At 28.1% G+C, this 57,671-nt stretch carries 60 protein-coding genes, 1 riboswitch and 1 other annotated feature (2 of these 62 cut by a window edge); of the genes, 15 read left to right on the top strand and 45 right to left on the bottom strand.

Annotated features, from left to right (window positions below; all coding sequences use genetic code 11):
* From BEN51_RS08870 to BEN51_RS08885, 4 genes are all read right to left on the bottom strand, one after another.
* Positions 1 to 858: the 5' portion of an alpha-amylase family glycosyl hydrolase gene (locus BEN51_RS08870; RefSeq protein ID WP_119865711.1), read on the bottom strand. It extends 435 nt beyond the left edge of the window; only the first 858 of its 1,293 coding nucleotides appear in the window; the start codon lies at positions 856 to 858; the stop codon falls past the left edge of the window.
* Positions 859 to 972: 114 nt separating this feature from the next.
* Positions 973 to 1,689 (bottom strand): YoaK family protein, encoded by a 717-nt coding sequence (locus BEN51_RS08875; RefSeq protein WP_119865712.1) that lies wholly within the window; start codon positions 1,687 to 1,689, stop codon positions 973 to 975.
* 36 nt (positions 1,690 to 1,725) lie between these two features.
* Positions 1,726 to 3,096 (bottom strand): MATE family efflux transporter, encoded by a 1,371-nt coding sequence (locus tag BEN51_RS08880; RefSeq protein ID WP_119865713.1) that lies wholly within the window; start codon positions 3,094 to 3,096, stop codon positions 1,726 to 1,728.
* A 119-nt stretch (positions 3,097 to 3,215) separates the two neighbouring features.
* Entirely contained in the window at positions 3,216 to 5,225 is a 2,010-nt protein-coding gene (locus BEN51_RS08885) for a molybdopterin-dependent oxidoreductase (RefSeq protein ID WP_119865714.1), read from the bottom strand.
* Positions 5,226 to 5,373: 148 nt separating this feature from the next.
* Here BEN51_RS08885 and dusA point away from each other — a divergent pair, with 148 nt between their 5' ends.
* A complete protein-coding gene (gene dusA, locus BEN51_RS08890; protein WP_119865715.1) occupies positions 5,374 to 6,414 on the top strand; it encodes a tRNA dihydrouridine(20/20a) synthase DusA in 1,041 nt (346 codons plus the stop codon).
* A gap of 185 nt (positions 6,415 to 6,599) precedes the next feature.
* On the opposite strand, the gene BEN51_RS08895 is transcribed toward dusA, so the two are convergent.
* From BEN51_RS08895 to BEN51_RS08940, 10 genes are all read right to left on the bottom strand, one after another.
* Positions 6,600 to 7,292, bottom strand: coding sequence for a radical SAM protein (locus tag BEN51_RS08895; RefSeq protein ID WP_119865716.1), 693 nt, complete (start codon positions 7,290 to 7,292; stop codon positions 6,600 to 6,602).
* On the bottom strand, positions 7,289 to 7,840 hold the full coding sequence (locus tag BEN51_RS08900) for an ECF transporter S component (protein WP_119865717.1): 552 nt from the start codon (positions 7,838 to 7,840) through the stop codon (positions 7,289 to 7,291). The genes BEN51_RS08895 and BEN51_RS08900 overlap by 4 nt, the downstream gene beginning before the upstream one ends.
* Positions 7,841 to 7,935: 95 nt before the next feature.
* A riboswitch (PreQ1 riboswitch) is annotated at positions 7,936 to 7,980 on the bottom strand.
* A gap of 91 nt (positions 7,981 to 8,071) precedes the next feature.
* The gene (uxuA, locus tag BEN51_RS08905; protein ID WP_119865718.1) at positions 8,072 to 9,118 is read right to left on the bottom strand and encodes a mannonate dehydratase; all 1,047 of its coding nucleotides are present in this window, start codon (positions 9,116 to 9,118) and stop codon (positions 8,072 to 8,074) included.
* Positions 9,119 to 9,130: 12 nt separating this feature from the next.
* Complete coding sequence (locus BEN51_RS08910) at positions 9,131 to 10,159, bottom strand: sugar kinase (protein WP_119865719.1); 1,029 nt, start codon at positions 10,157 to 10,159, stop codon at positions 9,131 to 9,133.
* Positions 10,140 to 10,748 carry a bifunctional 4-hydroxy-2-oxoglutarate aldolase/2-dehydro-3-deoxy-phosphogluconate aldolase gene (locus BEN51_RS08915; RefSeq protein WP_119865720.1) on the bottom strand — a complete coding sequence of 203 codons (609 nt, stop codon included), beginning with the start codon at positions 10,746 to 10,748 and terminating at the stop codon, positions 10,140 to 10,142. Before BEN51_RS08915 ends, BEN51_RS08910 begins: the two co-directional genes overlap by 20 nt.
* Positions 10,749 to 10,973: 225 nt before the next feature.
* On the bottom strand, positions 10,974 to 11,681 hold the full coding sequence (locus tag BEN51_RS08920; RefSeq protein WP_119865721.1) for a GntR family transcriptional regulator: 708 nt from the start codon (positions 11,679 to 11,681) through the stop codon (positions 10,974 to 10,976).
* A 113-nt stretch (positions 11,682 to 11,794) separates the two neighbouring features.
* Positions 11,795 to 11,950, bottom strand: a complete 156-nt coding sequence (locus BEN51_RS08925) for a zinc-ribbon domain-containing protein (RefSeq protein ID WP_119865722.1) — start codon at positions 11,948 to 11,950, stop codon at positions 11,795 to 11,797.
* 208 nt (positions 11,951 to 12,158) lie between these two features.
* Positions 12,159 to 12,314, bottom strand: coding sequence for a zinc-ribbon domain-containing protein (locus BEN51_RS08930; RefSeq protein ID WP_119865723.1), 156 nt, complete (start codon positions 12,312 to 12,314; stop codon positions 12,159 to 12,161).
* 166 nt (positions 12,315 to 12,480) lie between these two features.
* A complete protein-coding gene (locus BEN51_RS08935) occupies positions 12,481 to 13,428 on the bottom strand; it encodes an SPFH domain-containing protein (RefSeq protein WP_119865724.1) in 948 nt (315 codons plus the stop codon).
* Positions 13,429 to 13,860: an NfeD family protein gene (locus tag BEN51_RS08940; protein ID WP_119865725.1), complete on the bottom strand. Its 432-nt coding sequence runs from the start codon at positions 13,858 to 13,860 to the stop codon at positions 13,429 to 13,431.
* A 288-nt stretch (positions 13,861 to 14,148) separates the two neighbouring features.
* Here BEN51_RS08940 and BEN51_RS08945 point away from each other — a divergent pair, with 288 nt between their 5' ends.
* Positions 14,149 to 16,053, top strand: coding sequence for an NAD(+) synthase (locus BEN51_RS08945; RefSeq protein WP_119865726.1), 1,905 nt, complete (start codon positions 14,149 to 14,151; stop codon positions 16,051 to 16,053).
* Between the two features lie 169 nt (positions 16,054 to 16,222).
* Here the strand turns inward: BEN51_RS08945 and BEN51_RS08950 are convergent, their stop codons facing one another.
* The 3 genes from BEN51_RS08950 to BEN51_RS08960 all read right to left on the bottom strand — a co-directional run bounded on the left by BEN51_RS08950 (position 16,223) and on the right by BEN51_RS08960 (position 18,492).
* Positions 16,223 to 16,903: an HD domain-containing protein gene (locus BEN51_RS08950; RefSeq protein WP_119865727.1), complete on the bottom strand. Its 681-nt coding sequence runs from the start codon at positions 16,901 to 16,903 to the stop codon at positions 16,223 to 16,225.
* Positions 16,904 to 17,027: 124 nt separating this feature from the next.
* Entirely contained in the window at positions 17,028 to 17,684 is a 657-nt protein-coding gene (locus tag BEN51_RS08955) for a deoxynucleoside kinase (protein ID WP_119865728.1), read from the bottom strand.
* Positions 17,685 to 17,997: 313 nt separating this feature from the next.
* On the bottom strand, positions 17,998 to 18,492 hold the full coding sequence (locus BEN51_RS08960; protein ID WP_119865729.1) for a deoxycytidylate deaminase: 495 nt from the start codon (positions 18,490 to 18,492) through the stop codon (positions 17,998 to 18,000).
* A gap of 200 nt (positions 18,493 to 18,692) precedes the next feature.
* Between BEN51_RS08960 and BEN51_RS08965 the strand changes: the two genes are divergently transcribed.
* Entirely contained in the window at positions 18,693 to 19,466 is a 774-nt protein-coding gene (locus BEN51_RS08965) for a biotin--[acetyl-CoA-carboxylase] ligase (protein WP_119865730.1), read from the top strand.
* On the opposite strand, the gene BEN51_RS08970 is transcribed toward BEN51_RS08965, so the two are convergent.
* From BEN51_RS08970 to BEN51_RS09025, 12 genes are all read right to left on the bottom strand, one after another.
* A complete protein-coding gene (locus BEN51_RS08970; RefSeq protein ID WP_119865731.1) occupies positions 19,463 to 20,257 on the bottom strand; it encodes an acetyl-CoA carboxylase carboxyltransferase subunit alpha in 795 nt (264 codons plus the stop codon). The genes BEN51_RS08965 and BEN51_RS08970 overlap by 4 nt on opposite strands.
* A 2-nt stretch (positions 20,258 to 20,259) precedes the next feature.
* Positions 20,260 to 21,117 (bottom strand): acetyl-CoA carboxylase, carboxyltransferase subunit beta, encoded by an 858-nt coding sequence (gene accD, locus BEN51_RS08975; RefSeq protein ID WP_119865732.1) that lies wholly within the window; start codon positions 21,115 to 21,117, stop codon positions 20,260 to 20,262.
* A gap of 12 nt (positions 21,118 to 21,129) precedes the next feature.
* Positions 21,130 to 22,473, bottom strand: coding sequence for an acetyl-CoA carboxylase biotin carboxylase subunit (locus BEN51_RS08980; protein WP_119865733.1), 1,344 nt, complete (start codon positions 22,471 to 22,473; stop codon positions 21,130 to 21,132).
* 16 nt (positions 22,474 to 22,489) lie between these two features.
* Entirely contained in the window at positions 22,490 to 22,906 is a 417-nt protein-coding gene (gene fabZ, locus BEN51_RS08985; protein WP_119865734.1) for a 3-hydroxyacyl-ACP dehydratase FabZ, read from the bottom strand.
* An 8-nt stretch (positions 22,907 to 22,914) separates the two neighbouring features.
* A complete protein-coding gene (gene accB, locus BEN51_RS08990) occupies positions 22,915 to 23,388 on the bottom strand; it encodes an acetyl-CoA carboxylase biotin carboxyl carrier protein (RefSeq protein ID WP_119865735.1) in 474 nt (157 codons plus the stop codon).
* A 1-nt stretch (position 23,389) separates the two neighbouring features.
* Complete coding sequence (gene fabF / locus BEN51_RS08995) at positions 23,390 to 24,631, bottom strand: beta-ketoacyl-ACP synthase II (protein WP_119865736.1); 1,242 nt, start codon at positions 24,629 to 24,631, stop codon at positions 23,390 to 23,392.
* A 15-nt stretch (positions 24,632 to 24,646) separates the two neighbouring features.
* The gene (gene fabG, locus BEN51_RS09000; RefSeq protein WP_119865737.1) at positions 24,647 to 25,390 is read right to left on the bottom strand and encodes a 3-oxoacyl-[acyl-carrier-protein] reductase; all 744 of its coding nucleotides are present in this window, start codon (positions 25,388 to 25,390) and stop codon (positions 24,647 to 24,649) included.
* A complete protein-coding gene (gene fabD / locus BEN51_RS09005; RefSeq protein WP_119865738.1) occupies positions 25,390 to 26,334 on the bottom strand; it encodes an ACP S-malonyltransferase in 945 nt (314 codons plus the stop codon). The genes fabG and fabD overlap by 1 nt, the downstream gene beginning before the upstream one ends.
* A gap of 12 nt (positions 26,335 to 26,346) precedes the next feature.
* Entirely contained in the window at positions 26,347 to 27,273 is a 927-nt protein-coding gene (gene fabK / locus BEN51_RS09010; protein WP_119865739.1) for an enoyl-[acyl-carrier-protein] reductase FabK, read from the bottom strand.
* A gap of 15 nt (positions 27,274 to 27,288) precedes the next feature.
* Complete coding sequence (acpP, locus tag BEN51_RS09015) at positions 27,289 to 27,516, bottom strand: acyl carrier protein (protein WP_119865740.1); 228 nt, start codon at positions 27,514 to 27,516, stop codon at positions 27,289 to 27,291.
* A 12-nt stretch (positions 27,517 to 27,528) separates the two neighbouring features.
* Positions 27,529 to 28,506 carry a beta-ketoacyl-ACP synthase III gene (locus BEN51_RS09020; protein ID WP_119865741.1) on the bottom strand — a complete coding sequence of 326 codons (978 nt, stop codon included), beginning with the start codon at positions 28,504 to 28,506 and terminating at the stop codon, positions 27,529 to 27,531.
* Between the two features lie 116 nt (positions 28,507 to 28,622).
* The gene (locus tag BEN51_RS09025; protein ID WP_119865742.1) at positions 28,623 to 29,171 is read right to left on the bottom strand and encodes a biotin transporter BioY; all 549 of its coding nucleotides are present in this window, start codon (positions 29,169 to 29,171) and stop codon (positions 28,623 to 28,625) included.
* A gap of 226 nt (positions 29,172 to 29,397) precedes the next feature.
* On the opposite strand from BEN51_RS09025, the gene BEN51_RS09030 reads away from it, so the two are divergent.
* Positions 29,398 to 30,453 carry an NAD(P)H-dependent flavin oxidoreductase gene (locus BEN51_RS09030; RefSeq protein ID WP_119865743.1) on the top strand — a complete coding sequence of 352 codons (1,056 nt, stop codon included), beginning with the start codon at positions 29,398 to 29,400 and terminating at the stop codon, positions 30,451 to 30,453.
* A gap of 556 nt (positions 30,454 to 31,009) precedes the next feature.
* On the opposite strand, the gene BEN51_RS09035 is transcribed toward BEN51_RS09030, so the two are convergent.
* The 4 genes from BEN51_RS09035 to BEN51_RS09050 all read right to left on the bottom strand — a co-directional run bounded on the left by BEN51_RS09035 (position 31,010) and on the right by BEN51_RS09050 (position 34,530).
* The gene (locus tag BEN51_RS09035; RefSeq protein ID WP_119865744.1) at positions 31,010 to 31,861 is read right to left on the bottom strand and encodes an NAD(P)/FAD-dependent oxidoreductase; all 852 of its coding nucleotides are present in this window, start codon (positions 31,859 to 31,861) and stop codon (positions 31,010 to 31,012) included.
* Positions 31,862 to 31,872: 11 nt separating this feature from the next.
* Positions 31,873 to 32,187 carry a thioredoxin gene (gene trxA / locus BEN51_RS09040; RefSeq protein ID WP_119865745.1) on the bottom strand — a complete coding sequence of 105 codons (315 nt, stop codon included), beginning with the start codon at positions 32,185 to 32,187 and terminating at the stop codon, positions 31,873 to 31,875.
* 61 nt (positions 32,188 to 32,248) lie between these two features.
* Positions 32,249 to 33,994 (bottom strand): ABC transporter ATP-binding protein, encoded by a 1,746-nt coding sequence (locus tag BEN51_RS09045; RefSeq protein ID WP_119865746.1) that lies wholly within the window; start codon positions 33,992 to 33,994, stop codon positions 32,249 to 32,251.
* Positions 33,995 to 34,107: 113 nt separating this feature from the next.
* A complete protein-coding gene (locus BEN51_RS09050; protein WP_119865747.1) occupies positions 34,108 to 34,530 on the bottom strand; it encodes a YaaR family protein in 423 nt (140 codons plus the stop codon).
* A gap of 163 nt (positions 34,531 to 34,693) precedes the next feature.
* Between BEN51_RS09050 and BEN51_RS09055 the strand changes: the two genes are divergently transcribed.
* Positions 34,694 to 37,327, top strand: a complete 2,634-nt coding sequence (locus BEN51_RS09055) for a calcium-translocating P-type ATPase, PMCA-type (RefSeq protein WP_119865748.1) — start codon at positions 34,694 to 34,696, stop codon at positions 37,325 to 37,327.
* Between the two features lie 140 nt (positions 37,328 to 37,467).
* On the opposite strand, the gene BEN51_RS09060 is transcribed toward BEN51_RS09055, so the two are convergent.
* The 4 genes from BEN51_RS09060 to BEN51_RS09075 form a co-directional block, all read right to left on the bottom strand.
* The gene (locus tag BEN51_RS09060; RefSeq protein ID WP_119865749.1) at positions 37,468 to 38,157 is read right to left on the bottom strand and encodes an amino acid ABC transporter ATP-binding protein; all 690 of its coding nucleotides are present in this window, start codon (positions 38,155 to 38,157) and stop codon (positions 37,468 to 37,470) included.
* Positions 38,158 to 38,170: 13 nt separating this feature from the next.
* Entirely contained in the window at positions 38,171 to 38,815 is a 645-nt protein-coding gene (locus BEN51_RS09065; RefSeq protein ID WP_119866605.1) for an amino acid ABC transporter permease, read from the bottom strand.
* A gap of 34 nt (positions 38,816 to 38,849) precedes the next feature.
* On the bottom strand, positions 38,850 to 39,656 hold the full coding sequence (locus BEN51_RS09070; protein WP_119865750.1) for an amino acid ABC transporter substrate-binding protein: 807 nt from the start codon (positions 39,654 to 39,656) through the stop codon (positions 38,850 to 38,852).
* Positions 39,657 to 39,868: 212 nt separating this feature from the next.
* Complete coding sequence (locus BEN51_RS09075; RefSeq protein WP_119865751.1) at positions 39,869 to 40,723, bottom strand: CvfB family protein; 855 nt, start codon at positions 40,721 to 40,723, stop codon at positions 39,869 to 39,871.
* Between the two features lie 144 nt (positions 40,724 to 40,867).
* On the opposite strand from BEN51_RS09075, the gene BEN51_RS09080 reads away from it, so the two are divergent.
* The gene (locus tag BEN51_RS09080; RefSeq protein ID WP_119865752.1) at positions 40,868 to 41,896 is read left to right on the top strand and encodes a CehA/McbA family metallohydrolase; all 1,029 of its coding nucleotides are present in this window, start codon (positions 40,868 to 40,870) and stop codon (positions 41,894 to 41,896) included.
* A 46-nt stretch (positions 41,897 to 41,942) separates the two neighbouring features.
* On the opposite strand, the gene BEN51_RS09085 is transcribed toward BEN51_RS09080, so the two are convergent.
* On the bottom strand, positions 41,943 to 42,275 hold the full coding sequence (locus tag BEN51_RS09085) for a hypothetical protein (protein ID WP_119865753.1): 333 nt from the start codon (positions 42,273 to 42,275) through the stop codon (positions 41,943 to 41,945).
* Between the two features lie 221 nt (positions 42,276 to 42,496).
* On the opposite strand from BEN51_RS09085, the gene BEN51_RS09090 reads away from it, so the two are divergent.
* The gene (locus BEN51_RS09090; protein ID WP_119865754.1) at positions 42,497 to 42,964 is read left to right on the top strand and encodes an Lrp/AsnC ligand binding domain-containing protein; all 468 of its coding nucleotides are present in this window, start codon (positions 42,497 to 42,499) and stop codon (positions 42,962 to 42,964) included.
* Positions 42,965 to 43,025: 61 nt separating this feature from the next.
* On the top strand, positions 43,026 to 43,229 hold the full coding sequence (locus BEN51_RS09095; protein WP_119865755.1) for a DUF378 domain-containing protein: 204 nt from the start codon (positions 43,026 to 43,028) through the stop codon (positions 43,227 to 43,229).
* Between the two features lie 25 nt (positions 43,230 to 43,254).
* On the opposite strand, the gene BEN51_RS09100 is transcribed toward BEN51_RS09095, so the two are convergent.
* Complete coding sequence (locus BEN51_RS09100; RefSeq protein WP_119865756.1) at positions 43,255 to 45,003, bottom strand: phosphoenolpyruvate carboxykinase (ATP); 1,749 nt, start codon at positions 45,001 to 45,003, stop codon at positions 43,255 to 43,257.
* Positions 45,004 to 45,217: 214 nt separating this feature from the next.
* Complete coding sequence (locus tag BEN51_RS09105; protein ID WP_119865757.1) at positions 45,218 to 45,931, bottom strand: lysophospholipid acyltransferase family protein; 714 nt, start codon at positions 45,929 to 45,931, stop codon at positions 45,218 to 45,220.
* A gap of 119 nt (positions 45,932 to 46,050) precedes the next feature.
* Between BEN51_RS09105 and BEN51_RS09110 the strand changes: the two genes are divergently transcribed.
* Complete coding sequence (locus tag BEN51_RS09110) at positions 46,051 to 46,920, top strand: ComEC/Rec2 family competence protein (RefSeq protein WP_207652762.1); 870 nt, start codon at positions 46,051 to 46,053, stop codon at positions 46,918 to 46,920.
* A 60-nt stretch (positions 46,921 to 46,980) separates the two neighbouring features.
* On the opposite strand, the gene BEN51_RS09115 is transcribed toward BEN51_RS09110, so the two are convergent.
* Positions 46,981 to 47,679 carry a ribonuclease H-like domain-containing protein gene (locus tag BEN51_RS09115; RefSeq protein WP_119865758.1) on the bottom strand — a complete coding sequence of 233 codons (699 nt, stop codon included), beginning with the start codon at positions 47,677 to 47,679 and terminating at the stop codon, positions 46,981 to 46,983.
* Positions 47,680 to 48,010: 331 nt separating this feature from the next.
* Between BEN51_RS09115 and BEN51_RS09120 the strand changes: the two genes are divergently transcribed.
* Positions 48,011 to 48,166: a FeoB-associated Cys-rich membrane protein gene (locus BEN51_RS09120; protein ID WP_119865759.1), complete on the top strand. Its 156-nt coding sequence runs from the start codon at positions 48,011 to 48,013 to the stop codon at positions 48,164 to 48,166.
* Positions 48,167 to 48,206: 40 nt separating this feature from the next.
* Here the strand turns inward: BEN51_RS09120 and argS are convergent, their stop codons facing one another.
* From argS to BEN51_RS09135, 3 genes are all read right to left on the bottom strand, one after another.
* Positions 48,207 to 49,898 carry an arginine--tRNA ligase gene (gene argS / locus BEN51_RS09125; RefSeq protein ID WP_119865760.1) on the bottom strand — a complete coding sequence of 564 codons (1,692 nt, stop codon included), beginning with the start codon at positions 49,896 to 49,898 and terminating at the stop codon, positions 48,207 to 48,209.
* Between the two features lie 52 nt (positions 49,899 to 49,950).
* Positions 49,951 to 50,141, bottom strand: a binding site (T-box leader).
* 74 nt (positions 50,142 to 50,215) lie between these two features.
* Positions 50,216 to 50,854 carry a site-2 protease family protein gene (locus BEN51_RS09130; RefSeq protein ID WP_119865761.1) on the bottom strand — a complete coding sequence of 213 codons (639 nt, stop codon included), beginning with the start codon at positions 50,852 to 50,854 and terminating at the stop codon, positions 50,216 to 50,218.
* 172 nt (positions 50,855 to 51,026) lie between these two features.
* Positions 51,027 to 52,448 (bottom strand): LCP family protein, encoded by a 1,422-nt coding sequence (locus tag BEN51_RS09135; protein ID WP_119865762.1) that lies wholly within the window; start codon positions 52,446 to 52,448, stop codon positions 51,027 to 51,029.
* A gap of 208 nt (positions 52,449 to 52,656) precedes the next feature.
* Here BEN51_RS09135 and BEN51_RS09140 point away from each other — a divergent pair, with 208 nt between their 5' ends.
* The 3 genes from BEN51_RS09140 (at position 52,657) to BEN51_RS09150 (ending at position 55,196) form a co-directional block, all read left to right on the top strand.
* A complete protein-coding gene (locus BEN51_RS09140) occupies positions 52,657 to 53,280 on the top strand; it encodes a hypothetical protein (protein WP_119865763.1) in 624 nt (207 codons plus the stop codon).
* A 216-nt stretch (positions 53,281 to 53,496) separates the two neighbouring features.
* A complete protein-coding gene (gene rocF, locus BEN51_RS09145; protein WP_119865764.1) occupies positions 53,497 to 54,438 on the top strand; it encodes an arginase in 942 nt (313 codons plus the stop codon).
* Between the two features lie 128 nt (positions 54,439 to 54,566).
* On the top strand, positions 54,567 to 55,196 hold the full coding sequence (locus BEN51_RS09150) for a 3'-5' exonuclease (RefSeq protein WP_119865765.1): 630 nt from the start codon (positions 54,567 to 54,569) through the stop codon (positions 55,194 to 55,196).
* Positions 55,197 to 55,351: 155 nt separating this feature from the next.
* On the opposite strand, the gene BEN51_RS09155 is transcribed toward BEN51_RS09150, so the two are convergent.
* Positions 55,352 to 56,386 carry a GNAT family N-acetyltransferase gene (locus tag BEN51_RS09155; protein WP_119865766.1) on the bottom strand — a complete coding sequence of 345 codons (1,035 nt, stop codon included), beginning with the start codon at positions 56,384 to 56,386 and terminating at the stop codon, positions 55,352 to 55,354.
* Between the two features lie 459 nt (positions 56,387 to 56,845).
* On the opposite strand from BEN51_RS09155, the gene BEN51_RS09160 reads away from it, so the two are divergent.
* Together BEN51_RS09160 and potA are read left to right on the top strand one after the other, a co-directional pair.
* Positions 56,846 to 57,385 carry a helix-turn-helix domain-containing protein gene (locus BEN51_RS09160; protein WP_119865767.1) on the top strand — a complete coding sequence of 180 codons (540 nt, stop codon included), beginning with the start codon at positions 56,846 to 56,848 and terminating at the stop codon, positions 57,383 to 57,385.
* Positions 57,386 to 57,408: 23 nt separating this feature from the next.
* A protein-coding gene (gene potA / locus BEN51_RS09165) for a spermidine/putrescine ABC transporter ATP-binding protein (protein ID WP_119865768.1) crosses the window boundary here: on the top strand, positions 57,409 to 57,671 show its start. The gene runs 787 nt beyond the window's last position; the window shows 263 of its 1,050 coding nt (coding positions 1-263); it begins with the start codon at positions 57,409 to 57,411; its stop codon lies off the right edge, out of view.

A 57,671-nucleotide genomic window follows, 5' to 3' on the forward strand; every position in this document is an offset into this window, starting at 1 on the left:
TATCTTTTTTGCTGCTCTTTCTTGATCATGATTTTCTAAAAACCTTAATTTTATATAATTATTAGGATATATTCCTTCCTGTAAGCTTAACTTATCAATATAAGCCTTTAAAGTTCCTTTGCCGTTAAAATAATTATTAAATTCCTCATTTACATCATAATCATAAAGAATATCGAAGGCTTGATATAATTCACCATCACTATGCACTTCTATTCCTTCTTTCCTCAAAGCTTTAAGAAAGCTCAAATGAACAGATTCTGCAAGCCATATAGTATCTTTATTAATTTTTGCAACTTCTTCCCTTGCCCTTCCCCAAAAACTTACTGGCACCATTGAAGCAACATCACATCTAAAGCCGTCAACTCCAATTGAAGCCCAATACTTTAATGTTTCTATTTGGTAGTCCCATAAGTCCTTATTTTCATAATTTAAATCAATAACGTCAGACCAATCCCCAGCTCTATTTCCAAAAGAACCATCCTTCCTTCTATAAAAATATTCTGGATGATTTTCTACCAGCCAGGAATCGTGAGAAGTATGATTATAAACAACATCTATTATGCATTTCATTTCTTTTTCATGAATTGCATTTAATAAACTTTTAAAATCTTCTAAAGTACCATACTCTGGATTAACTTTTCTATAATCTTTTATTGAGTAAGGACAGCCAAGACTTCCCTTTTTATTTTTAACTCCTATTGGATGTATTGGCATTAGCCATATGATATCTACTCCCAATTTTTTAATTCTATCTAAGTCTTCTTCTACTTCTTTGAATGTTCCCATTTTACCATAATTTCTAACATAAACTGAATATATTACATTATGTTTTAATCTTTTATTAGTGTCTACTGCCATATAAACCCCTCCATATTTTAAGATTTACTACTACAGCTTAATTCTAACATTCTAAAAATTAATTTAAAATTATGTTTTCTTACAAAACTAAGGGCCATATTTTGGCTAATTTACTCAAATTTCATCTTTAGATTCCTTGTTATCAAGATAGAATATTACTAAAGCCGCTAAAAGTAGAAAACTTGCTGCAAATATTGATTTAACCCCAATTTCCTCTGTTAATATTCCGCCTAAAGCTGCTCCCAAAGCAAAAAATATAATAACAATAGAATATCTTATTCCTCTTGCCCTATTAAGCTTATCTTTATATTTAATTGCTTTAAGAAAAGCTTCTGAGGCAGACCTTAAATTTCCTGTACAAATAGTTGTACTATAAGGAGAATCTACAAGAGTTTTAAAAGCTGATATCTGCATACCTGAAATAAATGCAACAATTGATGTTACTGAGCTGTGTGGAACAGTTTCCGGTATTAATCCTACTATGAACAAAATAATAGCTTCAACTAATAATACTATTTTACTGTATCTATTAGGATGAATTCCCTTTTCCCTTTCTCTTTGTCTAATAGTTTCATTTGCTAATGCTCCTAATATAAAGGCTATAACCTGAATAAAAGCAAGAATACTCATTTTATAATTTTTTTGTGCCAGGCCTATAGCAATTAATACAATATTTCCACTTTCAGCATTAGCAAATACTCCTCCTCTACCAATGTAGGTATAAGCCTCTAAAAATCCCCCTACAGCTGCAAGAATTATTCCTAATCTTAATGACTCATGAGTATTATTATGACTTGGTACAATTTCTCTAAATTTCCTTTTTATCTTCATATCCTTAATCTTACCCCTTGTTTTATCTTTTATAAACTATGCACCAACAATATTTCTAACCCATAATTTCTTATTATATCTTCTACGGCCTAAAATAAATTTATAAAATTCCTCAAAGGTTATCATAGCATAAACATAGTAAATCGGAAGATTTAACAGTATTCCCCCCAAGAAAGCCATTGGAATACCAACAAGCCATACTCCACTTATATCTAGAAATAAGGCTGCCTTTGTATCTCCTCCACATCTTAAGACACCAACTATATTTACTAAATTAAAGGATCTAAATGGCAAATATATTACAAATACATTTAAACAATTTTTTATATTATAAGCTACCTGCTCACTTACTGTAAATAAATTAATAAGAGGTTTTCTAATTATTAAACAAAAAACAGCCAATATTCCTACTAATATGATTTGTATTGTGAAAATATATTCTGAATGTTTTTCTGCTTTTTTTAGCTTATTTGCTCCAAGTTCATTACCTAAAATTACTCCCGTAGCTGCACTTAAGCCCTGCAATAATACAAAACATATTTGTTCAACATTTTGGGTTATTGTTATAGAGGCAACTGCATCATCGCCCATTCTTCCATAAACTAGAGAATATATTGTAACACCTAATCCCCACATAAATTCATTTGCAATTACAGGTGATACTGTTATAAAGTATTTTTTTATAAACTCCTTGTTGACATCTACTAATTCATTAATTTTAGCTCTCGCTTCACATTCTTTTCTATATACAACATATAAGATTAAAGAAGCTTCAACTATTCTTGCAATTAATGTTGCTAAAGCAGCTCCTCTTACTCCCATAGCTGCTGCTCCAAACTTGCCATAAATAAAAGTATAATTAAAAATAATATTTACAAAAATAGATATTATAGTAATAAAAACTGGTGCCTTTACTTTATTTGTGGCCCTTAATACTGCAATATAAGAATTTGTAACTGCAGTAACTGGATAACTTAATGCTACTATTCTTAAATAAGAAGCACCGATTTCTATTGTTCCTTCATTAGGAGTAAAAATTCGCATTACTATTTTGGGAATAAATAATCCTCCTAGAAAAAAGATTAAAGACCCTAATAATCCAAGAAACAAAGAAACTCCTAAAACTCTTCTAATATTTTTAATATCTCTTTTTCCATAATACTGAGCAGTTAATATTGAAGATCCGCTCACTATACCAAATAATAATAAAGTAAGAACAAAGAAAACTCTATTGGCAAGTCCTACTCCTGCAATAGCACTTTCTCCTAAAGCTCCAATCATAATATTATCTACTAAATTCAAAATTGTATTTAAAAGATTTTGGAAGGCTATCGGTATTGCAATTGTTATTACCCTTTTAATAAATTTCTTATCTCTTGATAATTCTTTTATATTAATTAGCCCCATTAAAATCCCCTCCTTTATTATTAAATAAATATTAATATTAAAAGTCTGAACTAAAAAAGTGCTTAGCAGCTTTTGACTTATGCTAGAGCACTTTTCCATTATAAGATATATTTTTATTTTTAGATAGTTTTTATTTTTACCCTTGTTTCATTGTAAGTAACCTGTCCGCCTATATCTGATAATCCTGAATCGGTTAAATAATTAGGATTTCCATGTTTTTTCCACCATCCTGCATACATCATAACAATATTATCAGAAACGGCATTATCAACCTTTAATTTAACTTGTATTTTACCAATATTATTTTCTAAATATACAATAGCATCATTATTAACTTTAAATTTATTAGCCATATTTTCATTTATATAGGCTATAGCAATTCCTTCATAGTCCATAAAATGCTGGCTTGATAAGCTGTCTCTTCCATGAATAGTCAATAGCCTAAGTTCTTCATTATTACGATCTAAATCTTCTTGCGAATTTAAATATAAATTTTCATTAAAGAAGATTTCAAATTTTCCTGACTTAGTTTCAAACTTTTTATCTGCCCAGGGAACTGCTTTATGCAAGGTAAAATAGTTATTTTTTAAGTATTCTATACTCATATTTTCATTATATTTTTTAAAAGGTTCTATAACTTTTGCTAGATACTCTTTTTTACTTACCATGGGATATTCCTTTATTTCTAACTTCTTAGCAAGTTCCATGAAAAATTCATATTCATCCATCAATCTTTCCTTAGGCTCTACAGCTTTTTCATTATAAATTATATACGGATTCATCATAGAACTATATATTATATCTTCACTTTCTAAGGTACTTGTAGTTGGAATAAATAAATCACATTCCATTGCTGTATCAGTTAAGAACATATCAAAACAAACTTTAAATTCAACCTTTGATAAGGAAACTTTTAAATTATTTAAATCTGCTAATTGATTAAGCAAATTGCTTTTTGTAATTATAGCCATCTTTATAGGAATATTATATTTTTTATTTTTTGCATCTATAGAATATAATTTATTTTCATCATGATAATCCCTATTTTCTAAGGAAGCCTTAATAAAATCGGCTATTTGACTTACATAATAATATCTTTCTTCAGCATATTTTGAACTATTATATGGATCAGAATTTAAGACCTGAGGAAAAACTCTATTGGCATAATTTACTCCTCCACCGCTTTCACCTATTTGACCGGTAATTGCTCCTAAAATATTTACTAAACTAATTGTGTTTCCACCATTTTTATATTTCTGCATTCCATATCCTAATAAAATAGTAGAATATTTATTAGTATATAATTCTACTAATTCCTCTATATCATTTTTTTCTACACCACATATATTAATTAAATTTTCTAAACTCAAACTATCCACATATTTTTTATATTCCTCATAACCCTTTACATATTTATTAATATAATTTATATCAACTAAATTCTTTTCTATAATAATTTTTCCCATTGCCAAAGCAAGGGCTCCATCACCATTTGCTTTTACTCTTACATATTTATCTGCTAGTTCTGCAGTTTTTGTATATATAGGATCTATTACAACTATTTTACTTCCATTTAATTTAGCTTTCTTTATACTTTGCATTGTATGTATTGAAGTATTAGCAGGATTTTTTCCCCATACAATTATTGTTTTACTGTTAAGCATATCTTCTAAGGCATGACTTTTAACATCACCAAAATTTCTTTTTTGAGCTTCTATTCCAGCACTCCAACAAGGGCCTCCTTTAGAAAAACTTACTCCCCCCAAAAAATTACAAAAAACTTCACCTATACTTTTTAATATCGAACCATTACCATATTGTTCATAATAAAGTATAGATTTAGATGTGTATTTTTCTTTATATTCTTTGATTTTGCCTGCCATTACATTTATAGCCTCTTCAAAAGATATTTCTTTAAACTTTCCATCTAATTTTATAAGTGGACTATATTGCCTATCTTTATGATACAATCTATCTAAATGTGCTAAGCCCTTCTTGCAAACAAAACCTTTAGTAAAAGGATGATTTTTATCTCCTTGTATTTTTATTACTTTGTTATCTTCCACATATATATCAAATTTACAACAGTCAAAACAATCTAAAGTACATCCTTGACTTTTCTTTTCCATAACTTATAATGCACCCCCTTTTATTTATAAATTTATTATTATCTAATAAGCTTACAATCTTACTTATTGCTATAAAAAAATATGCTATAATATATTTTAAATATATATTATATATAATAACTCATAAATATTTGAAAGGAAACTAAGGATGGAAAAATATATTTCTAATATTGAAAATCCAAAAGTAAGTATAGCTCCAATGGTTGATAAAACCCATAGGCACTTCAGGTACTTTTCTAGAATTATGGATAAGGATATGCTTTTATATACGGAAATGATTACTGCCCAAGCTATTATCTATGGTGATTTAGAAAAGGTGTTATTTTTCAGAGAAGAAGAAGGTAAAGTAGCCCTTCAAATTGCAGCCTCTAATCCAGAGGATGCCTTCAAAGCAGTAAAACTAGCAGAAAATTTTAATTATAGTGAAATTAACTTGAATTGTGGCTGCCCATCTGATAGGGTTTCTGGAAACTTAATGGGAGCAGCTCTTATGTCCTCAAAAGAATTAGTTTACGAAATTTTATGTGCTATGAAGGAGGCTACAAATAAGCCAGTTACTATTAAACATAGAATAGGAATTGATGGCACAGGTATAATTACAGATAAAAAATCTAAGGTTATTATGGAAGGTTATGAGGATCTTCTAGACTTTTTAGGTACTATCTCTAAAGCAAAGCCTGATAGATACACTATTCATGCTCGTACTGCAATACTAAAAGGCTTAAGCCCAAAGGAAAATAGGGATATTCCTCCTCTTGACTATAATATGGTTTATAGATTAAAGAAAGAATTTGATTATTTAAATATCGAAATCAACGGTGGCTTTAAAACTTTAGAGCAAATTAAAGAGGGTTTAAAGCATGTAGATGCAGTAATGATTGGAAGAGCTGCCTATGAGGATGCCTACTTATTAGCAAATTTATATAAGTTAGATAGTAATTCAGAAAATATATCACCTTTATCTAGAGGTGAAATAATTAGAAAATATATTCCTTATGTTGAAGAAGAATTAGAAAATGGTTCAAATGTTCATTCCCTTGTTTTCCCTCTCCAAAGCTTATTCCATGGTCAAAGGGGAAATGGACAATATAAACAGCTTTTATCTTCTTCAGCAATAAAAAAAGAAACAGTTTTAGATACTTTAAATAAAATCTTTGAAATAATGCCAGAAGATGTACTATGGAAATAATATATCAAAATAAAGCCTCTCATTCTTTATATATTAATAAAGTTCAGAAAATACTAATAAAAGAATATCTTATAGTTAGTAGGGACAGTATTAGCTGTCCCTACTAACTATAAAATTAATACTAAATTTGCTTATAAAAATTCAATTTATCTTATTTTTGAAAAGCCTCCTTAAAAATTGAAAAATTAATCTCCTACCCCAAAATCGGTATTATTATATAACACATCAATTTTATCATTTTTATCTAAAAGTTCTTTATATTCCTCAATGAACCATTTAACTAATTCATCATCTCTTTTAACTTTTGTACTATTATTTACAAAAACATTTATTGTAGCATGTTCAAAATTATTTAGCAATATCTCAATATCCCTTGAAATCATTTGTTTTGTTTGACCTTCTATACCTACCATTATACAAGGTGAATCAAAATATTTTTTTAATTCATCTATACCAATAAACTTCGCATTTTTATTTAATACCTTATTTCTAAAGTCGTAATCAAAAGTTTCTACTCCAATTTTAAAAGTTATAGGAATTTCAAAAAACTCTCTCATGTCTTTTATTCTATTTTTATAACACCAATGACTTTCTAAAAATAATCTTTCAATCTTTTTTTCCTTTATTATTTCTTTAATTAATAATAAATTCTCCTTTGGAATTTCAAAACAGCTTCCTGAATTTATTACTTCAAGAACCTTATATTCTCCTGTTATATTTCTTAATATCTCTTCATTAGTTTTAATTATTTCCTCTTTATCAGAAGAATTATCTAAAATATAATCACAAAAGGAACATTTCCCCCAGATACAAGGATAAGCCTTTAACAAAACAATTTCCCTTTTTACTTTTTCTGTTATTTTGCTGTACCTATTCATGATACTTTCTCCTTAATATTACTCGGAAGTTTTTTAAGTACTAAAATTATTAGCTTAATTGCTAAAAACTTGTCCATATAATCAGTTATAAACTGAATGAGAAATATAATAAATTTTTTACTAAAACCTAGAAAAGTTAAAATTTGAACTAAATAACTTGATCCTGAAGATGTTACTCCATCAAAGAGATAATAAGCTATAATTGCTCCAACAATTCCTGTAGGTATTGTTAGTATGAGTAAATTACAAAACAACTTCTTTCCTTTAAATCCATCCTTTTTGGCTAAATACCCTACTATTCCACCTATAATTATTTGTACTGGTGAAAAATATATAGAATAAATATCATAAGTAAAACCACTTATTAAACTTCCTAAAACACCAGTTACAATTCCATATAATGGGCCATATAGGAAAGCTACTAAAATAGTTCCTATTGAATCAAGTAAAATAGGCAGCCTTAATATTAAAGCTATAAAAGCACCAATAATATTTAATGCAATACCTATTCCTATAAAAGTTAATCTTATGGTCGAATTTTTTTTCATTTTATCCCCTCCAAATCTTTTGATGTGGAGAACTTACAGCTTCAAATAAAAAAAGCTGTATCTAAGGATACAACTTAATATACTGCCACTATATTAATACCTTAGTTTTTTATACTTGGAAGTTCTCGAACAAGTCCCATATTTCTATGGAGTTTTATAAATATATTAAATTTTTACAATAATTATTATAATATATTTTTAAATAATGGCAACTAAATATTATTTATAATTTTATTTTTCTTTAGTTATTGCTTCTATTAATCCATGAATATAAACTGCCCCTAAAGCCCTGTCATAAAGACCATATCCTGCTTTTCCTTTTTCTCCCCAAATCATTCTGCCATGATCTGGTCTATATGGCCCATCAAAATCATAATCTAAATAAGCCTTTATTATTTGATACATATCCATTGAACCATATTCTGTTGGATGGGCTGTTTCTTTAAAACTTCCATCATTCTCTATTTTTACATTTCTTATATGGGCAAAATGTATTCTATTTCTTTCTTTACCAAAATACTTAATTAAGTTTACTATATCATTTTCTTTTGTACAACCTAAAGATCCCGTACATAAAGTTAAACCATTATAAGGACTATCATAAATATTTAAAAATCTTTCTAAATTCTCATAGCTGGTTATTATCCTTGGTAATCCAAAAATGCTCCAAGGCGGATCATCTGGATGTATTGCCATTTTAACTCTAACCTCTTCACAAACAGGCATTATCCTCTTTATAAAATATTCTAAGTTTCCCCATAATTTTTCTTCATCTATATCTTTATATTGGTCTAAAAGATAGCCAAGACCACCTTCAGCATAAGATACATCCCAACCAGGAAGTTCTAATTCACCAAGAGCTGGATCCATTTTCTTTATTTTATCTTGTTCAAATATTAAGCTAGTTGAACCATCTTCGTTCACATATTCAAGATTTGATCTTGTCCAATCAAACACAGGCATAAAATTATAGCATATTAAATTTATTCCTGCCTCTGCTATATTTCTTATAGTTTGAATATAATTATCAATATACTTATCTCTTGTTGGAAGACCTAATTTAATATCTTCATGAACTGGAACACTTTCAATGCCTGAAAGTTCTAAACCATGTTTCTCTACAGTCTCTTTTATAGCTATAATTTTATCTAAAGGCCAAACTTCCCCAACTGGAATATCATATATGGCAGTTATTATTCCCTTCATGCCAGGTATTTGCTTAATGTATTCCAGTTTAACAGGATCATCTTTTCCATACCATCTAAAGGTCATTTTCATATATTCCAGCTCCTATCTTTTTATATTTTCTAATCCCTCTTCTACTAACGATAGAACTTCCTTTTCTGTTACCTGATTCATATCGCCTATAATTGAGTGTTTTAACACACTTGCAACAGTTCCAAATTCAACAATTTTCTCAAAGTTATCATAACTTAACAGGCCATGTATAATTCCTGCGGTAAAGGAATCACCGGTACCTACTCTATCTAATATATCAAAAGTATATTCCTTTGAAGAATATAATTTTTCTCCATCAAATATATATCCTTTTAAGCTATTATTATTAATAGAATTTACATTTCTCCTTGTAGAAGACATATACTTAATATTAGGATAAATTTCTTTTAAAATTTTATAAGCTTCTAACAAGCTTTTATCAAAATCATTACTTTCATTTACCTTAATCTTTAAAATATTAGTTATATCTTTAATACCAAGGAATGCTACATCTACTAAAGGAAGAATCTCCTCCAAACATTCCTTGGCTTCCTCTAAAGACCACATTTTAGCCCTATAATTTGAATCAAAACATACTAATATATTATTTTCTTTACACTTCTTTATTAATTCTACTGTGAAACTGCGCATTTCTTTACTAATTGCAGGAGTAATACCTGATATTACAAGCATACCTACATCTTGTAAAATTTTCTCAAGCTCAAATTCCTTTCTATTAGCTAAAGATATTGCTGAATATTTTCTATCATAAGTAACCTCTGAAACTCTATATCCATGACCCATTTCAAAAAAATAAACACCTAATCTTCCCTCTCCAAATATTATTTCTTTTGTATCTACTCCATTAGATTTAAGGAGATTTTCCACAGTAAAACCTAAATTATTATTAGGCAATTTAGTCACAAATTTTGTGTCATGACCAAACATACTTAGACTTGAAATTACATTAGCCTCTCCACCTCCATAAGTTCCTCTATATTCTGAGGCTTGAGAAATCTTTTTGTAATTTGTTGGAGTAAGTCTTAACATTATTTCTCCAAATCCAAATATTTTACCTTTTTTAAGATCTAACTTTTTCAATTTTATTCACAAACTCCTTTGCTAGTTTTTCTGTATCCTCTATAGTACCTTTAAATAGGGCACTTCCTACTCCAACACAGGAAACACCATTAGCAAACCATTCTTCTACATTATCTATTGAAACTCCGCCAGTTGGCATAATCTTAACATGTGGAATTGGCGCCTTTATAGCTTTAACAAACTTAGGCCCGAATAATTCTCCTGGAAATAGTTTAATCATACTATTTCCTGCCTCCATTGCATGCATAATTTCTGTTACTGTCATGCAACCAGGTAAATAAAGAATTTCCTTTTCTTTGCAAACTTTATTTACTTCTTCATTATATCCAGGACTTACAACATATTTAGCACCTGCTTCTATAGCATCTAAAGCCATTTTTCCATTTAATACACTTCCTACACCAATTAATGCTTCTTCTCTATCTTTATACTCTTTAATAAGTTCTACTACATTAGGAATTGTGTATGTTAATTCTAAAGCTTTTAGCCCTCCCCTTAAGCAAGCTTCCATATAATCCTTTATTTCCTTGTGGTTTTTACCTCTTACTACTGCTACTACCCCTGCTGCTATTAATTTATCTAAAATCATTTTAATTCCTCCTATACTTAAGAATATGCTTAGGAAGCATTTACAAATTTAATATATTTCCTTCTTTTTATACTTGTATACTAGCATACATTGTTAACAATTACAATAGTTTTTTTGTTTATTAATTTATTAGGATATCATTATTTAATTCTTTTATAACTTAATATCAAAAATAAAATACAAAAGGAGCTGTCTTAGACAACCCCTTAGAGCAAAAGTAACATTTTATTCTTGAGAATTATAGTTAATCACATATTCTTGTATTTCAGAATTTTTCTCTATGATTTTATACCATTTACTTTCAGGAGATTTTAAATGTTTATGTATTAATTCTTCTATTTTATTACTTTCTTTATTTTTTATTATATCTATATAAGCTTCATGATGATCTACAACTGCATAATTATTGTTTTCTTTCTGTTCAATAATTCTTATTCTTTTATAATGAGTACTTATCGTACTTATTGCTTCCCACACATTTCCTTTATTGACACCTTGAAATAATAATTTGTGAAACTCATTATCTAATTCATGAAATTCCAATAATGCATCTTTTTTATTAAGTAACATTTTTTGCATATATAAGTTTTTTTCCATTTCCAATAGATTTTCTTCTTTAAAATTAATACAAGCCTCTTTTAATACTTCTTTCTCTAAAGTATATCTCATAAAAAGTGCCTCTTTTATTAAATTTAAATCAATAGGAGATACAAAGGTTCCTACTTGTGGCTTTACCTGTATAAGCTTCTCAGCCTTAAGCTTCATTATTATTTCTCTTATTGGAGTTCTAGATAAATTTAGACTATTAGCTAATTCTGTTTCATTTATTAAATCACCTGGTTTTAAATTTAAAATCAATATATTATTTTTTATAACTCTATATGCATATTCCTTTGCATTTTCTTTTTCATGCTTTCGAAATAATTCTAACATAATTCCTCCTTATCTTCCCTCTCCATAAATACTAGTATAATATTAACAATATTCTATAAATATTTCTATAGAATAAACAAAAAAGGCTGTAGTCCCCCACAGCCTTAATTTAACTATCTTCTGTTATTTTGAGCTTTTCTTGCTTTTCTACATTCAAAGCATCTTACAGGATCATTGTCAAATCCTTTTTCTTTGTAAAATTCTTGTTCTCCAACTGTGAATATAAATTCTTTTCCACAATCTTTACAAATTATTTTCTTATCTTCCATTTTAAATCCTCCATTCTAAAGATTAATAAATATCAACTAACCTCTATAATGGAGTAGCTAATTTCTATTAAATCTTTAAATAAATATTATCGGTAATAATACCGATATTTATTTTATCATATATAAGTTACTATTGCTAGTATTTTTTTACTTTTCTGGATAAATAAATAAAAAAGGTTGTAGTAATTATACTACAACCTAGTATTTACTATCTTCTATTATTTTGAGCTTTTCTTGCTCTTCTACAATCTAAGCATCTTACAGGATCATTATCAAATCCTTTTTCTTTATAAAATTCTTGTTCTCCAACTGTGAATATAAATTCCTTTCCACAATCTTTGCAAATTATTTTCTTATCTTCCATTTTAAATCCTCCATTCTAAAGACTAATAAAGTAACTAAAATCTCTACAACGGAGAATCTCATTATCTTTCTAGATCTTTAAATAAATTTTATAGTCTTTTAAACTACTTATATATAATATCACATATAAAAATAAATTGCTACTATTTTATTAATATTTTTTTCTTTTATTTTTTATCTTTTAACATATCCCCAATAGCAGCTATGCTTCCTAAAGAAGATAAAGTTTCATTTGGAAGTATAAGTTTGTTAGCAGGATTATTAGCCATTTCTTTTAATGCTTCAACCTGTTTTAAAGCAATAACAGTTTCATTTGTACCAGATTCTATGATTGCTTTATTTACTTTTCTAATGGCTTCTGCTTCTGCAATTGCTATTTGCTCTATAGCTTTTGCCTTACCTTCAGCTTCTAATAATTGAGATTCCTTTAAACCTTCTGCCCTTCTAATATTGGCTTCTTTTTCTGCTTCAGCTTCAAGAATTTTGGCTCTTTTTTCACCTTCAGCCTTTTCTATTTGTGACTGTCTTAACCCTTCTGCTTGAAGTATCATAGCTCTCTTATCTCTTTCAGCCTTCATTTGCTTTTCCATGGCATCTTGAATTTCCGCTGGAGGTATAATATTTTTTATTTCTACTGATAAGATTTTTATTCCATAAGCATCGGTTACTTCATCTATTATACTTAAAAGATCTTGGTTTATTCTATCTCTTCCAGATAAAACTTCATCTAATGTCATATTACCTATAATATTTCTCATATTAGTTGTTGCAGAATAAATAATACCAGATCTATAATCTTCTATATTATAAACTGCATCTTTTGCGTTAAGCAATTTATAGAAAATAACATTGTCAACTGAAATTCTAACATTATCCTTTGTAATAACAGTTTGAGGCTGTACATCTAAAATTTGTTGTTTTGTAGAAACTTTTTTTCTTACAAAGTCAACAAAAGGAATTAAGACGTGCCATCCTGGTTCTAAAGTTTTATAATATTGTCCGAATCTTTCCACTACATATAGGTATCCTGTATTAACAATTTTAATTGAAGATAATATTATTATTAATACTAATAATATTACAAATCCTAAAATAATAGTTTTAATTAAATCCATTTAATTTTCCCCCTCTTTTTTAACAATTAATTTTATTCCTTCTATAGATATTATTTTAAATTTTTCTCCAGCTTTAATTTCATCCCCAATGTTCTTTATTCCCCAATAAATACCTTCTAATTTTATTCTTCCTTCTTCCTTTATATCTTCTTCTGCTTCTTTAACTACTCCAATGTACTTTTCTTCCATTAATGGTAATCTTTCCACTTTCTTCTTTAGACTCTTTCGTGTTAAAGGATAGCCAATAGCTACTGTTATTAAATTTACTATCAGAAATATTATAATCTGCGTTCCTACTGTTGCATTAAAAATTTCTGATATCATAGCAGCAATGGCTCCTAGGGCAAAGAATGAAAATAAGAAATTACTTGTAGTAATATCTATTATTACTACTAGTGCTGCAATTATAATCCATATAATTATTGATGCCACACATTTACCTCCTTTTTGTTATTTTTATAGATATTTACTTTATAATATAGATTTATAATTTTCTATGCCTTTATTATATCAGGTTAATTACCTTTTTACAATATATTTTTTATCTTTTTAAGAGTTTTTTTATACCTTTTTTCATCAAGCTTTATTATCGTTGATTTTCTAACAAATTCCTTTTATCATTAAATTATATATTTCTTACTATTTTATAATGAATTATATTTATAATTATTGTTATAATAAATTTTATAAGAAAACTAATGAATGATTGGAGAGATTTTCATGGATTTTATAAAAGTTGCTGCTGCATGTCCAATTACGAAGGTAGCAGATGTAAATTATAATTTAAAAAATATCTTTATCTGCTTAGATAAAGCCAAAAAGGAAGATGCTAAACTAATAGTTTTTCCTGAATTAGCAATCACATCTTACACTTGCGGAGACCTATTTTTACAATCTTCCTTATTAGACAAGTCCCAAAAAGCAATAAAAGAACTTGTTATAAAAAGCTCAAAATATGATATGTTAATTGCTATAGGTGCTCCACTACTTTATAATAATTCCTTATATAATTGCGCTTATATAATATTTAACGGTAAAATACTTGGAATTGTCCCTAAATCCTTTATTCCAAATTATAGTGAATTTTATGAAAAGCGTTGGTTTACTGAAGGATTTGGATTAATTGATCAGACTGTTGATTTTGATTATCAAAAAGATATTCCTTTTGGAACTAATCTAATATTTACTTCTGAAGAGTGTAAATTCGCCTTTGAAGTTTGTGAGGATCTTTGGGTAACTGTACCTCCAAGCTCATATCTATCACTTTTAGGAGCAAATATTATAGGAAATCTTTCTGCTTCTAATGAATTAGTAAGTAAGAAGGATTACAGGAATTCTCTTATATCTAACCAAAGCGCAAGATGCATGTCTTCATATATATATGCTTCTGCTGGGGTACACGAATCAACAACTGATATGTTATTTAGCGGACATCTGCTTATTTCAGAAAATGGTGCTATTTTAAAAGAAAATGAAAGATTTCAAAGAGATAATGAGCTTATTTATTCTATTATAGATGTCTATAAATTAAATAGTGAAAGACTTAAAAATATTAGTTTTAGAGATTCTTCTAAGTTTGTTCCTTTTAAAGGTAAATATATAAAATTTACTTTTAATGATAAAACTATTAATAATTTTGATAGGTACATAGATAAATCTCCTTTTGTTCCTTCTAATAAAAAGTTAAGAGAAGAAAGATGTAAGGAAATATTTAATATACAAGCTTCAGCCCTTGCAAAACGAATGGAACACATTAGACTTAAAAAAGCAGTTATAGGTATTTCTGGCGGCCTAGATTCCACTCTGGCTTTACTAGTTATAGTAAAAGCTTTTAAACTACTTAATTTAGATAATAAAAATATTATAGCTATTACGATGCCAGGCTTTGGTACTACTGATAGAACTTATAATAACGCCTTAAATTTATGCACCGAACTTGGATGTGATTTAAGAGAAATCAATATTGTAGCAGCTTCACTGCAGCATTTTAAGGATATTGGTCATGATAAAGATATTCATGATGTTACATATGAAAATGTTCAGGCAAGGGAAAGAACACAAATTTTAATGGATATAGCAAATAAAGAAGGGGGACTTCTTGTTGGTACAGGAGATTTATCAGAATTAGCTTTAGGATGGTGTACTTATAACGGAGATCATATGAGCATGTATTCTGTTAATCCGTCTATTCCAAAAACCCTTGTAAGATATTTAGTTAGATATGTGGCAGAAAAGGAAGCAACTGCAACGGTTTCAGAAACTCTTTTAGATATATTAGATACTCCTGTAAGTCCAGAATTACTTCCAAAAAGTGATACTGGTGAAATAGTTCAAAAAACAGAGGATATAGTTGGACCTTATGAACTTCATGACTTCTTCTTATATCATTTTATAAAGAATGGTTCCTCAAAGGAAAGAATTAAATTTTTGGCAATCCATGCCTTTAAAAATGACTATAGTGAAGAAGAAATTGATAAATGGCTAGATAAATTCATTTATAGATTCTTTACCCAACAATTTAAGAGAAGTGCTATACCAGATGGACCAAAGGTGGGTTCAATCTCCTTAAGCCCTCGTGGTGATTGGAGAATGCCATCTGATGCTTCTTTTAATTCATTTAAGTAATAAAGCGCGAATATAAAGCCTAGTTAACAGGATAGCTCAATAAGCGAATAACTGTGGAAAGTATTACTAGGTTCAAAAAACAACTATGCCGAGAGTTTTGTTTAAACTAACTGTGTTCAAGCAAATAAACAACTCTAAGGCATAGTTGTTTTTTCTTCACCAAATACTTCTAAATGCTCACTATAATCTTATATATTTCTTTAAATTCTTTTTCATTTTTTAATATTTCTTGGGCCTTTAAATATGGCTTCATTATAGCTTCTCGACTTTCTTCCAAATAGAATTTTGCATAACCACCCTCTCCATACTTTCCTCTTAAGTGATTATACACTCTCTTATATATTTCTTCTTCATTATTATCATTAAAATTCTTTTTTGAAAAATTATAGCATCTCTCTATCATATCGTTAATATCTGTTGTCCTATCAGCGTCTGAAATTATATATCCATATATAGTTCTTGGCTCATTAACATTAGATGCCCTATGATCTTCACACGCTTCTCCCATAATGATAATTTCCTCTTCGTTGAACCATTTTCTAAGCTCTTTATCAGTTATCAAAATATTTTTTGAATGTTTTTCATGAGTTTTACGTTCTACAATCATACCAATATCATGGTAAACAGCTATAGTTAATATCATATTTTTATTTACATCAAAGTAATTTGATAATTTAATAGAGGAATCTATTACTTTCGCAATATGATTTATTCCATGTCCCTTATCTAAAGAATTATATTTTATCAATATATTTTCAAATAAATAATCCAATAATTCTTTATTTACCTCTTTTTCTATAATTATATAAACTTCATCACTTACTATTTTTCTTAAAATTTCTTTATACATAAAATTTACCCCACTTTAGCATTTTTTTATATAAATTATATCTAAAAATAACAGCTAAGCTAGATTTATTAGCTTAGCTAAAAATCTCTCTTAACTGTATTTTTTAAATTATGTATTAAATATATTATTCAGCTTGTCTTACTTCTTTTAATTTTGCTTCAACTAACTCTATAAGTCTTATTCTATCTTCTTCTCTATTTACAACATCCATCTTGTCCATATCTATAATAAGGACATCTGATGCCTTATAACAGTTATTAACCCAATCATCGTAATCCTTCCATAAGAAGTAATAATAATCTCTTAAACTATCATCAATTTCAAATTCTCTTCCTCTTAAAGCAATTCTTTTTAATACTGTTTCAAAAGATCCCTTTAAATATATCATTATATCAGGTGATTTTTTAGGCAATTCATCTAATTCTTCTAACATATTATCTAGTAAACCTTCGTATATACTCATTTCTAAATCACTTATTCTACCTAAGTCTTGATTCTTCTTTGCAAAATACCAATCTTCATAAATAGATCTATCTAATACATTATTATCATTTACTAATGCTTCTTTAATACTTTTAAATCTTGTATTTAAGAAATATAATTGTAATAAAAATGGATATCTATTTTTAAGAACTTCCTCTTCATCAGAACTATAAAACAATGGTAGAATTGGGTTCCCTTCTACACTCTCATAGAAAACATCTGAATTAAAGTGCTTACCTAATATTTCTGCAACAGAACTTTTTCCTAATCCAATCATGCCACCAACAACTATCAACATACTTCACCTATCCTTTATTATTTAAACAATATTGTACATAAAAAATATATCTTTTTTATATTACCTAATAATATATTTATTTTCAAGACTTGACATAAGAAATAACAACACAATATATTGTTTAAAAGTTCCGTCTCCCCCCTATCTTTAGTGTTTATCATCATATAAATATCTTTTATCTCTTTTTTGTCTTACAACTTTACCTATATTGACTTCTAAAAAATACTTATTTAAATACTTTAATAAAATAATATTAAAAATAAAAAGACTAAGATTTTAAATTCCTCTTAGTCCTTTAGCAATTTAATTATTATTAAATATCATTTATATCAAAAGATATATTTATATTTTTTAACTTAGGTTCTAATTTTGTCATTTTTACTCCAGCAGCCTTAAACATTCTTTTAGATGCTTTAACAGGAGCAGTATCTGCATATTTATCAGATAAATAAATTACTTCTTTAATGCCGGCTTGTATTATTGCTTTTGCACATTCATTGCATGGAAATAAAGCTACATAAATTTTTGCTCCATGTAAATAAGAACCTCTGCTATTTAAAATAGCATTAAGTTCAGCATGGACTACATAAGGATATTTTGTTTCCAAAGCGTCTCCTTCCCTATCCCATGGGAACTCATCATCAGAGCAGCCTATTGGCAATCCATTATAACCCTGACTCAATATTTTATTATCATTATCTACTATACAGGCACCAACTTGAGTACTAGGATCCTTACTTCTCTTACCTGCTAATATAGCAACCCCCATAAAGTATTCATCCCATGATATATAATCGGTTCTTTTCAAATATTATCCCCCCAATTTTATTACAACTTTAATATATATTTTAGAAAGCTTTGATAATATCAGTATCTTAATTGATATTATAACTAAAAACACTTCTTATTAAAATGAATTTTTATAATGTTTTATTATTTTCTAAAATATAGACAAAAAATTAATATATGCTTAAAATATTAGTAGTAATGTAAAGGCTTGGTGATAATATGAAATTAGAATTTAATAGATTATTTCCTAGTATTAATTTTATTTTTTTTGATGAAATAGACTCTACTAATAATTATTGCAAATATATAGCTGAACAAGGTTTTTCTAAAACAACTGTTATAGTAAGCGATGCTCAAACAGCTGGTAGGGGTACAAAAGGTAGAAACTTTTATTCTCCAAAAGGAACAGGCCTTTGGTTTTCAATCTTATTAAAACCTTCTATCCCCATAAATGAATTAAGTTTTTTAACCTTATTAACTTCTGTAGCTTTAAATGATACCTTAAAAGCCTTCTCTATAAATACAGCTATAAAATGGCCAAATGATATTATACTTAATGATAGAAAACTTTCTGGTATATTAATTGAATCTAAAATTAATAATAATAAATTATTAGAATATGTTATAATCGGAATTGGTATAAATGTAAATTTAAACAAAGAAGATTTTAGTGATGAATTAAAAGAAAAAGCCATTTCTCTTAAAATAGCAACTGGTAAAGAATATGATAGATATAAAATATTAAAATTATTTATTTTTAATTTTGAAAATTATTTTAATAAATTTATAGATGGAAATAAAAAGTTTATTTTAAATAAATATAAGGCTAACTCCTTTGTATTAAACAAAAAAGTTAACCTTAAATATAAGGATAAAACAAAGATTGTTATTCCTATCGATATTTTAGAAGATGGAGCTTTACTTGTAAAAGATCAAAATAGTAATATAGAAAAAATTGTATCTGGTGAAATTTCTCTTAGAGTTTTATTCTAAGAGAATTTCCTAAATCTTTTATATCTTTCTTCTAAAAGCTCCTCTTTTGTTTTACTTTCTAGTATTTTTAACTCCTTAATTAATTCTTCTTTTATAGATGCTGCAACTAAATTTATATTTTTATGAGCTCCACCCTTCGGTTCCTTTATTATTTTTTCTATTACACCTTTTTCTAAAAGCTCATAAGATGTAATTCCCATAATTTCTGCAACCTCTTGAGACTTTGAAGGATCTTTAAATAAAATGGATGCAAAACCTTCTGGAGAAAGAATGGAATAAACTGAATTTTCAAGCATCCAAACTCTATCACCACAAGCTAAAGCTAATGCACCACCACTTCCACCTTCTCCTATTATTATTGAAATTATAGGAACTTTTATTCTTGCCATTTCAATTAAATTTCTTGCAATAGCTTCTCCCTGTCCTCTTTCTTCTGCTTCAACGCCACAATAAGCTCCAGATGTATTAATAAAGCATATAATAGGCCTATTAAATTTTTCTGCCTGCTTCATTAATCGCAATGCTTTCCTATACCCATCAGGATTTGGACAGCCAAAGTTTCTTTCAATATTTTCTTTAAGATTTTTTCCTTTTTGTATTCCTATTACAGTTACCGGCTTAGTATTTAAGGTAGCTATACCCCCTACAATAGATTTATCGTCTCTAAAATACCTATCTCCATGTAACTCAAAGAAATTTGAAAATATTTTTCCTATATAATCAAGTGTAGTTGGTCTTTCTATCATTCTTGCTATTGTTAATCTATCCCAAGCTTTTACCTTTTTAACCACAACTACACCTCCTTACTTTTATGAAGTTTTAATAAAGTTGAAAGAACCGTTTTTAAATCTTTTCTTTCTATAATATTATCCACAAAGCCATGCTCAAGTAAAAACTCTGCACTTTGAAAATCTTCTGGAAGCTTTTCCTTTATAGTTCCCTCTATTACTCTTCTTCCTGCAAAACCTATTAAAGCCTTTGGCTCAGAAAGAATAATATCTCCAAGCATTGCAAAACTTGCTGTAACTCCACCAGTAGTTGGATCAGTTAAAACTGATATATATAATAATCCTTCTTCATTATGCTTAGCTAAAGCACTACTTATTTTAGCCATCTGCATTAAAGATAATATTCCTTCCTGCATTCTAGCCCCACCAGAAGCTGTAAAAATAATTATTGGCAGCTTTCTCCTTGTAGATTCTTCTACTGCTAAAGTAATTTTTTCTCCTACAACCGTACCCATACTTCCCATTAGAAAGTTTGAGTCCATAACTGCAATAATTGCTCTATTTCCTCCAATTTCACATTCACCAGTTACAACTGCTTCCATGTTTCCACTCTTTTCTTGATTAGCTTTAATTTTTTCTTCATAGTTTGGAAAATTCATTGGATTCTTTGTTGCCATATCTTTATTAAATTCTTTAAAGCTTCCCTTATCACAAATTAAAGCTAATCTTTCGTAACTTCCTAACCTAAAATAATGATTGCAATTAGTGCATACATTAAGGTTTTCTTCTAAAGACTTTTTATATAAAATTTTCCCGCACTTATTACATTTTACCCAAGAACCTTCTGGTACTACTGGTATATCTTTTTCTTCCTCTTTAGGTAAATTTATTACACCATATTGTTTTTTCTTGAAAATCTGCATAACTTTCACCAACTATAAATTATATTCTTTGCTTATAAAACTAGTATCATAGTTTCCTAAGCGAAATTTTTCATTATTTAATATTTCAATTTGAAACTCTATATTACTTTCAATTCCATCAACAACAAATTCCTCTAATGCTCTAAGCATTTTATTAACAGCCTCATTTCTAGTCTTACCATAGGTTATTAATTTGGCAATCATAGAATCATAAGTTGGAGGTATTACATACCCCTGATAAACAGCCGTATCTACCCTTATTCCATTACCTCCAGGTAAATTTAACAAATTAATTTTTCCCGGTGATGGAATAAATCCCTTATAAGGATTTTCAGCATTAATTCTACATTCAATGGCATGCCCCTTAATTTCAATATCCTCTTGTGCTACAGATAATCTTCCTCCATTTGCAATATTTATCTGTTCTTTTACAATATCAATAGAAGTAACCATTTCTGTTATAGGATGTTCAACTTGAATTCTTGTATTCATTTCCATGAAATAAAAATTATTATATTTGTCTACTAAAAATTCAATCGTTCCTGCATTTATATAGTTAACAGCTTTAGCTGCATTAATAGCTACTCTTCCCATTTCTCTTCTTAACTCTTCATTTAATATAGGTGAAGGAGCTTCTTCTAAAACCTTTTGATTTTTTCTTTGAATAGTACAATCTCTCTCTCCAAGATGAATAATATTTCCAAACTCATCACCTAAAATTTGAAACTCTATATGACGTGGATTTTCTATAAATTTTTCAATGTATATTGAATCATCCCCAAAGTTTGTTTTTGCTTCTGATTTTGCAGTAAAAAATGCTTTTTCTAATTCATCTTCATTATTGACTATTCTTATACCTTTACCGCCTCCGCCTAAAGCAGCTTTTATCATTACAGGATAACCAATTTTTTTAGCCTCCTTATATGCATCATCAATAGATTTAATAACACCATCACTTCCTGGAATTACAGGAACATCTGCATTCTTCATTATTTCTCTTGCTCTTGCTTTATCTCCCATGAGGCTTATTGTTTCGCTTTTAGGACCTATAAACTTAATATTACATTCCTCACAAATAGCTGCAAATTCATCATTTTCAGATAAAAAACCAAAACCGGGATGAATCGCATTACATTTTGTTATTACTGCTGCACTTATAATATTACTTATATTTAAGTATGAATCTTTTGATTTAGGCTTACCAACACAAATAGCTTCATCTGCAAGCTGAGTATGCAAAGCATCCTTATCAGCTTCTGAGTAAATAGCAACAGTTTTTATTCCTAATTCTTTACAAGCTCTAATAATTCTTACAGCTATTTCCCCTCTATTAGCTATTAAAACCTTTCTAATCATAAAAACACCTCTTTTACTATCCAACCATAAAGGTTAATTCTGCTTCGCAAGCCTTTTTACCATCTACATAAGCAATCCCTTTTCCAACTCCAGCACGACCTTTTATTTTAATAAGTTCAACTTCCAACTTTAAAGTATCTCCAGGCTTAACAACTTTTCTAAATTTAGCATTATTAATTCCACCGAAATAAGCAATTTTCCCTTTGAATTCCTCTCTCTTTAATAGTACAACTGCTCCAGCCTGAGCAAGAGCTTCAACTATTAAAACTCCAGGCATAACAGGTTCTTCTGGAAAATGTCCTTGAAAAAAGTATTCATTTATTGTTACATTTTTAACTGCTACTATTTTATTTTCCTCAATACTTTCAACCTTATCTAATAATAGAAAAGGATATCTGTGAGGAATAATCTCCATAATTTCTTTTATATCCATATTTATACCTACCTTATTTTAAATAATTCCATTCCATACTCAATTATGTCTTCATCTCTTCTTAAAATTTCTACTATTTCACCATCATAATCAGAAGTTATCTCATTCATTATTTTCATTGCTTCTACTATACAAAGAACATCACCTTTTTTAACTTTGCTTCCAACTTCTACATATGGTTTCTCTCCTGGAGCTGGAGAAGAATAGTAGGTTCCCACTAAAGGTGATTTTACAACTTTTAAATTTTCTTCCTTTTTACTATCTATTTTAATATCTTCTTTTGTCTCTTCTTTATTAATACTTGCACCAGGAATGCTTTCATAATTTTCTATTTCTTCTTTAATTTCTTTAACGCTTTCCTTGAAAGTTTCATTATTTTTACTAAGTCTTAATTTAGTTCCTTGAAGCTCTAATTCGAACACTCTAAGAGAAGAAGCATCTATTGATTTAATCAGCTCTTGTATTTGATCATAATTCAACATATTATCTTCCCCTCCACTTTTTAACTATAATTGTTCCATTATGTCCACCAAAGCCCAAAGAATTTGACATGGCATAATCTATTTCCACTTCTTTACCAACATTAGCTACAATATTTAAATCACATTCTTCGTCATGATTTACATAATTTATATTTGCTGGTACAAAATTGTCTTGTAAAGCCTTTATGCAAATTATTGCTTCTATTGCTCCTGCAGCTCCTAGTAAATGACCTGTCATAGATTTAGTAGAACTTACTAATACCTCTTTTGCATAATCACCTAAAGCTTTTTTAATTGCTAATGTTTCAACTTTATCATTTATTTTTGTTGATGTTCCATGAGCATTTAAATAACCAATATCCTTTGCTTCTATATTTGCATCTCTAATTGCATCTCTCATAGCTCTATATGCTCCCTCTCCATCAGATGCAGGTGCAGTCATATGATATGCATCACAAGTTGTTCCATAACCTACAACTTCTGCATATATTTTGGCTCCTCTTGTTAGCGCACTTTCTAAATCTTCTAAAATTATAGCTCCAGCACCTTCTCCCATAACAAATCCATTTCTATCTTTATCAAATGGTATAGATGCTCTATTAGGATCTTCACTTTTACTTAAAGCTGTTAAAGATTGAAAGGCTCCTATTCCAAATTCACATATAGAAGCTTCAGATCCTCCTACAATTGCACGATCTAAATATCCATCTTTTATGCTTCTATAAGCTTCTCCTATACAATGAGTTGAGGTTGCACATGCAGTAGTAACACTTAGACAGCTGCCTAAAAGTCCAAATTCTATAGCAATGCTTCCTGCAGCCATGTTAGATATTGATTGAGGAATAGTTAATGGTGCAATTCTATTTGGTCCTTTAACTTCTAATGTTCTAATTTGGTTTTCCATAGTAATTAATCCACCGATACCAGATCCAAAAATTACTCCAAATCTTTCTTTATCTACCTTTTCTAATTCTATTCCACTATCTTTCATACATTCCTTAGCTGCTACTAATGCCAATTGAGTGTATCTGTCTATTCTTTTAGCTTCTTTCTTTCCTAGAATTTCTTCTGGATTAAAATCTTTTACTTCAGCTGCTACTTTTACTTTAAAATTCTCTGTGTTAAATAATGTTATTTTATCTATTCCATTTTTACCTTCTTTTGCTGCATTCCAAAAACTCTCAACAGTATTACCTATTGGAGTTACAGCTCCTAATCCCGTTATAACTACTCTTCTTTTCATAACTCCCTCTCCTTATTAAAGCATAACCATTCCGCCATCAACATTTATAACTTGACCTGTAATATAGTCAGATAAATTTGATGCTAAGAATAATGCTAAATTAGCTACATCCTTTGGTTCACCCATTTTTTTCATAGGGATACTCTTTAATACCTCTTCTTTTATTTTATCTGGCAAAACCTTGGTCATATCTGTATCAATATAACCAGGTGCTATACAGTTAACATTAATATTTCTTAAAGCTAATTCCCTAGCGGCTGATTTTGAGAAACCTATTATTCCTGCTTTGGAAGCAGCATAATTACATTGTCCTGCATTTCCTGCTATACCAACTACAGAAGCAATATTTATTATTTTTCCATATCTTTGTTTTATCATTACCGATGAAACAGCCTTAGTCGTATTAAATGTTCCCTTTAAATTTATGTCAATAACATCATTAAAGTCTTTTTCACTCATACGAATAAGAAGTCCATCTTTAGTTATACCAGCATTGTTTACTAAAATATCTATAGTACCAAAAGCTTCTTTTACTTCCTTAACAAAGTTATTAACTTCTTCTGAATTGCTTACATCACATTTTGATGCAAGAACTTTTGCTCCAAGGCTTTTTAATTCTTCAACTAATTTTTCAACTTCTTCAGTATAATTTCTATAATTTATTGCAATATTAGCACCGTTTTGCGCTAATGTTCTTGCAATTTCTCTTCCTATTCCTCTAGTTCCACCTGTAATTATGGCATTTTTATTTTCAACCATTATAAACCTATCCCTTCCAAAGTTTTATTTAAAGATTTCAAATCTTCAACATTAAAAACTTTAACTTTAATTCCCTTTTCTCTACTAATTTCTTTTACAAAACTGCTTAATACTCTCCCTGGTCCAAGCTCTATAAAAGTATCAACCCCTATTTCAAACATCTTTTCAATTGTTTCACTCCATCTAACAGATGATTTCACCTGCTTAAAAAGAAGGGGTTTAATCTCATTAGCATCATTTATAAAATCTGCTGTTACATTAGATATAATTTGAATATTAGGTTTATTAAAATTAATATTTTCTAACTCTTCTTTAAGTTTAATTGAAGCATCATCAAGTAATGATGTATGAAAAGGCCCTGATACTTTTAACTCAATCGCTCTTTTAGCACCAGCCTCTAAACATAATTCTCTTGCTAAATCAACAGCTTCTTTTTCTCCTCCAATTACAATTTGATTATTGGTATTGTAATTAGAAATTTCTACTACTCCTTTTTCTCTTGCTTTCTCTAAAGCAAGTTTTATTTTTTCTAAAGGTAAACCTATTACAGCAACCATAGAGCCAACTCCAATTGGAACTGCCTCCTGCATATATCTTCCTCTCTTTTTAACTAATGAAACAGCTTCTTCAAAACTTAAAGCTTTTGAAGCTACTAATGCTGAATATTCACCAAGACTTAAGCCAGCAACAACATCTGCTTTTATACCTTTTTCTTCAAGAGCTTCTTTAGCTGCTATTGAAGTGATTAATACAGCTGGTTGAGTATTTTCTGTAATATCTAATTGCTCTTTTTCTCCACAAAATATCAGATCTTTTATATCAAATCCTAGAATATCATTTGCTTTATCAAATACTTCTTTAGATTTTGAAATATTATCGTATAATTCTTTTCCCATTCCTATATATTGAGAGCCTTGCCCTGCAAAAATAAATGCTGTTTTCATATTTCCTCCTAATTAAAGGTTCTTTCTTAAAGTTTCATATTCTGCAAACATTTCTTCTATAATTTCCTTACAGCTTTGTCTTTCTTTAATCATTCCTGCAATTTGACCAGCCATAAGTGATCCATTTTCAACATCTCCATCTTTTACAGCTTTTCTAAGAGCTCCTCTTGCCAATTCTTCTAATTCTTCCACCTTAGCATTCTTGCCCTCAAGTTTTAAGTACTCTCTTGCAAGTTGATTTTTAATAACTTGAACCGGATGACCTGTACTTCTTCCAGTTACAACTGTATCTATATCATTAGCTTTTATTACTGCTTCCTTATAGTTATCATGGATAGTACATTCATGAGCAACTAAAAATCTTGTTCCTACCTGAATACCACTTGCCCCTAAGGCGAAAGCAGCAGTTGCTCCTCTTCCGTCAGCAATTCCTCCAGCTGCTATTACTGGAATATTGACAGCATCAACAACTTGAGGTACTAAAACCATTGTTGTTAGTTTTCCTATATGGCCTCCAGCCTCACAACCTTCAGCAACTATTGCATCTGCTCCTGCTCGTTCCATTCTTTTTGCTAACGCAACTGATGCAACAACTGGTATAACCTTTATTCCTGCTTCTTTCCATTTAGAAATATACTTTCCTGGATTTCCTGCACCAGTTGTAACAACCTTAACTCCTTCTTCAATTACAATATCAGATAAAGCATCAGCATTATCTGAAAGCAGCATAATATTTACACCAAAAGGCTTATCTGTTAATTCCTTTGCCTTCCTTATTTCTTCTCTTATTACTTCTGCAGGGGCACTAGCTCCTGCTATTATTCCAAGACCACCTGCATTTGAGACAGCAGCAGCAAGGGAGCTGTCGGCAACCCATGCCATTCCCCCTTGAAGTATTGGATATTTTATATTTAATAAATTACAAATTCTATTATTCATAAGAATTACCCCGCTTTATTCCCCTTTTGCACTTTCTATATATTTAACTGCATCACCTACAGTTTTAATATTTTCTGGATTTTCCACACTAATGCCAAAAGCATCTTCAAATTCCATTACCAATTGAAATAAATCTAATGAATCCACTCCTAAATCGTCTATAAAACTTGTTTCTAAATTAATATCTTCCTCATTAACACCTAATTGATCTACTATAATTTCCTTAATTTTTTCTAATACCATTTTAAAATCCTCCTAAAGTTTAATTAATGCTCCAGCCCAGGTTAATCCTCCACCGAAGGCTGCCAATATTATTTTATCTCCTCTTTTTATTAATCCTTTTTCTAAAAGTTCACTTAAAGCTATTGGAACACTTGCTCCTGATGTATTCCCATATTTATCCACATTAACATAAAATTTATCATCTTTTACTCTAAGTCTTCTAGAAGCTTCACTTATTATTCTATAATTTGCTTGATGAGGAACAATATATTTAATATTTTCAATGCTCTCACCAGCCTTTTCTAGCAATTCATTAACTATACTTGGCAGTACTGTTACTGCAAACCTAAATACTTCACGGCCATTCATAGTCATATACATATTTTCAGCCATAGCTTCTTTTGCAAAAGGTGTATTAAGTTCTAGCTCTCCAGCTACCAAACTAGTTTCTCCTTGTTTTCCATCAGCATAAAAACATGTACTTATTATTCCATCTTCCTCATCAGAAACTTCAAGTATTGCAGCACCAGCTCCATCTCCAAATAATACACAGGTACTTCTGTCACTCCAATCTATAATTTTAGATAATGTTTCTGCTCCAATTACTAAAGCTCTTTTTTTATCTGTTGCTTTTAACAAACTAGATGCTGTAAGTATGGAATATACGAACCCTGAACAAGCTGCTGATAAATCAAAAGCAGCAGCATTATTGCACCCTAAAAGCCCCTGAACACTACAAGCTGTAGACGGCATCATTCTATCTGGTGAAATTGTTGATACTATTATTAAATCAATATCCTCACTGCTTAAATTACAATTTTTTAATGCTTCTAATGCAGCTTTATATGCTAATTCAACAGTTCCTTCACCATTAGATATTCTTCTTTCCTTTATGCCAGTTCTTTTTATTATCCAATCATCACTTGTATCTACTATATTTTCTAAGTCTTTATTGGTAACAATGTTTTCAGGACAGTAATGGCCAAAACCAACTATTCTTACTCCCTTCATTTAACTCCTCTTTTCAAAACTTATTACTTAATAATGGTCTTAACAAATATTTTTATTTTCAAAATTTCACATTCAAATATCTTTATAATCAAAGTTTTATTTTATATAAAACCTCTTTAAGCTACTCTTATGTTAATTTTAGAAGCTATATTAACGCCTACTACTGTTGTAATTAATGATTTAATTATATCTCCAGGCAAAGTAATAAAGCATCCATAATATATAGCTAAATTAATAGGCATGTTAGTTCCTAAATAGAAGTTATTAATGAAATAAAAATATGGAACTCCTATAAGATAAATTACTATTATGCCTGCTATATTTGCCAAAAAAACATTCTTAAGATCTTTTTTGTTTTTTTCAGCTATCTTCCCGATTATATATGCCGAAAATATAAGTCCAACTAAATAACCAAAGGTAGGTTCCAAAATATATTGAGGACCTCCCCCTTTTGTAAATACAGGTAATCCTATAAGTCCTATTGAAACATAAATAATTTGCGATAAAGCACCCTTCTTAGCTCCTAATAAAATCCCGCTTATACTACAAAAGAAAAATTGAAGAGTAAAAGGAACAAAAGGGATTGGAATTCTAATAAATGCTCCAACAGCTGTTAATGCTGCAAAAACTGAAATTAATACCTTATCGCTTACTTTTAAATTCAATATATCACCTCCATACAAATACTTTGATTGTCAAAGTAAGCTTATTATAAAGTAAGACCATAATAATATTATTTTTTTAATTTGTCAACATTCAATATCCTTTTTTTGTTATTGAGTTTTTATTAAAACTAGATTATACTATTGATAATATTTTGATTATCAAAGTATTTATCTGAACATATTTTGATAATCAAATTAAATTTCATCTGATAAAAGGAGTTTAATTATGAAGATAAAACCATTAATAATCGGAGATTTAGTAGCTAAAATCCCAATAATTCAAGGAGGGATGGGGGTTGGTGTATCTCTATCTAATCTTGCTGGAAGCGTTGCAAAACATGGTGCTATTGGTGTAATTTCTGCAGCGCATCCAGGATACTTGGAAGAGGATTTCGAGAAAAATACCCTTGAAGCAAATCTTCGCGGTCTATATAAACATATAAAAAGAGCGAAAGAAATCAGTTCCAAAGGAATAATTGGTGTTAATATTATGGTTGCAATAAACAACTATGCAGAGCATGTTAAAGCTGCCATTGCTGCTGGTGCAGACTTAATAATATCTGGTGCTGGTCTTCCATTAAAATTACCTGAAATTACAAAAGGAAGTGCAATTAAAATAGCCCCTATTGTTTCCTCTAGAAAAGCCGTAAAAGTGATTTTAAACTACTGGAAAAAACATTCAAATAGAACCGCTGATGCAGTAATTATAGAAGGCCCCAATGCAGGAGGACACCTTGGATTTAATACTAATAATATTGAAAAGGAAATAAATAATTTTGATAATAATATTTTAGATATTATAGATGAAATTAAACTTTTCGAAAAAGAGTTTAATACTAAAATACCTGTAATAGTTGCAGGGGGAGTATTTAATCATGAAGATGTACTAAAATATTTAAATCTTGGAGCAAATGGAGTTCAAGTGGCTACAAAGTTTGTAGCCACAGAAGAATGTGATGCTCATCCTAATTTTAAAGAAGCTTATATAAAATGCAAGAAAGATGATATTAAACTTACTGTAAGTCCTGTTGGAATGCCGGGAAGGGCTATTAAAAATAAATTTTTAGAAAAGCTCGAAAAAGAAAGAATAAAAATAAGTAAATGTTACAACTGCTTAATTCCATGTAATCCTTCTTCTACACCATATTGCATCACTTCTGCCCTCATTAATGCTGTGAAAGGCGATTTAGATAATGGATTAATTTTCTGTGGAAGTAATGCATATAAGATAAATAAAATATCTACTGTTAAAGAAGTTATAGATGAACTTATGGGAGAATAAATTAATAAAAGATTAATATAAGTTTAATAATTTATTAATAAAAATAAAAGTAAATCACAAATTATTCCTTGTGATTTACTTTTTATTTTAATGTTATTTTTAAATTTATCACCCTAAAAACTATATTAAAAAACATTGTAAACCCTTATAATTGAATTATTGGTAAATTTTAAGACATCTAAATACCTTACTTTGAAAAAAGCCAATTAATAGAATCAAAATAAGACTATTTTTAGGACAAACTTATTATACTTTAAAGAAATATTTATATTTGTACTTTTCCAAAAAAATATTTCTAACCAAGCCTATCAATTAAAACTCTAATTCAAGGAAGATAGATTATTTGATGAATGGAGATCACAAGGGACATGTAATTATAAATACAAAGTATATGAAAAAGAACATTCCTTTACTCCTAGATTTTATGGACAATGTATCATCCATACTTAAAAAACTTACATACTCTGTATTAAAGAATATATTAGATTAAAATCTAAACATAATTAAAAGGACCCCATATATGAGCCCTTTTAAACTTCTATATTTATTATATGAATTATTCAATTAAATTAAGATATTTTACAGCGCTTAATGCTGCTATATTACCTTCTCCTGCTGCTTTAATATATTGGTATGGCTTTCCTATACAGTCTCCTGCCGCAAAACAGCCAGATATATTAGTTTCCATTTGCCTATTAACCGCTATATGATTCCCTTCAATTTTTAAGCCTGGCATTAATTCTGAAGGTGATAAAGAATCTCTTATTATGAAAATTCCGTCAGTTTCTATTTCAGAAGCTTTTAAAATTAACTTTTTAACCTTTAATTCTCCTGATATTTTTATTGGTTCATCTTTAATAATATCTATACTGCTATTTAAATCAAAATTTCCTTTATACATTGGAACATAATAAACCTTTTTGGCTAGTTCACATACAAAGTTAGCTTCCTCTTCTGCTTCCTCATTATAAGCTATAATTGTTACAGTCTTTCCTTTATAAAGAGGTGCATCACAAGTTGCACAATAGCCAACACCTTTACCTAAATATTCTTTTTCCCCCTCAAGGTACTTGCCATATTCTACTCCTGTTGCTAAGATAACAGTTTTTGCTTCATAAACTTTTTCATTTACCATAACTGCAAAATAATTACCCATAGCATAAACATTATTTACTCTCTCTTCTGTAATTTGAATCTCCATCTCATTTATATGTTCTTCAAACTTACTTCTAATTTCCTTACCGCTTATTCCATAAAAACCCAAATAGTTATTCACTTTAGGAGCTTTATCTAATTTATTACTTAAATTCTTATTTCCAAAAATCTTAAAGCTTTTGTTTCTTATTTTGGCATTTATAGCAGCCGATAATCCAGCTGGGCCACTACCAATTATTATAATATCGTACATTTTATCTTACCTTATAAATTCTTTTTAATTTTTTCTATTAATACTTCTTTGGGAGTAAATCCAACTAATTTATCTAAAAAATTTCCATCTTTAAAAATAAGTAAAGTTGGAATACTTAAAATATCATATTGGTCTGCTAAAGCTCCATTTTGATCTACATCTACTTTAGTAAAGCTTACTTCCTTGAATTCTTCAGATACACTTTCTAATACAGGAGCCATCATTTTACAGGGTCCACACCAATTTGCCCAAAAGTCAACTACAACTAATCCGTTATTTTTTAATACTTCAGTTTCAAAATCTTTAGCATTTAAATCTTTGATCATAATTTCCTCCCTATTTCTATACCCCAGTATGGTATTTTAATTATATTTTATTAATATTTAATTATGCAGTCAATATTTCTTCTTTATCTTCTATTGATAAATTTTTAAATTGAGATTGATATAATTTCTTATATATTCCATTATTAGCTAGTAAACTTTCATGATTTCCTCTTTCTTGTATTCCTTCTGAAGTTAATACAATTATTTCATCTGCATTCTTAATAGTTGATAATCGATGAGCAACAACAATTGTCGTTCTTCCATGACAAAGTTCCTCTAAAGCTTTCTGTATCATATACTCTGTAGCATTATCTAAAGCTGAAGTAGCTTCATCTAATATTAGTATTGGTGGATTTTTTAAGAATACTCTAGCAATTGAAATTCTTTGCTTTTGCCCACCTGATAATTTAACTCCTCTTTCACCAATATATGTATCATATCCATTAGGAAGACTCATTATAAAATCATGAATATTTGCTTTTTTAGCAGCCTCAATTACTTCTTTATCAGTTGCATTATGATTGCCATATAATATGTTTTCTTTTATTGTACCAGTAAATAAAAAAACATCTTGTTGAACTATTCCTATATTTCTTCTTAAAGACTCTAATGTAACATCATAGATACTTGTACCATCTATTAATATATCTCCTTCTGCTACATCATAAAACCTTGGTATTAAATTACAGAAAGTCGATTTACCGCCCCCTGATGGTCCAACTAAAGCAAGCATTTTACCCTTTTCTACTTTCAAATTTAATCCATCTAAAACTAACTTATCTTCATAACTGAAACTTACATTATTAAATTCTATTTTTCCTTCAATATTCTTTAATTCAATACTATTTTCTTTTTCTTTTTCAGCTTCTTCACTAATTATTGATAAAAATCTTCTAAATCCTGTCATACCATTTTGGTATTGCTCCATAAAACTTACTAACTTTTTAATTGGCTCAGTAAATAATTTAATATATAGTAAATAGGCAAAAAAATCTCCTAAATTAATTAGATCAAAATAAGTAAAAACTCCACCTGCAATAAGTACAATATAATCCAGAACATTTATACCGAAACCTACACCAGATCCATACTGTGCCATAACCTTATAAGCCCTAGCCCTTGCTTTCTTAAATTTCTCATTTCCTTCTTTAAACTTTATTAATTCATGAGAATGAGCTGTAAAAGCTTTTGTAACCCTAATACCTGCTAGTGAATTTTCCAGATTTGAATTTACTTCTGAAGTCTCAACTCTTGTTTCCATAAATGCATCATGCATTCTATTTTTTTGTTTCATGCTAAAATAAACAATAAAAGGAATAAAAGCAAAAATTAATACTGTTAATGGTATATTTATTGTACAAAGAATAATAAAAGATCCTATAATCATTACTAAAGAAATAAATAAGTCCTCTGGGCCATGATGAGCGAGTTCAGATACATCCATTAAATCATTTATCATTCTACTCATTAAATCACCAGTTTTATTATTATCAAAATATGAATTAGGAAGTTTTTGTAAATGTAAGAACATATCATTCCTCATGTCTCCTTGCATCTTAACTCCCATAACATGACCATAATATTGCATAAAATAATTGCATGCAGCTTTTATTAAATATATTGCCATTAATGAAATAGCAAATACTATTAACATTCTAATATTCTTATTGGGAATACTATCATTTACTAAAGTTCTTGTCATCATTGGATAAACAAGATCACAAACTGATGCTGTTAAAGCTACAGTCATATCAAAGAAAAATAACTTTTTATAGGGTTTATAATAACTTATAAACTTTTTTAACATTTTGTCCCTCCTTATAGCGATTAGCAATTAATAATAACTCTCAATATCATTTATTATTACATTATAAACTAAAAAAAATAAAATAACAACTGTTATACAATTGTTACTTTAATTTATCGATATATATCTACAATTAGCCCTTGAATTTCATCAATAGAAGCTGCAATATTTAAATTTTCTACTTCTCCATTTAATAAGGCTGCTGTTAATTCTTCTAATTTTTGATCTATTGTTTCAACAGTTATAAAATATTGAGTTTGCCAAAAGCTAACATCCTTTTTAGTATCATACATAAATTTTAAAATTGATTCAAGATATTCTTTTATTAACTTTTTATATGCAATAACATCCCCATAAGTTTTAGTTATTACTAATCTATTTCCCCTCTTATGAATATCATCAATCATCTTTCTTAATTCTTCTTCAGATTTTCTTTGCTTTGCTTGATTAAAACTTTGAGAAAAATCTTTTCTTTCTGATATAACTTTTCTTTCTGCCTTTATTGGTTCTTTTCTATTTATCCTTCCTACTTCCATTATATCACCCTTCCTATAAATATATTATATCATTAAATCTTAATTCCTTTAATCAATTTTTATCTCCTTTTTTTCCCATGTATTATTCATTATTATTTTATCTATCATATATTATATATAAGGGTTTTTTATACTCTTTTATTATTAATATGGAGGTATTTAAATGTGGTTTAACGAAGAAGCAAAAGAAATAGAAAAAAAATTATCTACAAATATTATAAATGGTCTCTCAAAAGAAGAAGCAGAAAAAAGGTTACTAGAAAATGGTCCAAATAAACTAAAAGGAAAAAAGAAAAAATCAATGTTCATGCTATTATTTGAACAAATAAATGATCCAATGATTTATATTCTATTAGTTGCAGCTATTATATCTGCAATCCTGGGCGAAGTTAGTGATGCACTAATTATTCTTTTAGTTATTATTATAAATGCTGTTATTGGAGTTGTCCAAGAATCAAAGGCAGAAAAAGCATTAGAAGCATTAAAGAATCTTTCTACTCCAAAGGCTGTTGTAAAAAGAGATGGAGAAATATTTGAAATTGATTCTTCTGATTTAGTTATTGGTGATATTGTTGTAATAGATGCAGGTAGATATATTCCTGCTGATATAAGATTAGTTGAAGCCGCCAATTTAAAGATCGAAGAATCAGCTTTTACAGGTGAATCTGTACCTGTTGAAAAACATGCTAACATAATTAATGAGGGAGATAGCCTTCATGTTGCAGAACAAGCTAATATGGCTTTTATGTCCACATTATCTACCTACGGAAGAGGAATAGGAATAGTTATTGCTACTGGGATGGATACTCAAATTGGTAAAATAGCAAAGATGTTGGATACAGAGGAAGATAATACTACCCCACTTCAAAAAAAGTTAGCCAAGCTTGGTAAAACTTTAGGTTTTTTAGCTGTAGGAATTTCAATACTTATGTTTATTGTTTCAATGTTTCAAGGACGAGATTTCCTTACTATGTTTATGACATCCATAAGCCTTGCTGTTGCAGCTATACCTGAAGGATTACCTGCAATAGTTGCTATCGTACTTGCTCTAGGTGTACAAAGAATGGCTAAGCAAAATGCTATTATTAGAAAGTTACCTTCTGTTGAAACCTTAGGTTCAGTAAATATTATTTGTTCTGATAAAACTGGAACATTGACAATTAATAAAATGACAGTAAAAAAATATTTTGTAAATAATAAAATTAAAAGCTTAGAAGAAATAGATAAAGAAAATCCTGAAAGTAAATTATTAATAGAAGGTATGGTTCTTTGTAGTGATGCAACTTCAAAAGAGGGTGTTCAAACTGGTGATCCTACCGAAATTGCTTTGGTAGATGTTGGAAATAAAGTTGGAATATTTAAAGATGATTTATTAGAAGAACATAAAAGAGTAAATGAAATCCCTTTTGATTCTGATAGAAAATTAATGACAACAGTAAATAAATATGGTAATAAATTTAATGTGTTTACTAAAGGTGCAATTGATAATATATTAAAAATTTCAAATAAAATATTAATTAATAGAGAAATTAAAGAATTATCTCAAGAAGAAAAAGATAAAATACTAAAAGCTTCAGATTCCTTATCTGATGAAGCTCTTAGAGTAATTGCTTTAGGATATAAAATAATTGATAGTGAAAATGTAACAATAGATTCTTTAGAAAAGGACTTAATTTTTATTGGTTTTATGGGAATGATTGATCCTCCTAGAGAGGAAGTAAAAGCTTCTATAGAAATAAGTAAAAAAGCTGGAATTCGAACTGTAATGATAACTGGTGATCATAAAAATACTGCTATTGCAATTGCAAAAGAGCTTGGTATAGCTAATGATATTTCCCAGGCAATGTCTGGCGCTGAAATTGATACTTATAATGATGAAGATTTTACAAAGATAGTAAACAATTATCGTGTATTTGCTAGAGTATCTCCTGAGCACAAAGTAAAAATTGTAAAAGCCTTTAAAGCTCATGGGAACATTGTTTCCATGACTGGTGATGGCGTAAATGATGCTCCATCCCTTCAAGCTGCTGATATCGGTGTAGCAATGGGAATAACTGGAACTGATGTTGCTAAAGGTGCTGCAGATATGATACTTACAGATGACAATTTTACAACTATTGTTAATGCTGTTGAAGAAGGAAGAAATATTTTTACAAATATAAAAAAATCAATACTATTCCTTTTAAGCTGTAATCTAGGTGAAATAGTTGCTTTATTCGTTGCTATTTTATTTAATTTAGATACACCTTTATTACCTATTCATCTTTTATGGGTTAACTTAATCACAGATAGTTTCCCAGCTTTATCTTTAGGCGTTGATCCTGGTGATAAAGGAGTTATGAATAAAGCTCCTAGAAATCCTAATGAAAGTCTTTTTGCTGGAAGATCTGGATTAATGGTTGTAATAAACGGCCTTCTTATTGGAGCTACTACCTTATTTGCCTTCTTATATAGCGAGCACCTTTATCCTGAATCATTAAGACATGCTCAAACCATGGCCTTTGTAGTACTTAGTGTATCTCAATTATTCTTTTCACTAAGTATGAGAAATGAAACTAGATCAATAATTCAAGTTGGATTATTAAAAAATACTTGGCTTATAGGAGCTATAGTATTTGGAATAGCCCTACAGTATTCAATAATAACAATTCCATTTACAGCCAAATTATTTAAAGTATACTCATTAACGATAAAAGACTGGTTAATAGTAATTTTAATTTCATTAATACCTCTAATAATTAATGAAATATTAAAAATATTTTATAGAATCTCTGAAGAAAAAACTACAAGTTCTTAATAAAAAAAGTGCTGCTACAACTATAAGGTAACAGCACTTTTTATTAAAGTTATGTGCCAGTATTTTATTGATAATCATGTAATCTTAAGAATAAAATACTTAATAACAACATTGACTTAATATACTGCCTAAATCAAAAATTATAAATTAGCTTTAAAAGTATTCCCTTCTAATAACTCTCCTTCTTTCATTGAATATATTTTATCTGCAACTTTTTCTGCAAAATCCATATCATGGGTTATTATAAGCATAGTCATACCTTTTTGAGCTAAGCGCTTAATTAATTTTGCTACTTCACCTGTTAATGCTGGGTCTAAAGCTGAAGTTGGTTCATCAAAACACATAAGTTTAGGATTTAAGGCTAAAGCTCTTCCTATGGCTACTCTCTGTTTTTGCCCACCTGACAGCTCACAAGGATAGCTATTTATTTTATCTTCTAAATCTAAAAATCTTAATATCTCTTTAGCCTTTTCTATTGCTTCTTGATCTGATAAATTTAAAACCCTTTTAGGAGCTTCAATTAAATTTTCAATAACATTCATATGAGGAAATAAATTAAAATTTTGAAATACAAGCCCAATATCTTTTCTTATTTCTTTTAATTCTTGTTTCTTCTTATAAAGTCCATTTTTGCATAGAATTTTTGAATTTATTTCTATTGAACCCTCATCACAATTATCTAAAGCATTAACACATCTTAGTAAAGTTGTTTTACCACTACCTGAAGGGCCAACAATAACAGCGATTTCTCCCTTATTTATCTCTAACATTACATTTTTTAATACTTCTTTATTTCCAAAGTTCTTTTTTAATCCTATAACTTTAAGCATCTATATTCACTCCCTAGTTGTAATAATTAAACTTTTCTTCACAGTATTCTAAGATCTTACTTATTATCCCGTTAAAAATCAAATATACTATTCCTACCACTACGAAAGGCATTATTGAAGAAATTCTATTTGATGCTATCTTAGCAATTTTTAATAATTCATCAAGTCCAACAACATATACTAAGGAGGTATCTTTTACTAAAGTTACTACTTCATTTGAAACTGGAGGAAATATTCTCTTTAATGCTTGTGGCAATATTATTCTAAAAAAAGTATCCCTCTTACTTAAGCCTAAAACTTCTGCCCCTTCATACTGCCCCTTATCTATTGATAATATCCCTGCTCTAAATATTTCCCCAAAATATGCTGCATAATTTAAAACCATTGCTAAAATTGCAGCAGGAAATCTATCAAAAGTAATATTAAATAATGGCAAACCAAAAAATATAAATAATATTTGTAATAAAAGAGGTGTACCTCTAAAAATAATAATATATATTTTAGATATTTCCTTTAAAAGTTTTATTTTAGATAATCTAATTAACGCTACTACTACTCCTAAAGGAAGGGATAATACTAAAGTTAATATAAATATTTCGATTGTAACTTTAAATCCCTCTAATACCTGTGGTAAAATTTCAATTATTTCATTTAATATTTCCACCTAATACACCCCTTATCTTTCTAAAACACTATTTTACTACAATATCTTCACCAAACCACTTTATTGATATTTCTGTAGCCTTACCTTCTTCAATTAATTCATCGATTGCTTTATTTATAGCATCCACTAAAGCCTCATCTTTTTTTCTCATCCCAATTGCATAACTTTCTTTACCAAAGTCTTCAGCTAACACTTTATATTTTTCTTCTCCTCTTTGTTTAATATAGTATTTTGCAAGTATTTCATCTGCTACAATAGCATCTAATCTCCCTGCTTCAAGATCCATAAAAGCATCATTATTAGTATCGAAAGTTACAATACTGCCATCCTTAAAAGTGCTAAGAACTTCAGGTTCTTTTTCTATTGCATCAACAGCACTTGATTGATTTTGAGCTCCAACAACCTTGTTAGCTAAATCTTTCTTACTATTAATATCTGCATCTGCCAATGTTATAATAACTTGTCTATTATCTAAATATACATCTGAAAATGCAACTTTTTCTTTTCTTTCTTCAGTTACACTATAACCATTCCATATAAAATCTATATTTCCATTATTAAGTTCAGTTTCCTTCATGGACCAATCTATTGGTTGAAAGGTTATTTCCTTACCTAATTTTTCACCAACTGCCTTTGCCAATTCGATATCGAAACCAACATATTCACCATTTTCATCTTTAAAGCCCATTGGGACAAAAGTATCATCAAAGCCTAATACAAGTTTATCCTTTTCTAATGTATTTGCTTCTTTAGACTTATTATTTCCACATGATACTAAACTAAATGCCAAAACCCCAAGTGTAATTCCTAAAACAATATTTTTTATTTTTTTCATTAATAACACCCCTTATAAAATAATTTCTTATTGCTTTATCTATTTAATACTTTATCATGCTAAATTATTAAAGTCAAGAGGTATTTTAATTTTTTATAGTACACTTTAAAAAATGTACAATGTAGGATATTTTATTATGAAAATTTATACTATATCTCATGTCAAATTTCATACTACATTGTACATTTTAAGTTGTTTTATTTCACAAAATTTTATTTTCTACCTTCTAAAAGTCTTGTTCCTTCTTCATTTTGTTCAATCTTTCCTTCTTTCATTAATCCTCCAAGAGCCATTTTAAAATAGTTTTTACTTGTATTAAATGTTGCTTTTATATCTTCAGGTTTTGACTTATCATTAAAGTTCATAAAGCCCCCATTTTTTCTTAAATACTTTAATATTTCCTCTTGGATTTTCTCTCTTTCAGATAATCTTGTTTTTCTTGGAGTTAATCCTATAACACCATCTTCATAAATTATTTTTATCCTTAACTTCAATTCTGTTCCTGGATAAACATCAGTATAATATTCATTAGGTAATATAATTCCTCTATACTTGCTTTCTACTGCTATTAATAACGTTCCATTATCTCCCCTAGCATAAACTTGACCAACAACCTCTTCTCCTACCTTATATTCTTTGTTATCATCTGAAGCTAATATAATATATTTATCTACATCCGTGGTAGCAGCAATTCTTCCTGTCTTATCAAGATATATGTAAAATAAATAGTAGCTATCCTTATGTAATTTAAATCTTTGTTCTTTTAGCGGTACAAAAACATCTCTATCTAATCCAATATCAACAAAAGCCCCAAAGTTAGTAATATATGCAACCTTTAAATATGCAACATCTCCTACCATTGCCAGTGGTTTCTTAAAAGTAGCTATTGGTCTATCCTTAGAATCTCTATATACAAATACTTCTATTTTATCTCCTATAGATATTTTTTTATTTTCTGTCATTGATTTTGGCAAAAGCACTTCATCTCTTCCATAATCACCTAAATAAAATCCAAAATCTTTTTCTCTTTTAACTTCTAAAATATTATTTCTTCCTATATTAATCATTTTTCCTCCTTTTAATAAGTAAAAATTTCTTATTAAAACTAAATTTACTGAATAAAGTTATTTTATCATTTACTAATATTATTGTCATTATTTATAGATATTAAATACTATATATATAATAAATAATAATTTTAGGAGCTTATTTTGGGAAGAAAAAAACATAAACATAGTAAAGGATTTGATAAAAATAATATAAAATACTATTATGGTATTCCTCATAGTCATACCAGTTTTTCTACTGGAAAAGGCTCTCCATTAGAAGCTTATGAATATGGAAGAAAAGCTGGACTTAATTTTATGATAATAACAGACCATAACTCCTTTTTATCTGATAAAGTTCATATTAAAGATGATATTTATAATAAATTTCAAGCTACAAAATATTATGCTTCAAAAATAAGAAAAAAAGATGATGATTTCTTAGCTCTAGTAGGATTTGAAACAAAAACTAATTTATATGGTGATTTTAATATAATAAATTCTGAAACTTTTTTTAAAGGAAGTATTAAAAATCTAAATATATTAACTTTATGGATGTTAAACAATCCTGATGCTTTCATTTCCATAAATCATCCTCATAAAAATATTAAGACACTCCCTTATAATTCAATTTTAAATAAAATGATAACTTCTATTGAAGTAGGAAATGGAAGCCTTGATGGTAAATATACTAGGCATGAAAAATATTATTTTAGTCTCTTAGATACAGGATGGAAGCTTGGAGCTATAAATGGACAGGACAATCATAAAATGAATTTCGGTGACTCTGAAAATTTAACTGTCTGCATCTGCAATGCCTTATCTACAAAAGAAATAATTGATGCCTTTAGAAAAAAGCGTACCTATTCTACGGAATCTAGATATCTAAGATTTTATTTCACTATCAATGATAAATTTATGGGAGAATCAATAAGTCCTTTAAATACAAAACTTAGATTTATGATATTTTGCGAAGATATTAAATATAAAATTAGAGAAATTCAAATTATCTCTAACCAAGGAAACATAATAAAAAAGATAGAAGAAATTAATTTGAATAGCATTAAATATCTCTATGAGCACAAAAGAGAAAGCTCAGAAACATGGTTTATAATAAAAATTATACAAGAAAATAGTAAAGTATCTTTTAGTTCTCCCATTTTCATTTCAATAGAAGAAGATGATAATTTATAATAAAAAAGCTGTTTAAGAGTTAACTCTTAAACAGCTTTTATGTATCTTATTTATTTTGATCTTTTAAATGTTTTACTCTATTTGGCTTAGCTTTAGGTCTTATTACTATTTTCTTTTCTATTTTAGGTCCCCCTGTAGTTTGTATTTCCATAAACCATAGGAAAAACCAAACAGTTACTACCGTAAATAAATTCTTCAACCAAAAATTTTGTGGATTAATTATAAATTGTAATACAAAAGATAAAATAGTTATCCCAAGTATAATCCACTTATTAACTCTAATTTTTGAAAAAACAAACTTTCTTCCTAATGTCATTAATAAAAACATTACTGCAACTATTATAACTATATATAATGCAGTTACTAAAAATCCAGTCATACTACTCCTCCTTAATATCCTACTAATATTATATTAAAAGAAAAGCTATTCATTTTCAATACTTTAGTATTATTCAAAAATATTTTTCTATTAAAATTTAAATATAATAAAATTAAGCAATTATAATATTTTTATTAATTTTATTATAATTAACTTCTATTTTAATTAATTATTTGATAAAATATACTTATAAATAAAAATATGTTAAAAGGAGTGGTTTTATGGCTCTTAATCAACATCCCCAATTAGATGAATTAGACCTTCAAATATTAGATCTACTAATTAAAGATTCTAGAACCCCTTATTTAGAAATCGCCAGAATATGTCATGTTAGTGGTGGTACAATACATGTAAGAATGAAAAAAATGGAGGAAATGGGAATAATTAAAGGCACTAGGATAGTGCTTGATTTACCAAAACTTGGTTATGATGTATGCTGTTTTGTTGGTATTTATATAGATAGAACTTCATCTTTTAGAAATGTATTTGAAGAATTATCTAAAATAAAAGAAGTTGTTGAACTCCATTTAACAACTGGTGATTATTCAGTATTTGCAAAAGTAATTTGTAAAAATACTACTGATTTACAAGATATATTACTTAATAAAATAAATGTTATCGACGGAATTCAAAGAACTGAAACAATAATCTCTCTAGAACAACCTATAGATAGAAATATTACAATTTAGTTATAAAATCTTTTAATTTGGTTAAAATACTAAAGAAATAATCAAATTAAGAGGTGTTAATATGAAAGTATTAGATAACATTGCATTAATATTAGTTATTATTGGTGCAATAAATTGGGGGCTAATCGGATTTTTTGATTTTAATCTAGTAGAAGCCATATTTTCAACTATGCCTGCAATAAGCAGAGTAATTTATGCTTTAGTAGGAATTGCAGGATTATATTGTTTATCATTATTTTCAAGGGTAAATAACTCTGATAAATAAATAAAAAGAGCCTAAAAGGCTCTTTTTATTTTAAACTTTTAATAATTTCAAATAATTCAATAGCGGCATTTCTTGGTCCTTCTTTTTCTTTTCCTTCAATTCCTAAACAAGTTTTTATTTCACCAACTTTTACATTTCTCTTAAACATAGCTTCAAAATATTTTTCTATTAATATGTCTGTTTCTTTTATTTTCTGAGCAGGACCAAATGGATTTGCAAAGTAACTTTCTACTAAGCCCTTTTCAGAGGTTGTTCCTTTCGCTATTCTGGCACCTTTCTTAAATACTTCAATAGCTTCACTTGGGTTATTAAAGAACTCAATTGATTTTTCTCCTTCTTTAACTTCAGTATAATTATTGGCATATAGGAATAAATCAACATCATATCCTTTAATAATTTCTTTATATGGTGAAACAGGCATTACAAGCCTTGCATTAATCTTATCTGGATTCATAAAAATACTTCTATCTAGTTCTTTAAAAGCATATCCAGCATCTAAATCGTCTAACCTTACAAAGGCTCCAATTTCTGTACCATATCCTTTTATTTTTCCATCTATATCTTTAAATTTACCCATATCATCAAATATTATTGTCATGTTACTAATATAATCTTCACCTAAAGTTCTAAAGGCTTCTAAACTTTCTGATTTTCCAGCACCACTATCTCCCATAATTACAACATTAGCTGATTTTCCATCTTTTAATTCTATGCTTACCATTGCTCCATGTATTGGTAAATATCCTCTTTTTATCATTACTAAATTGTGTAATGTTAATGTCATTTTTTTCATATATCCAAAATAATCTATTTCATCACTATAGGTAATATATCCTAACATAATTTCATTTTCTTTATCATCATAGAATACAGTTTTCTTTTCTTCACCCTTATCTCTTGCTCCAAACACAAATACTAAATCTGGTTTTTTTCCTCTATATTCTTCACATCTAGCCATTTCAAATAAGTTACATAAGGTTATTCCATGATGCATAAAATCTCTATGGAAATAAATAAAGGCAATTAATTCCCCAACTTTTGCTGGATAGCAGAACCAATGATCTTTATTTAATGTTGCTTCTTTTAAAGGGTTATAACTTATCTCTTTAAACATACCACTTCTAGTATTTTTCTTAGGATAAGTAATAAACGGTGTTTCTAATAATATAGCATCAATAAATTCTATATCTTCTAAAATTTCGTAGCCATTTGGTATTGGCCATAAAATTTTGTTAACCTTTAGAGAAGCATTTCCTCCTACTGGAATTTGTCTAAATACATTAGGCTTATATCCTAAAGTATTTTTTTCTATTTTTCTATATAACTTTAATATTAAATTTGATAAAGCTGAATTTGCTTGTGTAAAATTTACTGATGATAATCCTTCTTGTTTCTTATTTGTATGAATTATAGTATATCTTTCTAACTTTCTCCAAAATAAATATAACTCTTCTACTAGGTTAATAAATTGATCTCTTTCCTTAAATAACTCACTATAAAAATCATTTATCTCTATAATTTCGTCTACACTCATAACAGTGCAATATTTAAAAACTTTGCATAATTTCTTTGTAATTATGCTTACATCTTCTGTTTGCAAGCTTTTCTTCAAATATCTCCAATTTAGAGTTACCTTCTTTTTTGCATTCTTTATATAACTTTCTATTACCCTTTTAAAACCACTACTTTCTACAAGTTCTTCAAAAGTACTACAATAATTAGCAGAAAAGTTAATTAATACTTTGTCATTACTAATTGAAAACTCTTTTTTCATATTTCCGCCCCCTATTTGAATTAATTACTTTTATAATCTTTCATTTTTTTGCTAATGCAACATATTATACCATGTTTTTTGCAAGTTTATAAGTGCTTCTTTGCATTTTTCTAATAAATTATTAGATTGTTAATTTTTATATCATAATAATATATTTTTAATAATAAAAAGTTATACCATTATAATATAAATTATAATAATATAACTTTCAAGATTATTCTTCTCCTAAATTTTTTGCAATTATACTTCTTATTCTTTCTGGAAGTTCTCTTTCTTCTTCCTTAGTAAGCTTATCAGTGTAAATAGGTTTTGAAAAAGTTACTTTAATATCTACTGCTTTAAACTTCCTATTTTCTTCATAAGCTTTGTATGCTCCTTCTATTGCAACAGGTACAACAGGAGCCTTTGCCATAGTAGCAAGTTTTAAACTACCTTTCTTAAATTGTCCCATCTTTCCATTCTTACTTCTCGTTCCTTCAGGAAAAATTGCCATACTATAACCAGCTTTTATGTTGTCAGCCCCTTCTTTTATAGCTTTCAAGCCCTCCCTAACATTTTCCCTATCTAATGCTACACAATTATATTCTTTCATTAAATAACCTAATACAGGAGTATTAGACATTTCTTTTTTAGCAATAAACCCCATACATTTGCCTACTGAATTTATTAATATTGGTATATCTAAAATGCTTGTATGATTTCCTATATAGCAGCATGGGCCATCAGGAATATTCTCTTTACCTAATATTGTAATCTTCATTCCTATTGTTTTTATTGTAAATTCAGCCCACTTTTCTCCAATTTCAGCACAGTAATCTTTTGCTGCCTTTTCACCCTTTGTTTTTTTTATATATTTATGTTTTAATATTTTGCATGGCATTATGACAGCCATATAAAATCCATAGTTAATATACTTTAAAATATTCATTTACTCACCACCATAATTTTTCTATGTTTATTATAATGTTATTTCTTTCTTTCTTCAATTATATTTTCACTTTGAAATGTCCATAATTACAAAAAAAAAGCTTTTAAGGAGTATAAAAATTGCATAAGAAATATCGTTTTTCCATTATTATCACATTTATAATTTTATTCTCAGTATTTTTATTTTCAAAAATTTATTCAAAAAAATTGATTTATGATATAAGTTCTGAGAATATGATAGTTCACTTTATAAATGTAGGACAGGGAGATGCCATCTTAATACAGGTGAATAATAAGAACATGCTTATTGATGCTGGTCCTGTAGATGCAAAGGATAAACTATTCGATTATTTATCCTCATTGAAAATTAAGCATTTAGATTATGTAATAGCAACCCATCCTCATGAAGATCATATAGGAAATATGGCTTACATAATTGATAAATACAATGTATTAAATTTTTATGCACCTAAAATAACAAATAATACAAAGCCCTTTGAAACAATGATAGAGGCCTTGGTTAGAAAGGATTTAAAAATTAATGTTATAAAAGCTAATACAAATTCAATTTCTCTTGGAAATAATACTAAAACGGAAGTATTTTCTCCTATTTCTAATAGTTATGAAGATATTAACAATTACTCTCCTATTATTAAAATTACCCATGGGAAGATTTCCTTTCTTTTTACAGGTGATGCTGAGGAAATTGCAGAGAAGGAAGTGATTTGTTCAGGATATAATTTAAAATCTGACCTTTTGAAAATAGGCCACCACGGTTCCTCTTCTTCAACTAGTAAAGAATTTTTCTCAAAAGTAAATCCAAAGATATGTGTTATTTCTGTTGGGAAAAATAATAACTATGGACACCCTACTAAGGATGTCTTAGAAACTATTAAAAATACAAAAGTCTTAAGAACAGATATAAATGATACAATTGTTATTATTTCTAATGGAAAGTCTTTAAAAATGATAGATGCTCCTAAATATTAGGAGCATCTATCATTTAAGAATATCTTCTTAAATAAAAAATCTATAAAACTTAAACTTTTATTATGCTTCTTTATTAACTTCCTTTGAATTATCTTCAACTAAATTATCTACTTTATCTTTATTAATAAATTCCCTCCACGAAGTATAAATATAATATAAATTTGTAACATCTGCTTCATTATATAAAAGTATTGTCTCAATTTTTTCTTTTGGCATTCTAATAATATATTCTCTATCTTTTAATACTTTATGAAAAGTTTTCGCTAAGTTTGAACCACTTATTAAATCTCTTTCTTCTCTCACTATTCCAAATTCTTTTTCTAAATTCTTAAGTCCTATGGAATGTTTCTTTTCTTTTTCATATTCCTTTTGAATATCAATATCTTGAAAATCTTTAGAAAAGTTAAAATCAATATTATATTTTTCAAAAAGATAATTTATTACTGTATAATCATTATTTCCTGAAAAAGTAACTATAGCACTTTTGCCTTTTCTTTTCATTTTAATAAAATATTTTTTTGCTAAATATAGTATTTGAACTACTTCATTTTTATTCTCTATCATATATTGAGTAACATGCAGCTTATTATTTTCATAAATACAGGCTCCAAAAACACCAATACATTTAGGTTTTTTGTAAACGTAATGCTCTAAATCAAAAAATATAAGCTCTTCCGGTGTTTTATTAATATCTTCCGTCCTCAGCATATATTCTTCAAGTGTGGGCTCTACTTCTATTATATTTTCTCGAATAATCACATTACCACTCTTTCTTCCTTATCATTATCACCTTGTATTATTATTATCTTATAACATTATATCATTTTTAATTTAATATAAGAATATGTAATATATAAAAATTATATAGTTATATATTATGTAATATATAATATATTTTACTCTAATGAGCAATTTTTAATTTTTATTTTTTATAATAAAACATTACCAGCTCAAAAAATATTGACTAAAATTTTACAATTAGTTATACTATTTATATGATAATGATTTTCAATACAAATCCCGTTATATTTACTTTAAGATTTAACTAAGGATTTATATTTATAAAAAATTCTAAAAGAGGGTGTTTTTTATGGAAATATTAATAACTTTACTTATTGTTGCATTTGCTATTTCAGTTCTTTATAAAAACTTTAAAAAAGCCTCAAAAGGTGGCTGCAGCTGTAGTGATAAAAGTTCAGCTAATTGTTCAGGCTGTTCATCAAATATATCAATTACTAAACGTTAAAATTATAAAAAGATGCTGTAAAAATTACAGCATCTTTTTATTACATCTTTTCTACAACTTCAATTCCTAGTAAAGCTAATGCATTTTTTATAACTTGGCATGTAGATTTAACTAAGTTTATTCTAGCAATCTTTAATTCTTCATCTTCTAAGTTTAATACTGAGTGAGAATTATAGAATTTATTAAAGTCTTTCGCTACTTGAATTGCATATCTTGTAATAACAGAAGGTTCAAGCTTTTCTGTTGCTAAATGTATCTGATTTTCAAAACTTTCTAAAGTCTTAACAAGTTCAAATTCTTCCTTTGAAGTAAGCTTTGAATAATCTGCTTCTCCTTTAATTTCCCCAGCTCTATCTAATATACTATTTGCTCTTGCATAAGAATATTGAACATATGGACCAGTTTCTCCATCAAATGAAAGAATTTCCTTCCAATCAAATATAATATCTTTTTCTCTAGAATTTTTAAGATAAGTAAATAATATTGACCCAATTCCTATCTTTTTAGCTACTTCTTCTTTGTTTTCTAATTTAGGATTTTTTTCATTTATTACTTCTAAAGATTTTTCTATAGCTTCATTTATTAATTCATCAAGAAGAATCATTTCTCCTTTTCTTGTTGACATTTTACCAGTTGCTGATTTAACTGTTCCAAAACCTACATGGATACAATCCTTTGCCCATTCATGCCCAGCAAGTTCTAATACTTTAAATACTTGCTTGAAATGTAAGGATTGAGGTAACCCAACTACATATATAGATTTATAGAAATTGTAAGTTTTCTTTCTATAAATTGCAGCAGCTAAATCTCTTGTTGCATATATAGATGCACCATCAGCCTTTAATACAATACATGGAGGCATGTTATATTCATCTAACATAACAACTTGAGCTCCATTACTTTCAACTAAAAGTCCTTTATCCTTTAATTCCCTAACGACTTCATCCATTTTATCATTATAAAAAGCTTCTCCAGCATAGGAATCAAATTTTACATTAAATATATCATATATTCTTTCGAACTCTTTTAAACTTAAGTCTCTAAATCTTTTCCATAATGCTGTTGCTTCTTCATCTCTATCTTCTAAAGCTTTAAAATATGCTCTAGCTTCATCTTCTAAAGCTTCATTCTTTTCTGCTTCTTCATGGAATTTAACATATATTCTTAAGAGCTCATTTATAGCATTTTCTTCTAAGGCTTCTTCATTCCCCCATCTCTTATAGGCAGAAATTAATTTACCAAATTGAGTTCCCCAGTCTCCTAGGTGATTTAAGCCTTGAACTTCATATCCTTCTTTTTTAAATAACTTATATAAAGAATTTCCAATTGCTGTTGTAAAAAGATGACCTACATGAAATGGTTTTGCAATATTAGGTGAAGAATATTCAACACAAATTGTTTTTCCTTCTCCTATATTAGATGAACCATATTCATCTCCCTCTTTTAATATCTTTTTGATTGCATTTTTTGTAAATACGCTCTTATCTACAAAGAAATTCACATAAGGTCCCACATTTATTATTTTTTCAAATCCATCCTTATTTAATTTTACTATCAATTCTTCAGCAATCATATTAGGAGCTTTTCTAAAGGTTTTTGCTAATTGAAAACATGGAAAAGCATAATCCCCTAATTCCGGCTTAGGCGGTATTTCAATTAATTTTTCTATTGTTTCTAGATCAAGATCTATTTCTTTATTTAATAGTTCTGCTATTATCTTTTTGTAATCCATTTTTTCCTCCTTCAAAATATATACTTATAAATAAAAAATCCCCCTCTTAATAATAAGAGACGGATAATATTTCCGCGGTACCACTCTAATTGCATAAAATGCCACTCTATGCTTTAACGCAGCTAAACGACTATAAATAGTTATCTCAAAGGCTCTCTTCATATATTATATCTTATAAGGCTTCCACCATCCCCTACTCGCTTAAAGAATCTAATACACTACTCTTCTTCTCAACGATAATATTAATATTCTATTTTATCAAGCTAATTATACAAAAGCAGCAAAATTATTGCAAGAAATTTATTTAAATCTAAGCTTTAAATCATTCCAAACAATAGTCCAGCTATTTTTAAGAATAAGCCTTCTATTAACCCTGATGGTATCGCTAAAACATATTTACCTAAAACTACAAATGTTATCAAAATATAAAGCTGGTAATCATATATCATTCCCGAATATTTATAAAAATTTCTGGGACTTAAGTATCTAAATAAATCAAAACCTGCAAGTCCTGGTAATGGTAATAAATTAAATATAAATAAATTTATATTTATTTCTACTATAAACTTAAGAGCATAAGTTATAATCATAAAACTTGATACATTTAAATATATTCCCAACTTTAACCATAAAGTAAATATTAATGAAAATATAAAAGCAACTATTAAAGTAGAAAATAACGATGCATAGGTAACTTTAACAGCATCTTTATACCCATTTTTATAGGCATTAGGATTAGTTTCCACAGGTTTTGTCCATCCGAAGCCAGCTACTAATATCATAATAAATCCAATAATGTCTATATGATCTAATGGGTTTAAGCTTAACCTTCCTTGAAATCTCGGAGTTTTATCCCCTAATTTATCTGCCATCTTTGCCTTTGCATAGCCCTGAGCTGTAAAGGCTATTAAAATTCCTGGAATTACTAAAACTTTTTGTAATAAATAATTGTTCATAATTACCTCCTTACACTTGTATTATACCATAATTATGAAAATTAAATACTATTATATGTTAAATAACTATTAACAGTCATTTATAAAATTAAATATAAAAGTCCACAGCTAAAACTCTTTAATAATCTAAAGTTAAGCCTAGCTGTGAACTTTATACTAATGCTTTTTAATATCAATTCTGCTTATTGTCTATTGTATTAGTATTGGTATTTTCGGTATTATTAGGATTTTCTATTTTTTGCTCTCCAGAAGGACTATTAGGGTTATTAGGAGTGTTATTTTGATCTTGATCTCCATTATTGTCTACTGGATTATTAGAACCATTATTATTATCAGCTTGATTATTTCCATCAGATGGCTTTTCTTCATTTTCCTTTGCAGGAACTTCTTCTTTCTTTTCCTCTGAATTTTTGTTAGGATCTGTTATAACCTCTTTCTCTCTATCATTATAATCTTCTGGGTTTATATTATATATAGCATTATAAGATGCTTCTTCAGCATCATATTTAGCAGCAAGACTTTGTACTGCTAATAAGTCAAAATCCTCTACATTTGGTAATTTATCATTAAATATAAAATCATAAAGCACCTTAGAATTTTGTTCAAAATCAATTAATAAACTCCATCCTTTATCTTTATAAGGACGATCTCCAGCTATTAATTCTGTTTGTGGTATTTGAAGCTGTTCAATATTTAATGATGGTAATTTATATATTGTATATGCTAAATTTAAAGCAAGCGGTATATCAATGTTGGTCTTAACATAATTTGCCATTGTGTTTGCCAAACTAACATATTTTAATGGACTTATTTCCCTAAACTTATTAGCAACCTCTGATAAAACTCTATTTTGTCTTTCTGCTCTTTCAAAGCCGCCATTTCCTACATACCTAATTCTTGCATAGGATAAAGCTTGTTGTCCATTTAAATGTTGATATCCAGGCTCTGATAATAATGGTGAATTTAATCCAGTTGTTTCTCCAATATATTTATTTACCTCATCTAATTCATAATCCTTTACTTCGACATCTATTCCACCTAGTTGATCAATTATATCTTCAAATCCCCAGAAATTAACTATAACATATTTATCTAAATGCAAATTAAAATTTTCTTCTATAGTTTTCATTAAAAGAGCAGCTCCACCTTCTGCGCCCTTTGGCTTTCCATTTTCATCTTCTTCTATACTTCCTAAGTAAAAGGCTGTATTGATTTTATATTCATCATAATTAGGTATTTTTACTAATGTATCTCTAATTATAGAAGTTAGTTTTATTTTTTTATTATTATTATCTAAAGTTGCTATAATTATAGAATCTGAACGAGATGGTTCATCTAAAGTTCTGCCATCAATTCCAATTAACAATACATTTGTTATTCCTTCTACTTCAGAATAACTCTCTTCCTTCTTTTCCTCTGGAACATATTCATCATATATCTTATTTCTAATATTATTATAGATTGATATTCCACCTATTAATAACGCTGCTAAAATTACCACAATAGTTGTTATTACAATTTTCATCTTTTTGCTCATCTTTTTCTTATGTTTTTCTCTTCTATTTCTAGCATTCTCCAAATTTTCACTATTCATTTTTTACTCCTCCCCTAATTTATATCTTAGGAATAATATTAATATTGCACGACATAATAAATATTTTATCAAAAAATGATGATAATTTCATTACAATTTTATGTCAATTCTTAATTATATAATTTTTCTTAGTTAATCAATACTTTTATTGTATTTTTATGTTTATTTTTTATAAATTTTGTTAATAATTCAGCTAAGAGGTGATTTTATGAATAATAAATATTCAAATAACTTTAATACATTAAAAACGAAAATTTCTCTAGCAATTTTCATTATTTCTTTATTTATTATTTGTTTTTTATTAAGCTACTTTGTTTCTGATTATCTTACAAATCCAAAATATAGAGTTGAAAATGATAATTATAATAACAAAACAGTATATAATGAAACATCAAATTATTTAGATGATAATATTTTTGTTACCTTAAAAACTATAGATAACATCGATTTTTCCGAAAGTTTATCAAAGCTAAAAAATGTAATGAATTTAGAAGGCAACCTTACCCTTGATTCTTTAAGTGAAGAATTATCTAAAGTAGGATATAAACTTTCTGACTGGAATGAGGCAAAGCTGATTTACGTAAGATCAGAAGAAGTAAATTCCACATCTCTAGAACCTAATAAATATTATTTAGGAGCTGAAGAAGGTTATATAAGCATATTTAAAACTGACGAAAACGGAAAAGTAATTGAAGAAGAAAAAAAAGTATATACTGAATATAAGCCTCTAAGCGATCTCCCTGAAATAGATCAAGAGGCAATTAAAAATAACGAATTTTTCTTTGATACAAAAGATGAAGCATTAATAAAATTAAGTGAAATGGTTTCATAATAATGCAAAAATTAACTACTAAAACATACACTATTTATTATGGTTTGTTTTAGTAGTTTTTTAATGTAAACATTTTATTGATTTTTATAGTAATAATTTAATTCTTTTCACAATAAATTCTAATAAATTTCTATTTACAACTTCCCCATTAAGAATTAATATATAAATTGCCCAATAAGTTATCCAAGAAATTTATTCTATTTGGAGGTTTGTTTAATGAAAATTAGTATAATAGATATGCCATTATTTTTAGGGTGTGATAAACCCGGTGTCGAAAAGGGACCAAAAGTATTAAGAGAGAACAACCTTCTAAATATCTTTAATCAAAGTCATATAGTCTGTGATATGGGCGAAGTTCATATAAACAATGTTTCTTCAAAGGATAAATACACAGCTAATGCGAAAATGAAGTATTTAGATGAAGTTATTAAAGCAAATTTTTTATTAGCTTCTAAAGTATATGAATCTTTATCAAATTCTAATCTCCCATTAGTTATTGGGGGTGATCATTCACTGGCTTTAGGGAGCATTGCTGGGTCAAGCAAATATTTTAACAAAGATATTGCAGTTATATGGATAGATGCTCACGGAGATATAAATACAGATAAAACTTCACCTACTGGTAATATCCACGGAATGCCTTTAGCTGGTTCTATGGGAATAGGGCACGAAAGTTTAGTTAACCTTTTCTATCAAGGACAAAAAGTGAAGCCTGAAAATGTATTTTTAATAGGCTGTAGGGACTTAGATTTAGGCGAATTAGAATTAATAAAAGAATATAATCTAAATGTTTGGACAATGAAGGACATTAAAGAAAAAGGCATAACATTAGTTTTAGATGAATTAATTGAAGCCTTATATGCAAGAAATATAAATAATATTCATTTTAGTTTTGATATAGATAGTTTAGATTCTTCCCTTGTTCCTGGAACAGGTACCCCTGTAAAAGATGGACTTGCCTTTTCTGAAGGAAAAGAAATAATTGAGAGAATAATAGGAACATCTTTAGTAAGGGCAATGGATTTTGTAGAATTTAATCCGTTGCTAGATAACAATAATAGAACACTTGAAATATGTTTAGAATTATTAAAGGTAGTATCTAAATCAATGGAGAAAATATCAAATACAAATATAATAGCTGATACTTTAGTTGTTTAAACACAATAAAATTGTATATAATAACCAATAGTTTAATTTTTATCTATTGGTTATTTTTTTATATTTTATGTTATTATATAAATTATGTTATTATATACTTTGTAAACTATGTATCTTAGGAGGATAAAATGAAATTACTATTTTTTGATACAGAAACAACAAGCATAAAACCTGGCAACATATGTCAATTAAGTTATATACTTGTTGATGCTTCTACTAAACCACAAACTACAATAGGTAAAAACTTTTTTTTCACTGTAGATAATATGGATGAAGGTGCTGAAGCAGTACACGGCTTCTCCCTTGAAAAATTGTACGAATTATCTAAAGGGTGTGAATTTATAGATTTTATTCAAGATTTTATGCCTGATTTTTATGAAGCTGATTTTATTATTGGACATAACGTTCAATTTGATATAAAATTTTTAAAACATGAAATACAGCAACTTTGGGATGCTGGAATGATTGAAGAAAATTGGGAACCTAAAAATACATTTTGCACTATGTCTTATTATAAAAATATATGTAAAATTCCTAGTCCATCTGGTAGCATAAAAAACCCAAAATTATCTGAAGTTGTAGACTACCTTAAAATAAGTGAAGATCAAATAATTCAAAAAGCAAATGACCTTTTTGAAGGAAGCGGTAATTATCACGATGCAAGATTTGATACTACTGCTACATATTTATTAGTAATACAAGGTATGAAGAAAGGACTTATAAAACCTGGATATTTTTCAAATCTTTTAAAGAAATAAGGCTTTGACAGTTCACATTGCACAATTCGCAGTTCATAATTTCAGCTGAAACTACTATGTAGTTTATAAAATTTGTATTTCTTAATTCAGCTCTGCTGAATTATTTCCACAACTGTGTACCGTGCCTTGTGAACTGTTCACTTAAACAAGTCATTTTAACTATTTTCTATGAAATGCTTCTTAATATTTAATGCTATTTTTTCTCCAAGAATATTTCTTATTATGTTTATACAAGCGTTTATATTTTCTTTATAATCCCTAGCTATTATAATTTTTCCATAGTCTAAAAGCTTCTTATCTTCTGATATATTTATATTTAAATTTTTTTCTAATTCCATTAATTCCTTAGATAATAAAATAATATAATCACTATTAAAATATTCTTTTCTTATATATTCAATAATATGAGACCTGTCCAAATTTAGCTTTACACTATCACTTCCAGGAATTACAAAAATACTCTTTTTCCTAACTAATTCCTGATAGTTTCTTTCAATATAAAAATGAATTTTACCTTCAGTTACTACTTCTTTCTTATTTGAAACTAAATGGATATTAAAATAATTATTATTTAACAATTCATTTGCAGTAGTAAATATTTTTACTGCTATTGAATAATCTAAAATATTCATATCATCATAGCATAATATATAAACATCTTTATTATCAGTTCTATCATAGGCAGAAAATTGATTTTTTTCTAACTTATATGTTACTTGCTCTTTAAATTTATTTATAACTTCAAAACCTAATTTATCAAATAATTTTTTTGCTTCTTTAGTATCTGCTGAATCGATTATTGCTTCTCCACCAAAATTCCAAAAATAATACTCTAAAAGTAACTTTAATGCTTCACTTGCATATCCAAGCCCCCTATACTTATAATGGATTTTTACATTTATTCTTGCTACTTTTGTTATAGAATTATATCCATGAAAACTAACCTCTCCTACAGGATTATCTTTTAAATCATAAATGAGGCAAAAGAAATTCTTCCCATCTGTTGGATAAACCATTTTCCTATAAAACATTTCCCATTTTTCTTTAGGAAAAAAATAAGTTCCTCCTATATCCTTCATATTTTTTTCATTTCCCCATAGTTTTTCAACAAAAGATAGTTCCTCTAGTTTAGGATTTCTAATATATATTTTATTTCCCCGCCTTATATATAAATTATTCTTTTGATCCATTATACCACCTATCTATTTACTAAATTATCTTAGTTAATATAAACTACTATCTCATAATTTGCTAATTTTATCAAGAAAGATAGTTTACAAAAATCTACTTATTTTCCTATTTTGTAAGATTACAATTTTCTACAAAATATTTTCAGAATTTTTTCACAAAAAATAAAGAAGAAAAATAATTTAGTCTTACTAAACTCAAAGTGTTGTTTTATTAAACTTTGTTTTCTCTCTACATTCCTTACTTCAATATTTTCAATGGTTATAGCAATTATTTTTACAATAAAAAATCAATATTTTTTAAAAAAATATTGATTTATATTTCATTAATAGATATAATATCTATTGTTTGTTTAGTAATCATAAACTTAGTGTTTAGTATTAAGAAGATACTATTCTACTAATATTTTTTAATTTTAATAAATTGTTAATATAAAAATAATAGTAAATAGAGGTGTATTTGTGAATATTGGAGAAAAAATACGTAGATTACGTATTGAAAAACAATTAACTCAGGAAGAACTTGCAAATAGGTGTGAACTTTCTAAAGGTTTTATATCTCAAGTAGAAAACGAATTAACCTCACCTTCTATAGCTACTTTAGTAGATATATTAGAAACATTAGGGACAAATCTAACAGAATTTTTTAGTGATGCCAGTGAGGAAAAAATCACCTTCACCTATGAGGATATGTTCGAAACTGAAAATGAAGAACTGAAATATAAGCTAAAATGGCTTATACCTAATGCTCAAAAGAATCAAATGGAACCCATTATGATTACTTTAGAAGCTAATGGACGATATATTGAAGAAGAACCTCATGAAGGTGAAGAATTTGGATATGTGCTTTCAGGATCAATAATACTTCATATAGGAAATAAAAAATTTAAAGTAAAAAAGGGAGAAAGTTTTTACTTTAAGCCAAAGTCAAATCATTATATTTCTAATAATGGAAAAACTCAGGCTAAAGTCCTTTGGATTAGTACGCCGCCATCATTTTAATTTATATAAAAGAGGTGTTTAAATTGAAACAAAATATAATTGAACTTAAGGGGATTTCTAAAACTTTTGATGATAACCTAGTTTTAGATAATATTAATTTATGTATCAAAGAAAATGAATTTTTAACATTGCTGGGTCCCAGTGGATGCGGTAAAACTACTACCTTAAGAATTATCGCTGGTTTTGAAGAAAGTAATAGTGGTGAATTATTATTTAATGGTACAGATATATCCACTTTACCTCCTTATAAAAGGCAAGTAAACACCGTATTTCAAAAATATGCTCT

Origin of the sequence: Clostridium isatidis (assembly GCF_002285495.1) — a bacterium.
Lineage (GTDB): Bacteria > Bacillota > Clostridia > Clostridiales > Clostridiaceae > Clostridium > Clostridium isatidis.

Bases quoted from the DNA above. Each gene is read 5' to 3' on its own strand.
- BEN51_RS08925 (WP_119865722.1), bottom strand. From the start codon at position 11,950: ATGGAAGATAAGAAAATAATTTGTAAAGATTGTGGAAAAGAATTTATA.
- fabG (WP_119865737.1), bottom strand. From the start codon at position 25,390: ATGGTTGAAAATAAAAATGCCATAATTACAGGTGGAACTAGAGGAATA.
- fabK (WP_119865739.1), bottom strand. From the start codon at position 27,273: ATGAATAATAGAATTTGTAATTTATTAAATATAAAATATCCAATACTT.
- BEN51_RS08915 (WP_119865720.1), bottom strand. From the start codon at position 10,748: ATGATTTTAGATAAATTAATAGCAGCAGGGGTAGTAGCAGTAGTAAGA.
- accB (WP_119865735.1), bottom strand. From the start codon at position 23,388: ATGTTGAATTATGATCAAATACAAGAGCTGATTAAATCAATAGATGCT.
- BEN51_RS09135 (WP_119865762.1), bottom strand. From the start codon at position 52,448: ATGAATAGTGAAAATTTGGAGAATGCTAGAAATAGAAGAGAAAAACAT.
- dusA (WP_119865715.1), top strand. From the start codon at position 5,374: ATGGAAAAATATATTTCTAATATTGAAAATCCAAAAGTAAGTATAGCT.
- BEN51_RS09030 (WP_119865743.1), top strand. From the start codon at position 29,398: ATGAAGATAAAACCATTAATAATCGGAGATTTAGTAGCTAAAATCCCA.
- BEN51_RS08900 (WP_119865717.1), bottom strand. From the start codon at position 7,840: ATGAAAAAAAATTCGACCATAAGATTAACTTTTATAGGAATAGGTATT.
- BEN51_RS09105 (WP_119865757.1), bottom strand. From the start codon at position 45,931: ATGAATATTTTAAAGTATATTAACTATGGATTTTATATGGCTGTCATA.
- fabD (WP_119865738.1), bottom strand. From the start codon at position 26,334: ATGAAAACAGCATTTATTTTTGCAGGGCAAGGCTCTCAATATATAGGA.
- BEN51_RS08945 (WP_119865726.1), top strand. From the start codon at position 14,149: ATGGATTTTATAAAAGTTGCTGCTGCATGTCCAATTACGAAGGTAGCA.
- BEN51_RS08895 (WP_119865716.1), bottom strand. From the start codon at position 7,292: ATGAATAGGTACAGCAAAATAACAGAAAAAGTAAAAAGGGAAATTGTT.
- BEN51_RS09095 (WP_119865755.1), top strand. From the start codon at position 43,026: ATGAAAGTATTAGATAACATTGCATTAATATTAGTTATTATTGGTGCA.
- BEN51_RS09090 (WP_119865754.1), top strand. From the start codon at position 42,497: ATGGCTCTTAATCAACATCCCCAATTAGATGAATTAGACCTTCAAATA.
- BEN51_RS09045 (WP_119865746.1), bottom strand. From the start codon at position 33,994: ATGTTAAAAAAGTTTATAAGTTATTATAAACCCTATAAAAAGTTATTT.
- BEN51_RS08920 (WP_119865721.1), bottom strand. From the start codon at position 11,681: ATGTTAGAATTATTTCGAAAGCATGAAAAAGAAAATGCAAAGGAATAT.
- BEN51_RS08930 (WP_119865723.1), bottom strand. From the start codon at position 12,314: ATGGAAGATAAGAAAATAATTTGCAAAGATTGTGGAAAGGAATTTATA.
- accD (WP_119865732.1), bottom strand. From the start codon at position 21,117: ATGCAGATTTTCAAGAAAAAACAATATGGTGTAATAAATTTACCTAAA.
- fabF (WP_119865736.1), bottom strand. From the start codon at position 24,631: ATGAAAAGAAGAGTAGTTATAACGGGATTAGGAGCTGTAACTCCAATA.
- BEN51_RS09085 (WP_119865753.1), bottom strand. From the start codon at position 42,275: ATGACTGGATTTTTAGTAACTGCATTATATATAGTTATAATAGTTGCA.
- BEN51_RS09060 (WP_119865749.1), bottom strand. From the start codon at position 38,157: ATGCTTAAAGTTATAGGATTAAAAAAGAACTTTGGAAATAAAGAAGTA.
- BEN51_RS08935 (WP_119865724.1), bottom strand. From the start codon at position 13,428: ATGGATTTAATTAAAACTATTATTTTAGGATTTGTAATATTATTAGTA.
- BEN51_RS09150 (WP_119865765.1), top strand. From the start codon at position 54,567: ATGAAATTACTATTTTTTGATACAGAAACAACAAGCATAAAACCTGGC.
- BEN51_RS08885 (WP_119865714.1), bottom strand. From the start codon at position 5,225: ATGGAAAAGAAAAGTCAAGGATGTACTTTAGATTGTTTTGACTGTTGT.
- BEN51_RS09155 (WP_119865766.1), bottom strand. From the start codon at position 56,386: ATGGATCAAAAGAATAATTTATATATAAGGCGGGGAAATAAAATATAT.
- uxuA (WP_119865718.1), bottom strand. From the start codon at position 9,118: ATGAAAATGACCTTTAGATGGTATGGAAAAGATGATCCTGTTAAACTG.
- trxA (WP_119865745.1), bottom strand. From the start codon at position 32,187: ATGATCAAAGATTTAAATGCTAAAGATTTTGAAACTGAAGTATTAAAA.
- BEN51_RS08880 (WP_119865713.1), bottom strand. From the start codon at position 3,096: ATGGGGCTAATTAATATAAAAGAATTATCAAGAGATAAGAAATTTATT.
- BEN51_RS08950 (WP_119865727.1), bottom strand. From the start codon at position 16,903: ATGTATAAAGAAATTTTAAGAAAAATAGTAAGTGATGAAGTTTATATA.
- BEN51_RS09100 (WP_119865756.1), bottom strand. From the start codon at position 45,003: ATGAAAAAAGAGTTTTCAATTAGTAATGACAAAGTATTAATTAACTTT.
- BEN51_RS09070 (WP_119865750.1), bottom strand. From the start codon at position 39,656: ATGAAAAAAATAAAAAATATTGTTTTAGGAATTACACTTGGGGTTTTG.
- fabZ (WP_119865734.1), bottom strand. From the start codon at position 22,906: ATGGATATAAAAGAAATTATGGAGATTATTCCTCACAGATATCCTTTT.
- BEN51_RS09035 (WP_119865744.1), bottom strand. From the start codon at position 31,861: ATGTACGATATTATAATAATTGGTAGTGGCCCAGCTGGATTATCGGCT.
- BEN51_RS08965 (WP_119865730.1), top strand. From the start codon at position 18,693: ATGAAATTAGAATTTAATAGATTATTTCCTAGTATTAATTTTATTTTT.
- BEN51_RS08875 (WP_119865712.1), bottom strand. From the start codon at position 1,689: ATGAAGATAAAAAGGAAATTTAGAGAAATTGTACCAAGTCATAATAAT.
- BEN51_RS09050 (WP_119865747.1), bottom strand. From the start codon at position 34,530: ATGGAAGTAGGAAGGATAAATAGAAAAGAACCAATAAAGGCAGAAAGA.
- BEN51_RS08980 (WP_119865733.1), bottom strand. From the start codon at position 22,473: ATGATTAGAAAGGTTTTAATAGCTAATAGAGGGGAAATAGCTGTAAGA.
- BEN51_RS09140 (WP_119865763.1), top strand. From the start codon at position 52,657: ATGAATAATAAATATTCAAATAACTTTAATACATTAAAAACGAAAATT.
- rocF (WP_119865764.1), top strand. From the start codon at position 53,497: ATGAAAATTAGTATAATAGATATGCCATTATTTTTAGGGTGTGATAAA.
- argS (WP_119865760.1), bottom strand. From the start codon at position 49,898: ATGGATTACAAAAAGATAATAGCAGAACTATTAAATAAAGAAATAGAT.
- BEN51_RS09130 (WP_119865761.1), bottom strand. From the start codon at position 50,854: ATGAACAATTATTTATTACAAAAAGTTTTAGTAATTCCAGGAATTTTA.
- BEN51_RS09020 (WP_119865741.1), bottom strand. From the start codon at position 28,506: ATGAAGGGAGTAAGAATAGTTGGTTTTGGCCATTACTGTCCTGAAAAC.
- BEN51_RS09055 (WP_119865748.1), top strand. From the start codon at position 34,694: ATGTGGTTTAACGAAGAAGCAAAAGAAATAGAAAAAAAATTATCTACA.
- BEN51_RS08955 (WP_119865728.1), bottom strand. From the start codon at position 17,684: ATGTTGATAGTTGTTGGTGGCATGATTGGATTAGGAAAAAGTTCTGTT.
- BEN51_RS09075 (WP_119865751.1), bottom strand. From the start codon at position 40,723: ATGATTAATATAGGAAGAAATAATATTTTAGAAGTTAAAAGAGAAAAA.
- acpP (WP_119865740.1), bottom strand. From the start codon at position 27,516: ATGGTATTAGAAAAAATTAAGGAAATTATAGTAGATCAATTAGGTGTT.
- BEN51_RS09120 (WP_119865759.1), top strand. From the start codon at position 48,011: ATGGAAATATTAATAACTTTACTTATTGTTGCATTTGCTATTTCAGTT.